This is a genomic window from Psychrobacter sp. YP14 (genome assembly GCF_003209315.1).
In the GTDB taxonomy this organism is placed as follows: Bacteria; Pseudomonadota; Gammaproteobacteria; order Pseudomonadales; family Moraxellaceae; genus Psychrobacter; species Psychrobacter raelei.
In genome coordinates, this window is the sequence record NZ_CP029789.1 from 807,401 (window position 1) to 865,071 (window position 57,671).

Here is a 57,671-nt window from a genome sequence, read left to right on the forward strand (position 1 = left end):
ACGCATGGATAGGAACGAGTTATGGCTCTGATTCAGTAGATATGTCTTCAATTGAAGCAATCAAAGCCAGCCTTGCAAGTAATTATAATCTAAGTGTTATTACTTTATTGCCTGCCGTGGTAGTAATTGGAGCGGCTATTATGAAAATGCCTGCTATTCCGACAGTGTTGGTAGGCGTAGTGGTAGCTTCAGTGATTGCAGTGTTTATGCAAGGTGTGGGCTTACACGATGTGTTTAATGTTCTACAAAATGGATTTAAGAGTGAAACAGGCTTAGAAATAGTTGATCAGTTGCTAAGTAAAGGCGGCGTAATGTCGATGACTTGGGTCGTCACCCTGACCATTTTTGCCTTGGCTTTTGTCGGCTCACTTGAGCATTACGGGACGCTTAAAGCAATCATGGCTAAGCTTGATAAAGTCATCAAAACTCGTTTTGGTCTGGTTATTTCAAGTTATGCTAGTGTGATTGGTGTGGGTACTATTATTGGTGATGTTTATACCACTTTAGTTTTACCAGGACGTCTATTAAAAGATAAATATCAAGAAATGGGCTATAAGCGCACCACGCTCACTCGCGCAGTAGAAGACTGCGGTACTTTACTATCTCCGTTAATCCCATGGAATATGGGAGGAAGCTTCGTAGCAGCGACATTAGGTATAGCCACTATAACTTATGCACCTTACGCATTCGCTTGTTGGTTGTCTCCATTATTTGGATTACTGTGGTTGGCATTGAATAAATTTATACCTCGTGAGACGCCTAGCGTGCCAGTATCTGAGCATGTAGTGATAACGAGTAATAATATTTAACTGGAAAAGGAGATTCCATAACATGTTGCAAGAAAAATGCTTATGGGGGCTTATTGCCCCTGAAGGGGAGCTCTTTACATCGCTGACACACGATGCGGATACTCAAGTCTGTATCATAGGTGCAGGCTACACTGGATTATCAGCTGCTATTCATCTAGCAGAAAAAGGTGTGGATGTTATTGTCTTGGAGTCCAAGCAAGTAGGTAATGGAGGTTCAGGACGTAGTGTGGGCTTTGTAAACGCAGGGACTTGGGCTCGCCCAGATGATCTAAATCAATATTTAGGTGAGGAGGTGGGTGTACATTTAACTCAAGAGCTTGGGTTGGCACCAAAATTGGTTTTTGATGTTATTGATAAGTATAAAATTGATGCTCAAGAGACCAGAACGGGCAATATCCATATGGCACATAATGCCACAGGCGAACAAGATGTTGAGATACGTTATGAGCAGTTGACGCGATTAGGTGCAGATGTAGAGCGTCTGACTGGAAGCAAGTGTCATGAGTACTGTGGCACCACACGAATTAATAAAGCCTTATTGGATAAACGTGCAGGTACTATTAATCCTCAAGCTTATGTCAATGGCTTAGCTCGAGCAGCTAAGTCTTTGGGTGTAAAAATATATACGGATTCTGCGGTAACCTCTATCGAAAAATCAGAAGGTAAGTGGTATGTCAGAACAGCGCAAGCAAGTGTTCAAGCAGATCGTACGATAGTGGCTACTAATGCTTATACAGAAGGTGAGTGGAGCCAATTATCGAAGACTTTCTACTTAGTGGAGTACTATCAAATAGCCTCTGAGCCTTTAAATAATATACAGGCTGATAAGATTTTACCTTATAAAACGGGAGCATGGGATACAAGAACAGCACTCTCTAGTATTCGACGTGATAAGGACAATAGATTGTTACTGGGTACTGTGGGAGGTAAGAAGATGAAACCTAAGTCTTTTTATCAAGCGTGGGCCAATACTGTACAAAAGCATTACTATCCTGACTTGCCTAAATTTGAATGGCAATATGAGTGGGTAGGTAAATTTGGCTTTACTCAAGATCACATATTTAGAGTATTTGAGGTTGATGATAGTTTGTTAGCTGCTACTGCATATAATGGTAGGGGAATCACCACAGGAACACTGTTAGGTAAATGTTTTGCTGACTATATTTTAACCGGTGATCGTAAAAAAATACCGCTTCCTTTTAAAAGTATAGAAGAGTCCAAGATATCTTGTAATGGTATGCGCTCTAGCGTTACCGAAATGGGCATCTCTTTATATCATTTTGGGCAATGTCTAAAAGTCATTAGATAAGTGAGTATATTCATAAAGTGCTATTAGTTGTATGGAGCTATATTAGTGACCAAGCTAACTTTAGATTTAGAAACAAAGATAGACTTATTTCAACCATCCAGTCTACAACTTATCCTAGAGACGCTAATTAACAATCACGGCTTTGAAACCAGTCAAATAAAAACCGATGCAGAAAGCTTAGCGCATTGGGGCAAAGACTGGACCAAGCACTTTGCGCCTGCACCCTCTGTGATTGTGTTTCCAAAATCGACCGAGCAAGTCCAAAGCGTGGTGAAGCTGGCCAATGAATATGGCATAGTCATCACCCCAAGTGGTGGCCGTACTGGATTATCTGCCGGTGCTGTGGCCAGTCATGGCGAGATTGTACTTAGCCTTGATAAAATGAATAAAATTGGTGAGTTTTTCCCCGCCGATAGAATGGTTGAGATTGAAGCGGGTGTCATCACCGAGCAGCTACAGCAGTTCGCTGAAGACAAAGGCCTATACTATCCTGTGGATTTTGCCTCAGCAGGCTCCAGTCAAATTGGGGGTAACATCGGCACCAACGCCGGCGGCATCAAAGTAATTCGCTATGGCATGACGCGTAACTGGGTGCTGGGTCTTACAGTCGTCACTGGTAAGGGTGATATCTTACAGCTCAACCGCGGTATGATAAAAAATGCCACCGGTTATGATTTGCGTCATTTGTTTATCGGTGCAGAAGGTACGTTAGGCATTGTCACCAAAGCACAAATCAAGCTTGAACGTGCCCCGCAGGACTTGACGGTGATGGTATTTGGCATGGATAAGTTTGAGCATGTGATGCATGTGCTGTCCGCTTTTCAGTCTCAAATTGACTTGACTGCCTTTGAGTTCTTCGATGATGTGGCTATTGAGAAGCTGATGGCCACAGGTCATGTACAAGAGCCTTTTGAAGCCCGCACCAAATATTATGCCCTACTTGAATTTGAGGCCCCCTATGAGCCTATTATGGATAAGGCGATGGCCATGTTTGAGCAGTGCATGGAGAATGGCTGGATTGTCGATGGTGTCATGAGTCAAAACCTATCTCAAGCCGCTGAGCTGTGGAAACTGCGCGAGTATATCTCAGAGACCATCTCAGTATTTACCCCATATAAAAACGATGTGTCAGTACTGATCAGCTATGTGCCTGAGTTTATCAGGGATATTGAGAGTGTGGTCAACAGCAACTACCCGGACTTTGAGATTTGCTGGTTTGGTCATATTGGTGATGGTAACTTGCATTTAAACATCTTAAAACCTGAGAATTTATCCAAAGATGAGTTCTTTGAAAAATGCCAAAGTGTTAATGATCTAGTGTTTGCCACAGTACAAAAATATGGCGGATCGGTGTCTGCCGAGCATGGTGTGGGCATGACCAAAAAGCCCTATTTGAACTACACCCGTAGCGAGAGCGAAATTGAGTACTTAAAAGCACTAAAACAAGTGTTTGATCCTAATGCGATTATGAACCGTGGTAAGATTTTTGATGTTTAGTCTTAGTTTTATACTTACTACCTGTACTAAGCTCGGCTATCAATAATAACCGGATAGCCTTTGTGCTCAATGACGGTAGCTTTCACCCCATATAAATCCTGTATGGTCTCTTGCGTCAGCACTTCAATAGGATGGCCGGTTTGAATAACTTGTCCGGTCTTCATCATGACTACGGTATCGGCGAACTGTGCGGCTTGGTTGATATCGTGTAGCACAATAACCACTGTCTTTTTTTGTTCATGAGCCAAACTGCGTAGGGCGCGCATCAGCTGGCCTGAGTGGTACATGTCTAAGTTGTTAAGCGGCTCATCAAGCAGTAAATAAGGGGTATCCTGGCAGACAATCATAGCAATCAATACCCGCTGCTGTTGCCCACCTGATAAGGTAGATAAGTAGCGGTGTGCCATATCTTGCAATTCAAACTTCTCAATAACCTCAGCCACCTTTTGATGATCGGCTGGGGTAGGCCGGCCTTGATGATACGGATAACGGCCGAACATCAATAGCTCTTCTACCCGCAAGCGGCCTTGTAGTTGATTGCTCTGTGCCAATATGGCCACTGTCTTAGCCATAACCTTACTGTCGGTATGTGCAATGTCGTACTCACCAAACTGAACCGACCCACTTTGTAGCGGTTGTAGGCGTGACATGACGCTAAACAAGGTGGACTTTCCGGCGCCATTTGGCCCAATTAACGCAATCACTTGCGCATCTTCTAAGCTTAAGCTGACATTATTTAAGATGGGGTGGTGATCGATGTGATGGCTTACATTATTAATGGTAATCATAAAGATATTCAGCTGTCAGGTATAAAAATAGGATGAAAATTAGGGGGATATAACAGTAAGTGTCAAAGAAGCAGCCAAGCGGGCTTATGGATCACTTAGGCCACCTGCTTGCGATACTGCTTTAAAATCAGGCCGATAAAGACCATGCCGCCGAGCAGTTCAATCACAACTGACAACACACCGGCCATGCCAAGCACCCGCTCAAACAAAGTCTGACCCAATACCAACGTAATCATGGACACCAAGCTGACCAAAACGATACGCTCGCTATGATACATGCTGTGGCTTATGCGGTTGGTCAAAGCGCACACCAATAACCCCAAAAATACGATAGGGCCGACAAAGGCAGTTGCGGTTGCGACCAACACTGAGATGACCACCAATAGACGCAGGGTTAAACCTTGATAATCAATGCCCAGACCAATTGCATCGGAGCGGCCAAGCATCAGTACATCGACCTGAAAGCGCCAGCGCCAAATAAGCCATGCACTGACAAGACAAATGGCCAGGCTCAGCCACATCATATGGACATTGGTGATATTAAATTGGGCAAAGCTGGCCGCTTGTATCACTACGAAGTCTTCGGGGTTAATGAGGCGTGCCACCAAATTTGATAAGCTTCTAAATAACACGCCAAAGATAATGCCGACTAAAATTAGCCGAGATAAAGAGTGCTCAGTGCGATTAAATAATAGCCGAAAAAGGAATAAGGAGGCGGCCACCATCAGTGCCACTTCAATGCCAAACTTTAGTAACGGCTGACTGGTAAACATATTCAACGCACCCAAGAAGAACACCAATAGGCTTTGGATAAGAATATATAACGAGTCAAAGCCCAATAGGGCAGGCGTTAAAATTGGGTTGTGGGTGAGGCTTTGAAACAGCAGTGTCGAGACTCCAATACAGTAGCCCACAATCATAAGTGCCGCCAACTTTTGCCCCCGGAACGGCAACACAAAGTCCCAGTTGCCATTGGCCTGTAAGGTCATAAACAGCACGCAGCTTACCAGTAAAGTCAGCAAAGCAAGCCACACCGGTTTGCTAAATACCAAGCCTGGATTAATACGCAGCTGTACAGGGTGAGCGGTAAGTGGATGTTTAGAAGTTTGGCTATTTGAGGACACAAACTGCGAGCCTGCACAATCTTTATTATTGCTAGAGGACTTAGGCATTGATGTGGTGGATGCTTGCTTGGATGAATTCATAATAAGCTTAGCTGGCAAAAAGGATAAATGAGAAGATACGACTTAAGAGCTGTGGGCTTAGGCTTGGGCCGATGGATTGGCTTCAAGCTTACGAGGTTTGGGTTTGCGAGGTTTACGGAGTAACATCCATAAAAATATCGCGGCGCCAATAACACCGAATACGGTCGCTACCGGTACTTCAAAGGGGTAGCGGATGCTGCGGCCAATCACATCGCATAGCAGCACTAGGCTTGAGCCGAATAATGCCACTGCCGGCAAGCATCGACGTAGACTGTCTCCCATTAAGCGGCTGATAATATTAGGTACGACCAGCCCGACAAAGGGAATGGCGCCTACCGTAACCACCACCACGGCACTAATCATGGCCACAGTCAAGATCACAAACCAGGTCATCAAGCGCTGGTTCACCCCTAAGTTAATAGCAATGGCTTCGCCTAATCCCACAATGGTTAGTTTGTCGGCCAAAAAGTATGCCACCAGTGCCAACGCACCAGTCACATACAGCAGCTCATAACGCCCCGCCAAAATAGTAGAAAAATCCCCAAAGCGCCACACTGACAGCATCTGCAAAGACTCCGTTTCATAGGCAATAAAGGTAGTGACCGCCTCAATAATACCGCCAAACACAATGCCTACCAAAGGGACCATTAAGATATCTGTGGCAGGCAAATGCTTAATCAAACGCATAAACAGCACCATACCGGCGATAGCGCACAAGGTCGCAATGAGCATCTTGCTAAATAGGCTACTTGTGGGCAAGTATAGGCTGACCAAAAGTAGGCCTAGGCCTGCGCTTTGGGTGGCGCCCACCATGGAGGGGTCAACGAAGCGGTTTTTTAACACAACTTGTAAAATCATCCCCGCCACAGCTAAAGAGGCACCGGTCAAAATAATGGCCAGCGTGCGCGGCAGTCGGCTTACCAGCAACAACTGTAAATCGTTACTGACCGACTGCTGAGTTAAGGCTTGCCACAGCCCTTGCCATGAAAAATCTGCCACACCCAGCGATAAGCTTAGCAAAATTAGAGCCACCAATAGCAGCACACTTAACGTGTTGAGCAGCATAGGCGATAGCAAAACATGTCGAGCTTTAGGTTTGGCAGAAGAATCAAACATAACGGTCTTTATTTTTACTGTAAAAATTGAGGGATAAGCGTGTGCTTATTGAGCGCTTTCAACTGTTTCGGCTTTACTCAAGGCATCAGTGACGATCTTGGTGTCTTTTAGCCACTGATAGTAACCCCCGAAAGCAAGGTATGAGTCTGGGCTTAGGTAGACAATATGTTTGTTTTTCCAAGCTTTGGTTTGATGCATTAATGGGTTGTCTAATACCGCATCTGCACCTACGCCTTCTTCACCAACGGCTGAGCTTCTATCTAGCACAAATAACCAGTCTGGATCGATTTTTTGTAAGTATTCAAAAGATACGGGTTGACCATGTCGGCCATCTTCAATCTGAGTATCAGCAGCAGGAATACCAAAGACGGTATGTAAGAACCCAAAGCGAGATTTTTCGCCATAGGCTGAGATTTTATTGCCGTTTACTAGGACAACCAAACCATTGCCTTTACCGGCACTGGCGGCTTTGGCTTGCTCGATGGCTTGATCAATGTCTTGTTGCAACTGAGCGGCTTTATCGGCTTTGTTAAATAGCTTACCTAAATCAGCTAAGCGCTGTTTGCTAGACTCATAAATATTTTCAGTATCTAAGGTCAGGTCTAAAGTTGGCGCCATTTTGCTAAGGGCATCATATTTTTCTGCCATACGTGAGCCAATTAAAATGGCTTTGGGCTGCATTTGGTTAAGTGCTTCCATATCAGGCTCGAATAAAGTACCGATATTCTGGCTCTCTGGGGCACCTGCCGCTTTTAGATTGTCTAAATGTAAGTTGTCAGGCAGACCAGCTACAGGTACTTCTAAGGCAGCTAAATCCTGCATTAAGGTCATGTCATATACAGCTAATGGCTCAGGATTGGTGGGTAAAGTTACTTCACCGCGAGTGGTATCAATGCTTACTTGTGCTTGGTTCGCACTTGACTCTGTGGTGGCCGCTTCAGAGCCAGTCTCACTTTGAGTTTCAGCGGCACTGTCAGTTTGAGTGTCTGTCTGTTTAGGAGAGCAACCAAAAAGCGCACCGCTCACCATTAAGGTGAGTAGAGCCAACTTGGCTTTGGGATACGCAGAAGAGGCGGCGGCAGAGGATAGACGTTTGGTAAACATAAAATCTCACTTAATCATTAAACTTAGTCGTTAAAAAAGCCATGACAAGACAATGGCTGTTAAATAAAAAGCTGTAAAACATGTCAAAAAACTAGACTATAAAAAAACAAAACCCTCTTATCTGATGGCATAGCGCACAGACCCTCTAAATTAACTGCGAGTGGTACATCAGATGTCTGCTAATTTTTTGAGAATGAGCCTATGATACGCTTTTTAAATGCAAAAATAAATGATAATAATTCGCATTAAATAAAACAAGGGTGTTTTGTTACTTTTAAGTGGGTCTGTTATCCCCCAAAAGGGGTAGGGAATTAGGCTTATGTACCGCTTTTGCTCAATAGGTATTGATTAAGATTGGCGCTATATTAAAAGCAATTACAGGGCAGTGACTTGCTAAGCTCACAGGGTCTTTAAAGACGGGAGCTTGCCAACATCACTGCTTTTTTTTATGTTTATTGCTCAGGAGACGCATCATGCATGCCAAGGAGCTGCTTGAGGTTGAGCGCCGTGATATTAGAGCGCTGCACTATACCTGGATTGCTTTTTTTCTAACCTTTTATGTTTGGTTTAACATGGCGCCGCTGGCAACTTCTATGCTGGCGGCTGAAAGTTATTTGACGCCTGAGCATATCAAGCTGTTTTTGATTGCTAACGTGGCGTTGACCATTCCTGGCCGCGTAGTGGTGGGCATGGCATTAGATAGATTCGGCCCGCGCCGGGTGTTTTCGGTATTAATGATAGTGATGGCGATACCCACGTGGTTCTTCGCCTTTGGCACATCGGCGATGCAGCTGTTTGTATCTCGGCTATTTATGTCTATTGTCGGGGCAGGCTTTGTGGTCGGTATTCATATGACCGCGCTTTGGTTTAAGCCCAAAGACATTGGTTTTGCAGAAGGCTTTTATGCTGGATGGGGAAACTTTGGCTCTGCGGCGGCTGCGATTACTATTCCCACTGTGGCTTTACAGTTCTTCGGTGGTCATGATGGGTGGCGCTGGGCCATAGCATTGTCTGGCTTGTTGATGGCGCTATATGGGGTAGCGTATTGGTTTTTGATTACTGATGGGCCAACAGCAGATACGCACCAAAGATCTAGAAAGGCGGGCGCCTTAGAGGTATCCAGCTGGCGAGATTTGTGGTTATACTGCTTGTTTACTATCCCATTGTATGGGGTGTTGGGGGTGCTGGTTTATCGCACTCAAGACATGGGGTTTTTGTCTGCGACAGGTGCTATCGTCTGTTATGTGATGATCGCGGTGGTGGTAATTTATCAGATTTACAAAGCCTTGAGTGTCAATATTCCTATGCTCAAAGCGGGCATTCCAGAAGATGACAAATACCCCTTTAAATCGGTGGCCGCTTTAAATGTGTCTTATTTTGCCAACTTTGGCGCGGAGCTGGCGGTCGTCTCTATGCTACCTATGTTCTTTGCCAGTACTTGGAAGCTAGATGCCACAGCGGCCGGTCTAATCGCTTCTACTTTTGCTTTTGTTAACCTTTGGGCCCGACCTTTAGGCGGTTATATTTCAGATAAAATTGGCAACCGCCGTCTGGTGATGCTGGTTTATATGTTTGGCATCGGTATTGGCTTTGCGCTTATGGGACTACTCAACGCTGATTGGCCATTATTTATTGCAGTCGTCTTTACCATTGGTTGTTCGGTGTTTGTGCAGGGTGCAGAAGGGGCAACCTTTGGCATTATTCCTTCTATCAAGCGCCGTTTGACCGGTCAAATCTCAGGTATGGCAGGCGCTTATGGTAACGTGGGTGCGGTATTTTACTTATTTATCTACACCTTTGTTGAGCCTAACCAGTTCTTTTATATCATCGCCGGTGGGGCCTTTGTGGCATGGCTGGTGTGCTTTTTTTGGCTCAAAGAGCCTGATGATGCCTTTGGCGATGAGTACAAGATGTCGTCGGTGGATATCGCTTTGGCAGAGCAAGATCGCTTGGCACAAAACAAGTTGTGAGCTATGACAAATGACTGAAACTCTGACAATGGCTTTAAAGCTATACGGATGCCCTTAGTCTCGTAGTGAATAAAAAAAGCCACCCAAGCGATTGTTTGGTTGGCTTTTTTTATGTATGGCTTAAAGACAGTCAAATAAAAGGTATTGCCTGTAATTCAAAGCTTAAGACAGCAAAGGGTTAAGCGGTCAAATTATTCACCGCCCACACTGCGACATCTACTCGAGTGCGCAAATTGGTTTTATTTAAAATATGTTTGACGTGAACTTTTACGGTCGACTCAGAAATGCCCAGCTCATTACCAATCATCTTATTACTGTGGCCTTTGGCAATCATTTTTACCACTTGCAGCTCACGGCTTGTTAAGTTGCTGACAATGTCATCTAAATTAGGCGTACGCAGTGCTTGGGCTAACACAGCAGCTAAGCGCGAGCTGACCACCAGCTCACCGCGTAAGGCTTTACGAATATCAAGTGCCACTTGCTCAGGCTGCATGTCTTTTAATAAGTAGCCATTTACCCCAAGCTTTAACGCATTATGGATATCATCGCCACTATCAGAGACTGTGAACATCAGTACTTTAGCCTGATGGCCTTGCTCACGAATTTGCTCAGCAGTATCTAAACCGCTAAGGCCTGGCATGTTTTGATCAAGAATCACTAAGTCCACTTGGTTTTGGGCAAGATAGCTCAATGCTTCTTCACCACTACTGACATCGGCGACTACTTGAAAGTCGGGCTCTAAGCTAAGTAGATCGGCCATACCACGTCGTAGCATGGGATGGTCATCGACCAGGAGGATTTTGGCAGGGGAGGTCGCGGTATAAACTTTCGTTGACATAGAGACTCACAAAGGTAAAAAATAAAAAGAATAATCAAATATAAACATTTAAATCGTATTACTAGAAAAAGGGTCTGTTAACACATAACTGATGAACAAAGAAGCTGTATACAACAAGGCGCCACAAGCTATCCATTAAAAAAATCTGGCGAAAAGCGTGCTTCTACCACAGTGCCTGTCGGCTCATTATTGCTGACAGTTAATTGGCCGCCCAAGCTTTTGGCGCGCTCTTGCATAATCATAAGCCCATGATGATGGGTCTGATCAAAACTACCTGATAGCCCTTTGCCATCATCGCTAATACTTAACAAGGTATCATTACTGTCTGCAATATAGCCAAAATTTACGGTCACGTTCTTCGCATTGGCATGGCGGCAGATATTAGATAAGGCCTCTCGAACAATCTGAATCACATTGACCTGCTCGCTTGCGCTTAGATTTAAGGAGATAACTTGATTGCTCACCTTGACATTAAAGCCGCCTTTTTTGGCAAATTCTTCTGCCGAATTGTGTAGTGCCTCATCGAAACTGTCATCATTAAGGCTTAGACGGAAGGTTACCAACAGGTCTCTTAGGTGCTGATAGGCAGAGGTTAATCCGTCTTTTAGCTTGCCAATAGAGTCACTTACTAACGCCAAATCTGGGCTATCACAGTGAGTGTGCTGCAGTCGCTTTTCCAAAATAGTGGTCTGTATCTTCAAGTAAGATAAAGACTGCGCTAATGAGTCATGCAACTCACGAGCGATGGTGGCGCGCTCCTCTAATAATATGATCTGATGCTCTTGTTGGCGCTGCTGTAACAAAAACATCGCCGTACTAATTAAGTTGGTTAAAGCGGTGATGGCCGGCTTGTTATTGGCAATTAATGCTTGTGTTTCTGTATCATCGATCATCGAATCAAGTTGAGCTATCTGTACCAAAGGAATGCGGTTCTCTGATGGGGTGGCCTGCTCAGTAGGGCGGCTTATGCCTAAAGATTTAGGGCGCACCCGTAAATCCCCAAACTGCGACTTTTGATGACGGATCAAAAAAGACTCCGTATAGAAGCTGGACTGAATCAAACAGCTATCACAGGTGGTGGTGGAGCACAAATCTCGCAGCTCACTACTGTGAATGGCAATGGCATCTTTATTGTCGATTAAATCGCCTTTGATACACAGTGTGAATTCAAGCTCTGGGATAATTTTACCAAAATCTGCAATCAGCCGGTTTAGTTCAGTAATACTCACCTGGCTGGTGGTTAAGTATTTGGCAAAGTCATACAGCAGAGACAATACTTGGTTGGCCTGCGTTAGGTGCGCGGTTTTTGATGTAATTTGTCTTTCCAAAAATTGTTTATTTTGCTCAATGGTGCTCACCATATCATTAAAAGAGCGGCCAAGCTCCTCAAACTCTTTATAACCGGTCAAGTGAACCCGAGTCTCTAGCTTACCTGAGGTAAAGGCAGCTTTGGCCTGCATCAATTTTTTGACCGGCAATAATACCTTTTTACGCAGCTCATAAATACCGCCAATCATGATAAGTATCATCAGACTCATTGAGATGAGCTGTAATAACTGCTGGCGGTTTTGCCGCTGCTCATTACGATACTGTAATTGAGACACCACCGCATCAACTTGCTGTATATATGGCAAGGACGCTTTATAAAACCCTACGCTGTCACGTGCCAATAGTAGAGGCATTAAGGTCTGTGTCCAGCCTTGATGAATGCGCTCAATTTGTCGATCGATGCGAGTGTCTTTATTGGTACGTTGGCTTTGATATTGTTGCAGTAAGCTTTGACGCCGATTCATATCGTCTATCAGCTGATTAATCTGCTGCACTGAGCTGATATCCGCAGCTCTTAGCTCAGCGCTACTTTGGTCGGCCACCAATAAAAAATTCATGCGGTAGGTGGCCATTCTAATGGAGCCAGCAGTATTAATGGCTTTGGCATCATTTTGCGCCGCCCATGCCAAAAACCCACTACTTAGGGCAGTGCCCAAAAAGAGCAAAATAATCAGTGTCGTGGCTATCCAAGAGCGAACTGCTAATGTATTAGGTATGGGCATCGTATATAACTACTTGATATATTTGAATTTAAAAAAGTTTCTGGAGCCGATCTTTTTAGATATTTTGAGTATTTCTTTGAGCCAAAAAAGATGAGAAAAAAAAGAGGTAGGCTAAATTAGCATTTACGCCCCAAGCTTTGACATACTCCTAAAGTAGTAGTTAATAAGCGCTAATGCAAGTTACCTACTTAAGTGGATACATTAAACCCTTATAACCATATTAAATTCATGATGGCTGAAGTACCTTAACTTATCGAACAACAAGCCGTGACTGTGAGTTATCAACAGTACTAAGTGAGGTAAGTATGGGTGTGAATAAAGAAGACTTAAAAGGGGGCAAGCTCATCACTGACTGGCGCCCAGAAATGGAGGATTTTTGGGAAAATGGCGGTAAACAGGTCGCCAGCCGAAACTTATGGGTGTCTATCCCAGCACTGCTATTGGCCTTTGCGGTATGGATGGTCTGGAGTGCGGTGATTGTTAACTTGCCTGAGATTGGCTTTGGCTTTGATGAGGGGCAGCTGTTTTGGCTGGCCGCTTTACCAGGATTGTCTGGGGCGACGCTGCGTATTTTTTATTCGTTTATGGTGCCTATCTTTGGTGGACGTCGCTGGACAGCCATCTCTACCGCGTCACTGCTTATTCCTGCAGTGTGGATGGGCTTCGCGGTTCAAAATCCTGATACGCCCTTTAGCGTGTTTGCCATGATTGCACTACTGTGCGGCTTTGGTGGCGCAAACTTTGCGTCCTCTATGTCAAACATCTCGTTTTTTTATCCTAAAGACAAGCAAGGCACAGCACTGGGTTTAAACGCAGGTCTGGGCAACCTAGGTGTGTCTGTGATGCAGTTTGTGGTGCCTTTGGTTATTGGGTTTGGTGTGTTTGGCGCACTTGGCGGTGCACCGCAAGTCACTGAAGCGGGCAAAACACTTTATCTGCAAAATGCAGGCTTTATCTGGGTGCCTTTTATTGCACTGGTCTCTATTGCTGCTTGGTTTTTGATGAATGATATCGCCTCGGCAAAGGCATCGTTTAAAGATCAAGCGGTTATCTTTAAGCGCAAGCACAACTGGATCATGTGTGTGCTATATATGGCCACCTTTGGCTCGTTTATTGGCTTTTCGGCCGCCTTTCCGATGCTGATTAAAAAAGGATTTCCGGATGTCAATGCGTTGCAATTTGCCTTTTTAGGCCCCTTAGTCGGTGCGTTATTCCGTCCTGTAGGTGGCTGGATTGCTGATAAATTGGGCGGCGCCCGAGTGACATTCTGGAACTACGTGGTGATGATATTAGCGGTATTTGCAGTGATGTACTTCTTACCAAGTGGCACCAGCGCCGGTAGCTTTACGGGGTATCTGATCTCATTTATGGTGCTGTTTATTACCACAGGGATTGGTAATGGCTCAACCTTCCGTATGATTCCAGTTATCTTTAGAACGGTATTAGAGCGTGAGCATCCTGATAAAGTAGGCACAGAGCCTTTGTTTGTTGAGATTCGCAAAGAGTCAGCAGCAGTGGTGGGCTTTACCTCAGCAGTAGCGGCTTATGGTGCTTTCTTTGTGCCTAAGATGTTTGGTTCAGGCTTAGGTGTCAATGGCACATTCATCGCTTTGATTGCCTATTATGTGGTTTGTATTGTCTTAACCTGGTGGTATTACAGCCGCAAAAATGCAGAGTATCCGTCATAGGGCTATATTGTAGGGCTATAATGGTAAGACACACAATGTAGTTATTTAGGACTTACGCAGGATTAGGGTTTTTAGCGATTGGGTATTATTTTCTCGCTTGCTGTACGGTAGTTCCAGAGGCTTCAAAAACAACCCCCAGTCGCTCTTTAAGGATTACATTCTGGGTTTTGCGTAAGTCCTATTATTAAAACTAAGCGGTGAAAGCGTCACTTATATAAGTGGCGCTTTTTTATTGCCCAAAGTAAAGCCGCTAACTGTCTTAAAAAAGGTTTGGTTACAAAAAAGTGGATAACTTAATCGTTACAACTTTGAGGTCATGAAAAAAATAGAGCTCAAAAAAAGAGCCATGAGCTAACCCTAAAGTGGTAGGCGATTGCCTATGTTAGATGATAGTAAGCCAGGTACGGGACAAATAGAATACAGCCTATCTAATGATATCTATTGCTCACGCACTGACAGCATTAAGGATACAGGCTGCTGCTCTGAGCTTTTTGTAATGAAGTCTTAACCTAGAGGATAGCAATATGAGCCATTTACTCGACCAGTTTCGTTTTTTTAAACGCAAAAAAGGGGAGTTCGCTGACGGTCATGGTGAAGTGCGCGATGAGTCGCGAGGATGGGAAGACGGTTACCGTAATCGCTGGCAATATGACAAAGTCGTCAGATCTACGCATGGCGTAAACTGTACTGGCTCTTGTTCTTGGAAAATCTTTGTTAAAAACGGTCTGGTGACTTGGGAGACGCAGCAAACGGATTATCCACGCACCCGTCCTGATCTGCCAAACCATGAGCCACGTGGCTGTCCTCGTGGGGCAAGCTATAGCTGGTATATGTATTCTGCTAACCGTGTTAAGTATCCAAAGGTGCGTAAGCCATTATTAAAGCTATGGCGTGCGGCCAAAGCACAGCACAAAGACCCGGTTGATGCGTGGGCGAGCATTGTTGAAGACCCAAGCAAAACGGTCGAATACAAATCAAAACGGGGTATGGGCGGTTTTATTCGCTCAAGCTGGGATGAGGTGAACGAAATCATCGCCGCCAGTAACGTCTATACCGCCAAAACCTATGGCCCTGACCGTATCATTGGTTTCTCACCGATTCCTGCGATGTCTATGGTCAGCTATGCCGCTGGTAGCCGTTATTTGTCCTTAATCGGCGGTGTGTGTCTGTCGTTTTATGATTGGTACTGCGACTTACCGCCAGCATCTCCGATGACATGGGGCGAGCAAACCGACGTACCTGAATCCGCGGACTGGTACAACTCAGATTACATTATTGCCTGGGGCTCTAACGTACCGCAGACCCGTACCCCTGACGCTCACTTCTTTACCGAAGTACGTTACAAAGGCACTAAGACGGTCTCTATCACTCCAGACTATGCTGAAATCTCAAAGCTAACTGACCTGTGGCTAAACCCAAAACAGGGTACCGATGCGGCGGTGGCTCAAGCGTTTTGTCACGTGATTATCAAAGAGTTTTATCTCAAGCAGCCAAGCGATTATTTCATTGATTACGCCAAGCGTTACACCGACATGCCAATTTTGGTCATGTTAGAAGAAGATGATAATGGTGGTCGTCGTCCGGGTCGTTACCTACGTGCCTCAGATTTGGTCGATGACTTAGGTGAGGAGAATAACCCTGAGTGGAAAACCATTGGTATTAATAATGATGGTGAATTGGTATCGCCGCTAGGCTCTATCGGCTACCGCTGGGGCGAAAAAGGCAAATGGAACCTTGAGCAAAAAAGCGGCTCAACTGGTAAAGACATCGACTTAACCTTAAGTCTGAAATCCGATGCTGGCGAGCAAGAGGTTTGTGACGTTGCTTTTGATTACTTTGGTCATACCGAGCATCCTTACTTTAATGCCGTGGCGGGTGATGCGCTGCAAGTCAAACGTGTGCCTTGCAAAACCGTCACTTTAGCGGATGGCAGCACTGTTAAAGTGACCACTGTATTTGACTTAACGGTTGCGAACCTAGGCGTTGATAACGGTCTGGGCGGCGAGCATGTGACTGATGATTATAACGACGCTACCGTACCTGGCACGCCAGCTTGGCAAGAGGTTATCACTGGTTTATCTCGTGAAAAAGTGATCCAAGTGGGCCGTGAGTTTGCCGAAAACGCACACAAAACTCATGGTAAATCGATGATTATCATCGGTGCTGGTATGAACCACTGGTATCACCTAGATATGAACTACCGCGGCGTGATTAACATGTTGATGCTGTGCGGCTGTATCGGTAAATCAGGCGGCGGCTGGGCACACTATGTGGGTCAAGAAAAACTACGCCCACAAACGGGCTGGTTGCCACTGGCGTTCGCCCTAGATTGGCACCGTCCGCCACGTCACATGAACGGCACAAGCTTTTTCTACAACCACAGCTCACAGTGGCGCCATGAGACCGTGTCGGCACACGAGATTTTATCGCCTAGAGTAAATAAGAAGTTCTTCCCAGAGCACATGCTCGATTACAACATTCAAGCCGAACGCGCCGGCTGGCTGCCATCGGCACCTCAGCTGAACCGCAACCCGTTATCTATTGCAGCTGCGGCCAAAGCACAAGGTAAAGATATCGAAGAGTATGTGGTGGATTCATTGCACGACAACAGCTTACGCTTTGCTTGTGAGTCACCTGATAACCCACAAAACTTCCCACGCAATATGTTTATCTGGCGCTCAAACCTTTTAGGCTCATCTGGTAAAGGCCATGAGTACATGCTGGAATACTTCTTAGGCACCAAAAACGGCCTAATGAGTGAAGAGAACTTGCCAGATGGCCTGCGTCCAAAAGAGGTGGATTATGTCGAAGAGGGCGCCAAAGGTAAGCTTGACTTGGTAGTGACGCTCGATTTCCGTATGTCATCAACTTGCCTGTATTCAGACATCGTACTGCCAACGGCAACTTGGTATGAAAAAGATGACATGAACACCTCAGACATGCATCCATTTATTCATCCATTAACCGCAGCCACTGACCCCGCTTGGGAATCAAAAACCGACTGGGAAATCTACAAAGGTATTGCCAAAGCCTTCTCAGCGGTATCCGTAGGTCACTTAGGGGTTGAGACGGATGTGGTGACCTTGCCCATGCAGCACGATAGCTCAGGTGAGTTGGCACAGCCCTTTGGTGGTACCGACTGGAAAACCGCTGGCGAGCGACCAGTACCGGGTAAAAACTGCCCCATGATTAAAGTGGTTGAGCGTGATTATCCCAATACTTATGCCAAATATACCTCATTGGGCCCTGCACTTGAGAAACTGGGTAACGGCTCAAAAGGCCTCAACTGGGATATGACCAAAGCAGTCAAAGACTTAGGCGATTTAAACCATCGTGTGACCACACCGGGTGTGTCAGAGGGTCGTCCACAAATCTTTACCGCTATTGATGCCTCAGAGACCATCTTGATGCTGGCACCTGAGACCAATGGTGAGGTCGCGGTGAAAGGCTGGAAGGCGCTAGAGGCATTTACTGGCCGTGAGCATGCCCACTTAGCAGCATCAAGTGAGCACGAGAAAATCCGCTTTAGAGACATTGTGGCCCAGCCACGTAAGATTATCTCAAGCCCAACCTGGTCAGGTCTTGAGTCTGAATCGGTCAGTTATAACGCTGGTTACACCAACGTTCATGAGCTGATTCCTTGGCGTACCATTACTGGCCGTCAGCAGTTTTATCAAGATCACCCTTGGATGCAGGCGTTCGGTGAGCAGATGCAGCAGTATCGTCCGCCGATTGATACCAAGACCACGGATATCATGAAAGACGCTAAGCCAAATGGTAACAAAGAGATTGTACTGAACTTCTTAACCCCGCACCAAAAATGGGGTATCCACAGTACGTACTCTGAAAACTTACTAATGCTCACGCTTAGCCGTGGTGGTCCGATTGTTTGGTTATCAGAAAATGATGCCAAGTCAGCCGGTATTGAAGATAACGACTGGATTGAAGTGTTTAACGTCAACGGTGCAATTACTGCCCGTGCCGTGGTCAGTCAACGTGTCAAAGACGGCATGACCATGATGTATCACGCGCAAGAAAAACTAGTCAATATCCCAGGCTCTGAGCAGACCGGTACCCGAGGCGGTATCCACAACTCAGTGACCCGTACCATCTTAAAGCCAACACACATGATTGGTAGCTACGCGCAGCAATCATACGGCTTTAACTACTACGGTACGGTCGGCTGTAACCGTGATGAATTTGTGGTGGTGCGTAAGATGTCGAAGATTGATTGGCTAGAAGACAAGCCAGATGACTCATTACCACAGCCATTACCAACCACTTTAGAAGGTTAAGACAACCTTAAACATGTTAATTTGGAGCACACACCCATGAAAATCAGATCACAAGTAGGCATGGTGCTTAACCTCGATAAATGTATCGGTTGTCACACCTGCTCAGTTACCTGTAAAAACGTTTGGACCAGCCGTGAAGGTATGGAATACGCTTGGTTTAACAACGTAGAGTCAAAGCCGGGTATCGGTTATCCCAAAGAGTGGGAAAATCAAAACAAATGGAATGGCGGCTGGATTCGTAATGCCAATGGCACAATTAATCCGCGTATCGGTGGTAAATTCAGAGTGTTAGCGAACATCTTCGCTAACCCTGATTTGCCAGAGATTGATGACTATTACGAGCCGTTTGATTTTGATTATCAGCACTTACAAACCGCACCGATTAGTAATCATCAGCCGATTGCGCGTCCTCGCTCTGCCATTACCGGTAAGCGGATGCAAAAAATCGAATGGGGTCCTAACTGGGAAGAAATTTTAGGCTCAGAGTTTGAAAAGCGTCGCCGTGATAAAAACTTCGATAACGTGCAAGCAGACATCTATGGCGAGTACGAAAACACCTTCATGATGTATTTGCCGCGTCTGTGTGAGCACTGCTTAAACCCAACTTGCGTGGCGTCATGCCCAAGTGGGGCGATTTATAAGCGTGAAGAAGACGGTATTGTACTCATTGACCAAGACAAATGCCGCGGCTGGCGTATGTGTATCTCAGGCTGCCCTTATAAAAAGATTTACTACAACTGGAAATCAGGTAAATCTGAAAAATGTATCTTCTGTTATCCACGTATCGAAGCGGGCATGCCAACCGTGTGTTCTGAAACCTGTGTGGGCCGTATTCGCTACCTTGGCGTGCTTTTATATGATGCTGATAAGATTGCAGAAGCTGCGAGTACCCCAAATGAGCAAGACTTATACCAAGCACAGCTGGATGTATTCTTAGATCCAAACGATCCAGAAGTCATCGCTCAAGCATTAAAAGATGGCGTACCTCAATCTGTGATTGATGCGGCTCAAAAATCACCGGTTTACAAACTGGCGATGGACTGGAAACTGGCACTGCCATTACACCCTGAGTACCGTACGCTACCTATGGTGTGGTATGTACCGCCTTTATCACCGATTCAAAATGCAGCAGAAGCGGGCAAAGTGGGCATGGACGGTCTGATTCCAGATGTGGACAGCTTACGTATTCCACTGCGTTATTTGGCCAACATGCTAACCGCTGGTGATGAAGAGCCTGTCCGCATGGCACTAAAACGCCTACTTGCAATGCGCAGCTACAAGCGTATGCAATTGGTAGAGAAGCAAGAAGTACAAAGCATCCTAGATGACGTGGGCTTAACCAAATTGCAGGTGGAAGAGATGTACCGCTATCTAGCGATTGCTAACTATGAGGACCGTTTTGTCATTCCAACGGCGCATAGAGAAGAGGCGATGAGTGATGCCTTCGCCGAGCGTAATGGTTGCGGCTTTACCTTTGGTGAAGGCTGCTCAGGCAGCAGCGACACCAGCATGTTCGGTCAGAAAAAGGCAACCCGCCGTGACTTTATTGACACCGTTCAAAAGTGGGAGGTGTAACATGGCAGACGTTATCCAAAATACAGCTTTTGAGACCGATGTTGCTCAAGATGCACAAGCGATGCCAACCATTGCAGACTCTGATATGAAGATTTTAAAAGTATTAAGCCTGCTGATTGATTATCCGGCCAATGAGCTGTTTGAAGGTGACACGCTGGCACTGTCAAAAGACATTGTTAGCACCTCGCCGCTTATTAGCCCAGAGGTGCGTGCTCAGATTGCAGCACTGATAGATGAGCTAATTGAGATGGGATCACTAGAAGCGCAAGCGCAATACGATGGTTTGTTTGAGCGTGGTCGTTCACTATCATTATGGCTGTTTGAGCATGTACATGGCGAATCACGTGACCGTGGGCAGGCTATGGTTGACTTGATGGGTCAATATGAAGACGCTGGCTTTGAGATTGATCAAAAAGAGCTGCCTGATTATCTGCCGATGTATTTAGAGTTTTTGGCGTATCAAGCAGCAGTGACCGGTGATGAAATCAAAATCCGTATGGATATTGCAGATGTCAGTCACATCATTGCGCTACTGGCCGCCAGACTCAAAGATAGAGACAGCTTGTACGAAGGCTGCTTTAATGCGCTGTTACAAATTGCTGGTAAGCCACTGGATGCGGTTGATGCATTAGGGGAGCAAGTGCAACAAGAGCAGCGTGACGATACTTTTGAAGCGCTGGATCAAGAGTGGGAAGAAGAAGTGGTTGATTTCTTAGGGGCGCAGCAAGAAGAGCGCTGCCCCTCAAGCTCACAAAACCTTGCCAAAGGTATTGCGATAGACCGAAGTGTCATGCCGCCAAAACAAGTCGATGCCCCTGTGCATTGGGTGGATTTCGATACGTCGAAACCTGTTAAACAGCCTTAAGGAGAGAGTCTCGTGAATATTGCAGATCCTGGTGTACAGTCTTTGGCCAACTTAAACTGGCTACAAATTTTCTTATTTGGTATCTACCCCTACATTGCATTAGTGGTTGCCATCCTTGGTACTTGGGCGCGTTTTGATTTGTCACAGTACTCATGGAAGACCGGCTCTTCACAAATGCTGCGCAAAAAGAACATGCGCCTTGCCAGCAATTTATTCCACGTGGGTATTATTGTTGTCCTGCTGGGTCACTTGGTTGGTATGTTAACGCCTCACTTTATTTATGAGCCATTTATCAGCGCTGCACACAAGCAAATCCTAGCGGTGGTGGTCGGTGGTATTGCAGGGGTAGTGTGCTGGATTGGTATGGTGATGTTGATGGTACGCCGCTTTACCGATGATCGTATCTCGCATACCTCATCTTTTAGCGACAAATTGGTATTGATATTGCTATTTATCCAGCTCAACTTAGGTCTGATATCTATCTTTACTTCCATGCATCATCTTGATGGGTTAACCATGATGAATCTTGCTGGCTGGGCACAAGATATTACGATCTTAAGACCTTGGCATGCGGCCGCTCGTATCGAACAAGCCGATCTGATTTATCAGCTGCATATGGCGCTAGGCATTACCCTGATTATGATTTTCCCATTCACACGTTTGATTCATATCATCAGTGCGCCAGTGTGGTATTTGGGTCGCCGCTATCAGATTGTGAGACAAAAAACCTCTCAGTAGGAATTTATCACAATTGCTATACAACAAAGGGTTGGTCCGGTAAAATCATAAGATTCATTTAAAATGAATCTTATGATAGAATAGCGCCCTGCAGTGATGAGCAAGGCTATTTTATTCGCTGCTTTATATTCTTTTACCCACCAACCCGTGCTCAATGCCGAGTTGCATACCCTACTGATTAAGGAAATCACAATGGCATCACCCAAAACATTACAAGTCGTAAAAGCAACCGTTCCTGTGCTTGAAACTCATGGCACCCAGATTACTACGGTCTTTTATCAAAATATGTTTGCTGAGCACCCTGAGCTTTTGGATATTTTTAATGAAACCAACCAAAAGCTAGGACGCCAGCAAAGCGCTCTTGCGACTACAGTTTTGGCCGCAGCCAAGCATTTAGAGCAGTTAGAAGTATTATTACCGCAAGTGATGCAAATTGGTCATAAGCACCGCGCGTTACAGATTAAGCCTGAACATTATCCTATCGTTGGTAAACATTTATTGGGCGCCATCAAGGAAGTACTGGGTGATGCCGCCACAGACGAGATTATCGAGGCTTGGGCAGAGGCGTATGCTGAGATTGCAGAGGTGTTTATCAAGGTAGAACAAAGCATGTACGAGCAGGCCATGTGGCCAGGCTTTGCGCCCTTTAAAGTGGTGGACAAACAAATCACCGGCACAGACATCGCCGCCTTCACGGTACAGCCTGAAGACAGCAGCCTAGATATCCGTGCATTGCCATTAACAGCAGGTCAGTACATTACTGTAAAAACCGACCCACAAGACAGTGACCATATTGCCTTAAGACATTATTCACTGTATTCAGTCGATAGCAGCGACGGTATTAAATTTGCGGTACGCCGTGACAACCGTAATGCTCATCGCGGCTTGGTGTCTAACTACTTGCATGATCATGTGGAAGTCGGCGATACCATCTTACTATCTGCACCGGCAGGGGATTTTGAATTAAATAAACCTCTTATTGAACAAAATGAGGTGCCCTTGGTATTAATCAGTGCGGGCGTGGGCATTACACCAGTACTGGCTATGCTTGAGGCGCAAGTAAAAGCCAATCCTAGTCGCCCTATCATCTGGGCTTATGCGTGCCAAAACCCAGAGTTTCAAGCCTTTGATACCCGCGTAGCGCAGCTACTAGGCCAAGCACAAAATGTACAACAGCACACCTTCTACTTTGAGCAAGGTCAACTATTAGATGAAAGCTGGCTAAAAACCCTACCTAATCCTGCCGATGTCTATGTGTGCGGCTCTATGGTCTTTATGGACAGCATGATTGAAGGGTTAATGGCATTGGAGCACAGCGGCGATAACATCCACTATGAGCCCTTTGGTCCAAAAATGAGCCTAAGCGTGGGCTAGACGCCTTCAATGAAATTAAATCACGCTGTTCATCTGTAGCAGCAGCTCTATAAAGCTTGCCGATATTAAGATTAAGGCAGCTTTATAGAGACATATGACTCAATGGAGTACACCATGACAGCAATGACTTACGACCCTAGACAAGCGGCTGATGACAATATTCGCATTATGCCCACCTTAGATGACTTAAAAAAGCCGCACTCTGACCAAGAGTTTATCCAAAAAGCACTGGCAGAGGAGCGTAGCAATCATCAAAATCTGATTGCCTCAAGTCGTGAAGAATTGCCAACAGTGCGTGTCAATGGTGTGGTAATTGACAAACAAGCCATCGCTCAAGAGCTACAGTATCATCCGGCACCCACCAAAGAGGATGCACTATTTTTGGCCACTCAAGCTTTGGTGGTGCGTGAGTTGTTAAAAAATGCCGTAATAGAGGATACTCAGCTGGGTCAAGCCGCTTGGGAGGCCAATGAAGAGCAGGCCATCTCAGATTTAATTGATAAAAACGTAACAGCCAGCACGCCTGATGGTGACACGTGCGAGCGCTATTACGAACAAAATAAAGCCGATTATAAAACCGCGCCCATTATGTCAGTACGTCATATCTTACTGGCGAGCTTACCTGAGGATGGGGAAGAGCGTTTGGCGCTTAAAAAACAAGCATATGAGCTTATTGAGCAGATTAGTAACAGTACCAATGCTGATGCAGAGTTTATTGAGCTGGCGCGTCAGTATTCAGCTTGCCCCTCAAAAGAGCAAGGCGGTGAGCTGGGCGTGTTAACCCAAGGTCAAACTGTACCTGAGTTTGAATCGGTCGTCTTCTCAATGGATGAGGGGTTAGCGCCCAGTCCGGTCGAGACCCGCTATGGATTTCATATCGTACAGGTGCTTGATAAACAGCCTAGTGTTCAGCTGGATTACTTGCAAGCCAAACCTGCTATCGCGAATAAGCTTGCACAGCAGGCTTTCCATCATGGGCTATGTGATTACTTATATACCTTGGCTGAGCAAGCAGAGATTGATGGTATTCAAATGGAGCTGGCTCAAGAGAATATTTTCCGCGGTTAGATAGGCTAGGCTGTAAGGTCAAAGTCAAAGTCAAAGTCAAAGTTACTAAGTGTATAAGGATGTATTATGAAACGTACGAATCAGCTTCAGCCTTTGTCACGAGAGCATCATTTAGGTCTGGTGCTCTCTCGCCGTGCTAAGGTATGTGCCAATGATGTTGAGGACATTGCCAAACACTGGACAGCTTTGACGGACTATATTAACCAAAATATGACCAATCACTTTAAGGTTGAAGATGATCTTATATTGACCAAGCTAGAGGGTTATAGAGCCAGCCATCCTCAAGTGGCACAGGTCATTGATAAAATAGCTGAGCAGCATCAAAAGCTGTATCAGCTTATTGGCTTGCCTAGCCTGAGTGCCGCTCAAGTTCAAGAGCTTGCCAACGCTTTGTATGACCATATTCGTTTTGAGGAGCGTGAGCTGTTTCCACTGGCTCAACACGTGTTGTCCGAGCAAGAGCTGGATGCTATTTATGATGCCAGCTCTAAAAATGTCAAACGTGAAAAAGAAAATCGATAAGCCATTACCTCGACAGGAAGTCATCACTTTTGTCTGTATGTACAATCGTAAGGAGATAACATGAGCCCTATAGTCATTCCCAGTCACTGGAGAGTCAAGCGCTCCACACCATTCTTCACCAAAGACAATATCCCTCCTGCATTACTGACCCACCACAATACAGCTGCAGGTATTTATGGTCAGATTTGCGTCATGCAAGGCACGGTTACCTTTTTTGGCTTTGCTGATGAAGCTGCCACTGAGCCTGAGAAAAAAATTGTGATTCAGGCCGGCCAGTTTGCAGTCAGTCCACCACAGTATTGGCACCGGGTTGAGCTAAGTGACGATGCTCAATTTAATATTAATTTTTGGTCCGAAAAAGAGCATGAAGGCAGCAAGCTTATGCAGCAGTCAAAAGTACACAATCAGCCCATCGCAGATTTATTCGATGAGGTTGTGAAGGATGCACCCAAAAAATAATACCAAATCTAAAAATTAACATAGCAAGGATGACGAGTGAAAAGATGACGAGTGAAAACTGTACACTTAGTACGGTAAACGAGTTTGACAACGCTAGGTTGTTTTTTAGAAAAGGTATCAGCCATAAGCCATAAGGTATAAGCCATAAACAAGGCGGTGACATGCTGATTGAAGAACGCACTAGGGGGTTAATATCAGCAGGCTTATTTAGTCGCGACATTGATTAAATGGGCATGATTTTATATGCTGAGCGAACCTTGTACTTTTGTTGATTTAATCCCTAAGGAGACCAAAATGACGGCGACTATATTTCATAACCCAAAGTGCAGCACTTCGCGCAATGCTTTGGCCATTATGCAAGCATCAGGTGAGACACCTGAGGTGATCGAGTATTTAAACACACCCCCAAGCCGTGAGTATTTGGTTAATTTGCTAAATCAGATGCACATGGCACCGCGTGAGCTGATGCGCAGCAAAGAAGCGGTGTTTACTGAATTGGACTTAGATAATCCTGAGGTGTCAGATGATCAACTCATCGATGCCATGATTAGCCACCCAATTTTAATCAATCGACCGATTGTGGTGACAGACAAGGGCGCTGTGTTATGCCGTCCCTTAGAGCGGGTATTTGAGGTTTTAGCCACTCCTGTAGAGACATTTACTAAAGAAAATGGCGAGATTATTACCTACCCCGCGCTGTAGCTGAAGCCAACTAAAAGCCAGCTCAATGGGTTGATTTTGGCCGCTGGAGCGCCTGATCTGTTTTGATTGTAGATACGCCCTGAGCCTTACGGTTCAGGGCTTTTTTTTAAGGAGTATGCCGGTATATTACGCTTTTAGGAAAAAATGTAACGGCCATTAAAATATATTGTTGAGTAAAAAAACTAGGCATATAATAATTGCAAATCGTAAGTATTAATATTTACAATATCTTAACTTGTTTGGATATAGCCCATGGATAAAGCCATGCTCGCCACCGATGCAGATGCCTCTGAGTCTGCTAACAGCTATCCTACCTCATCTTACTCACTTATCGATCTTGCAAAAAATCAAATCGCTTTGATAGAAGCCATTGTCGAAAATCCTCGCTTTGGAGGGTTAGATGCTGTGGTCAGTCAGCGCCTAAAAGACTTAGGGTTTTTGCCCAATACGCCGATACGTATTGTCGCTAAAGGTTTATTTGGTAAGCCGCCTTATGCAGTGCAATTAGGCTCAGGCGTGCAATTTAGCTTGCGTCTTGATGAGTTACAAAAAATTCGCTGCAAGGCGTTATAGCCCCAGATACCTGTCCCCATTTTTGTAGGCTTTTTTTACCGATAAGTGACTCCCCGTATGTCAACATCCTCTTTAGCCAGTGCCGCCACTGAGGGCAGCATAGCCCCCATTACTATCGCGCTGGTCGGCGCCCCAAATTGTGGCAAAACCGCTTTGTTCAATGTTTTGACCGGCTCAAAAGCCAAAGTGGCTAACTATTCAGGTGTTACGGTCGATAAGCGCTCAGCGCCTTTTATTAATCAAAGCCAGGTCAGGATTTTGGATTTGCCAGGCACTTATAGCCTAGCAACCACAAGTCCCGATGAAGAGGTCACTCGAAAGGTCTTGATGGGTGAGATGCCCAGTGAGTCTATCCCCGATGCCATCTTGGTGGTTGCTGATGCCACCAACTTACGGATGTCGTTAAGGATGATTCTTGAGCTAAAAAGCTTGGGTCTACCGATGATGGTGGCATTAAACCTAAATGATGTGGCAGTCAGCCGCGGTATGGTTGTCAATGAAGACAAACTCTCTGAGCAGCTTGGGGTACCTGTGGTAAAAACGGTGGCTATCAAGCGCCGCGCTAATGATGCTTTATTGTCATTAATTAAAGAGTTCTCGCAGCGCCAACACCGCCACATAAGGCCAGTACGCTTCGCCCAAGATGTACCCGATCCACAGCAGCTGTATCAACGCGCTGATGAGATAATCAGCCAAACCGTTTCTACACCGCACAGATTGCCTAAGTGGCATGAGCGTTTAGATTATTGGGTGCTGCATCCTGTGGCGGGGGTGGTTATATTGCTAAGTATATTGTTTGTGATTTTCCAAGCCATCTATGCTTGGGCCGCCCCTATGATGGATGGGCTAGAGCTGTTGGTAAATGGCTTTGGGACGATGATAGCCAGTTACTTACCTGAGGGTATCTTAAAAAGTCTACTGGTAGACGGTATTATTGCTGGGGTTGGCAGTGTGGTGGTGTTTGTGCCTCAGATTGCCTTACTGTTTTTATTCTTGTTAATTTTGGAAGATTCGGGCTATCTGCCGCGCGCCGCCTTTTTATTAGATACGTTATTGTCCAAAGTAGGGCTGTCAGGCCGCTCTTTTATCCCGCTATTATCTGGGTTTGCTTGTGCTGTACCGGCTGTTATGTCGACCCGTACCATTCCAAACCCTAAAGAGCGCTTTGTGTCCATAGCGGTATTGCCTATGCTCACTTGCTCGGCGAGGTTACCTATTTACGCATTGATCATAGCTGCGGTGATACCCAATAAGAGCGTGTTTGGGCTTTTTAATTTGCAAGGGATGACCTTATTTGTGTTATATACCGCAGGTATTGTGTCCGCCTTATTCATCTCTTGGCTAATGACCCGAGTGGGACGCAGTAAAAGCGATGCAGCCAGCTTTCCGTTATTGATGGAGCTGCCCACTTATCGTATGCCCAATGTCAAGCATATTGCCACTGAGCTGTGGAGCAAGGTTAAGGCCTTTTTGGTACGGGCAGGGACCGTGATCTTTGCATTAAGCGTGCTGCTATGGGCCTTGGTGAGCTTTCCCTCAGCACCAATAGGCAGTACAGATCCAGCCATTAACCACAGTTTTGCCGGCATGCTTGGCCATGTTATTGAGCCAGTTTTTAGCTCCATCGGCTTTACTTGGCAGATGTGCATTGCCATGATTCCGGGTCTGGCCGCCCGCGAGGTGGTGGTGGCGGCGCTAGGTACTGTATATGCTGTGGGCAATGTCGGTGAAGAAGCGGTGAGCCATACTCTAATGCCGATTATCCATAATCAGTGGGGATTGGCCACAGCGTTCTCCTTTTTGGCCTTTTATATTTATGCCCCCATGTGTCTGGCAACGTTGACCGTGATTCGCAGAGAAACCAAATCTTTGCCGCAGACCTTAGCCATTACTGGCTATTTGTTTGCCTTAGCCTATGTGATGGCGTGGATAACGTACCAAGTTGCAGGTTTTATTTTTGGTCTATAAATTATTGGAGTAATAAGCGATGTCTCATGTTATCGAATATGGTCTGGTGTTTATTATTATCGCCTTGGCTTTATATTATGTGTGGACTAGAGTATTGTTCAAAAAATCAAGCAGCTGTGCCTCTGGCTGCGGAAAGTGTGGCTCATAGCACGCCAAGCTTTCGCCTTATTTTTGATAAGGTTATAATCCATCCGTGATTCGTATTCGCTTGGGGTCACTTGAGCCTTGCTGCTTGATGGCGATATGCTTGATTTATTTAATATTTACCCTGATGCTGCTTAAGCCTTCTATACTGGCCACCAACGTATCCCCTGTTACCACGGGCCCAACACCAGCTGGCGTACCGGTCATGATTAAGTCGCCTGGTTTTAACTCAAACAGCTGTGATAAACGAGAAATCACCTCAGAGACACTCCAGATTAAGTGAGTCAAGTCGCTATCTTGTCGCGTCTCGCCATTGACGGTCAGCTTAATATTACCGGCATTTATTTCACCCAAATCAGCGATAGGGGTCAGCTCACCAATGGGGGCTGAATAATCAAAAGCCTTGCCAATCTCCCAAGGGCGGCCTTGCTCACGCATGGTGGCTTGCAAGTCACGGCGGGTCATATCTAGTCCTACGCCATAGCCAAAAATACTAGAGGCAGCTTGTGCCACTGAGATGTCCTTTACAGGCTTGCCTATTGCTACCACAAGCTCAGTTTCGTAATGATAGTTTTCGGTCAATGGCGGATAAGGGATATCCACGCTACCATTGGCAGGCACTGCCACCACCGCATCAACATCGCCCGGCTTACAGAAAAAAAATGGTGGCTCACGATCAGGGTCTGAACCCATCTCTATCGCGTGAGCGGCGTAGTTGCGGCCGACACAATATACCCGGCGTACTGGGAATTTATCTTGAACGCCCTTGACATCTAATGCTGCAGGCAAGCTGGGGTTAAAAACATAGGTCATAGCACAGTCCTTTTATAAGTGGGCCAAATGACCTATATTAAGGCACATTTAAACCAATTTATACCGCATATTATAGTAAAAATAAGGACATGCTATGCTAACGCACACCACCAGTCAATTAAAACCACAAGCGCTCATCTTGCTGGCGCGCCTTACTCAATGAGTTTTTAGCGCAGTAATAAACAAGGTATTCTTTGGTCTTAAGGTAGAGGTTTTATGAACAATAAGCTTGGCGTTTTGTACTCTTTTCGCCGCTGTCCTTATGCAATGCGGGCGCGGCTTGGGCTGTTATTTGCCGGTGTGTCAGTTGATTTGCGTGAGGTGGTGTTAAAAAATAAGCCACCGCAAATGCTTGCCATCAGCCCCAAAGGCACGGTGCCTGTTTTGCAGTTAGCAGATGGGACAGTGATTGAAGAGAGCCGTGATATTATGCTGTGGGCACTTAACCAAAATGACCCTCAATGTTTACTGGATAACACAGTAGGCGCTCAAGCTAAGGCTTTAATTGATCGAAATGATACTGAGTTTAAATATTGGCTTGATCGCTATAAATACGCCGATCGTTATCCTGACATGAGCCAAGAGGCTTATAGGCAAAAGGGCGAGCAGTTTTTGCGCACCCTAGAAGCCTTGTTAACTCAGCACCCTTATCTTTTTGGCGAGCGCATCGGTGTGGCGGATATTGCCATTATGCCGTTCGTGCGTCAGTTCGCTCATGTTGATCGTGCACTGTTTTATCGCCTGCCTTATGTACATGTGCAGCGCTGGCTTCGGCATTGGCTTGAGCATCCACTATTTTTGCAGGCCATGACGAAATATACACCTTGGTCTGAGGGAGATGACGTGGTGGTATTTGGCAGCTAAACCCAGCAGAGCTCATTAAAGCGCATTACTTTGCTTGGCAAGATCCGCTTTAAGCGATTAATGCCCCAAGATTTTAGATAAAAATAACTGGGCGCGATCGCTACGTGCCCCTTCAAAAAACTCATCTTTACTGCAGTTCTCCACGATGTGTCCCTCATCCATAAAGATGATACGGTTGGCAACTTGGCTGGCAAACCCCATTTCATGAGTCACACACATCATGGTCATGCCCTCTTTTGCAAGCTCTACCATAACATCTAACACTTCTTGAATCATTTCAGGATCCAGTGCTGAGGTAGGCTCGTCGAATAACATACATACCGGGTCCATTGCCAAAGCGCGGGCAATGGCAACACGTTGCTGCTGCCCGCCTGACAGTTCGGCGGGGTATTTTTTGGCTTGAGCCGATAGCCCCACACGGTCAAGATAAGCCATGGCTTTTTGCTGGGCCACACTGTCACTGCGCCCCAAGACTTTGATTTGTGCCACAGTCAAATTATCAATGATTGAAAGATGCGGAAATAGCTCAAAATGCTGAAACACCATGCCCACTCGGCTACGTAGCTTTGGCAAATCAGTTTTTGAATCACCCACGGCTATGCCATTGACGAAAATCTTACCCTTTTGAAACGGCTCTAGCGCATTTACCGTTTTGATCAAAGTGGACTTACCACTGCCAGAGGGCCCACAGACCACCACCACATCGCCACGATGCACGTGTGCGGTACAGTCAGTTAGTACCTGAAAGTCACCATACCATTTACTGACATTAGACATTTCAATTACCATCTCATCGCTGGCATGTCCTGTATCGGTGACCAATCCGCCAAAATCATTGATATAGGAATTGGGGCGGTCAGTAGGCATAGAGTCGGAGGTTAAAGGTGGGGTAGGGCTGTCAGGTTTTGTCTCAAATTTATTCATAATGGTATCCGTTATTATAGCTCTTAATATGAAGCAAACGCGCATGAAGCTTAAAATCGCATGGATTTTTGCAGGCGCTGAACCCCAATAGAGGCAATCAAACTAATGATGAAATACACAGTGCCGGCGCCTAAGATGTAAGGGGTTAAATATCCCATTAGCTCACCGCGTACGTAAGCTGATCGGAAAAAGTCACTCAATCCAATTGCAAATACTAAAGTGGTATCTTGGAATAAAATAATACACTGCTGCAAAATAAGCGGGGTCATTTTGCGAAAGGCTTGTGGCAAGATAATCAATCGCATGGTCTGAGCATACGTCATCCCTAAAGCTTTGGCTGCATTGACCTGTGCGCTACCAATGGATTGGATGCCCGCCCTGACTACTTCTGAGAAATAAGCGGCTTCAAACACCATAAAGGCCACCACACAGGAGGTGAAGGCAGTATCAAAAGTAATATAGCTACCGGTTAAGCCGTTATAAATCATCGGTACAGCAAAATAGAACCACAGTAGGATTAGCAGCAGCGGCACTGATCGAAAGAAGTTCACATATAGCTTGGCGGGTAGCTCAAGGGCTTTAATGCCTGATAAGCGCATCATGGCTAATACGGTACCCAGTGCCATACCGCCTACTATCGCTAGTAGTAGTACTTTGAGGGTGACAATCATGCCACTGATTAGGCTTGGATATGCGGTGGTTAACTCGGTGACAAATGCACTCATTTTTTACCTCCTGCAATTAGCCCTGGGACACGAAGTTTTTGTTCAATAAGACCCATGATACCTATGAGCGATAGGTTAAATAGTAGATAGATAATGGTGGCGTAGGTATAGATTTCGATGTTGTTTTGGGTGTACTCACTGATGGTTTTGGTTTGACTAATAAGCTCCATCACCCCGACCAAAGAAGCAATAGAGGCATTTTTATAACAGTTGGTCAGCTCTGAGCTTAGTGGGGGTAGGATGACTCTAAATGCTTGTGGCAACAACACTTGTCGATAAGCCTGAGCGGTGCTAAAGCCCAAAGCATAGGCGGCATTGTGTTGGCCCTCAGGTAAGGATTGAATACCGGTTCGAACCTGCTCGGTAATACGCGCGGCAGTAAATAGGCCAAGCCCAATACTGGCAGAAATCATGGCTGACATATTAGGAGACAGGCCTTTATACCACCACTCTTGCAGGACAGGCGTTAGCCAGCCTGGGGCAACATAGAACCAAAAGAACAGTTGTACCAATAAAGGGATATTACGAAAAAAGGTCACATACATGGTGCCAATCGTACGCGCTGTTTTGCTGGGTAGCGTGCGCATAATCCCCAAGACTGTACCAATAGCCAATGCCAGTATCCAAGCAATGGTACCAATAAGCAGTAGCCAGCCGAGCCCTGATAATATCCAATACAAATAGATACCATCACCAATGCCGGTTGACTCAAAAAGCACCCCCCAATTCCAACTGTAATTCATCTGTATTCCCTTATTCTTAGCACCACTTATATCCCTAAATGGCCTATTAAAAAAGCAACATGCCCATACCTTGCCAAAGAATGAAAAGTATGGGCACAGTTTAGCTAATATTCAAAGCGACAATATGAGTTGTGGCTTATTGGGCAGGAGCCGCCATAGGCTGTGCACCATCATGTGGATTGGCAATAAGTGCTTTAAGATTGTCTGACATCTCAAAGTTCATATTTACGTTCTTAGGTGGAATAGGATTCATGAACCATTTGTTATAAATATCATTAATCTCACCTGACGCATAAACATTTTTTAATGCCTCATCCACAATCGCTTTGAACTGTGGGTCATCTTTGCGCATCATACAGCCATAGATTTCAAATGACTGCGGGGTACCAACGATTTGCCACTCTTCTGGATGAGCAGACTTGGCTTTTTCACCTGCTAGAAGCACATCATCCATCATAAAGGCATCTGCACGGCCTTTTTCTAACATTAAGAAAGCTTCGCCATGGTCTTTCGCTGAGATGATCTTAGCGCCGAGTTTTTTCTCATCATTATATTGACGAATATAGCGCTCAGAGGTTGTCCCTGCCGTAGTCACCAAAGTACGACCCTTTAAATCCTCAAAATCATTGATACCTGAGTCTTTTTTGGTCAATAAACGTGTGCCAATTTCAAAAAAGCCATTTGAGAAGGCAACTTGCTTTTGGCGCTCTTCATTATTGGTGGTTGAGCCACATTCAAAATCGATGGTGCCGTTTTGGACCAAAGGAATACGAGTTTGAGAGGTGATGAGGTTGTAGCGAATTTTAAGATCTGGCATGTTGAGTTTGTCTTTGACTGCATCCACAACCTTCATTTCTAAATCATGGGCATAGCCTAATGGCTGATTGGGATCATCGGCGATGTAAGAAAAAGGAATAGAGGAGTCACGAAAACCCACTACGATGGTCCCTGAGTCTTTAATTTTATTTAAAGTGGCTGAAGCATCTGCATTAGCACCATCTGTTGAGGGGGTAGCTTCAGTGGTGCTGGTGCCTTCTGCTGTGGCTGGAGCATCGGTATTGGCGGACTGATTATTATTGCACCCTGTAAGACCAAAGGCCAAAAGAGTAGCAAGTGTCAGCGTTTTGACTTTGTAATGCATAATATGTTCCTTTATTTAATGTGAATGAGAGCAACTATTGACATAACCAACGTATTTTTTGAAGTACATTCAAATGGTTAGTGCCCAGCTCTTGTATCCCTACTTATATTGCAGCCTTAAAACATCAATGCGTTGGTAAATAGGCTGGCCAAAATTACCAATAGTTTGTTGAAACACCTTTAATACTTAATTAACATAGTAATATAAAAGTATCACGGTTGGGAAAGTATTTTTAGAAAAATAATTTTATCTATATTAAACAATTGCTAATGCTCTACAATTCAAAAAATATAACGAACAAGCCGTTTGAGATAACGCATAATAAAAAACGCACCAAGCTATCAAGGCTCAGTGCGTTTTTTTGTTTGGGGATTTATCGGTTTAAGCGTACTTAAAGCAGCTCTTTACGCAGTTGAGCTGGTGTCTTGGGTGATAGCAAACCTGGTGCCACATCAAAGACGGTCTTGGCACCTGTTTCACCTGCTTTGTTCATTTTATAAGCAGCACGTGCATAGGCCACAAGGACGCTGGCGGTGAATTGCGGGTTGCTCTCAAGCTTTAACGAGAACTCTAGGGCCTGGTGATTGGTATCAGTTTGGGTGCCGCTAGAGCCACTGCGCATGACAAAACCACCATGGGGCATCTTGCCGTGGTCACGCTCAAAAGTTTGTTGGTCAATAAAATGCACTGTGGTGTCATAGTCCGCAAAGTAATCAGGCATGTTCACAATGGCAGTGCGGACCGTATCTTCATCAGCGCCTGCTTCTAACACCACATAGCATTCTCGGGTGTGCTTCTCCCGAGTACTGAGGATCGGCTGCTCACCACTGCGTACTTTGGCCATAGCAGACTCTGAGGGCAGGGTATATTGTACACCTGACTTAACACCTACCACACGGCGTACGGCATCTGAATGTCCTTGGCTTAGCCCTTTGCCCCAGAAGGTATAAGTTTCTCCAACTGGTAAAATGGCTTCACCGTATAAGCGGTTGATAGAAAACAATCCAGGATCCCAGCCCACAGAAAGTAGGGCTATCTTGCCAGCTTGCTTAGCAGGGGTATCTAACGATTCAAAATACTCAGGAATTTTAGCATGCGTATCAAAGCTATCTACTATGTTAAATAAAGCGGCCAGCTTTGGCCCTTGCTCAGGTAAATCTGACTTAGAACCGCCACATAAAATGAGCACGTCTATTTCATCTTTATATTGTGCAATATCATCCATAGCATATACAGGGACACTATTATCAATTAGGGTGACCGAAGCGGGATCACGACGACTAAAGATACCCACCAACGTCATATCGGGGTTTTGATTAATCGCGGCTTGGGCACCGCTGCCAAGGTTACCATAACCGGCGATGGCAACTCTGATTATTGGTTGAGTCATTATAATGAGCCTTACAATATCTTTTGGATTTAAACCAATTTGATTATAGCAGAGGCGGGAGTTGATTGGGTCAATCAGAGAGGCAGCTTTAATTTTGATATTTTTAATCAATATAGCCTAAGTTATAAGTAATAACGGGTGTCGAAGAAATAATATCTAGTATATATCGCTATAAAATAAGGGGTGATTTTAATATAGCTATAAAAAAATTGAGCGGCGCAAACGATAAGCTAAAAGTATAATAGGTGAGTTATGTCATCAATTTAATTATTGTAGAAATAAAGGCTTGCAAAAGCTAGAAAACTTGCTAAAATACACCACCTAAATAGGCGTATAGCTCAGTTGGTTAGAGCGCTACCTTGACATGGTAGAGGTCGCTAGTTCGAATCTAGTTACGCCTACCAGATTCGAAAGCCCCAATCTTTAAGATTGGGGCTTTTTTTATGCCCGTTTTATAAGGGCTGTAGCACAAAATTCCTATTTATAATGCTGATATTGCTTATATGCGCTCTAAAGAGAGCTGGTGCTGTGAGGTGTGTGAGCATGCTACCTGGCAGGAATACAATGTTAGGTAGGTATTTCTGTTGAGAGTTAAAAGCCAGACAGCGTCGGTTGTCTGGCTTTTTTTGGGAGTATAATGAAGTGTTTACTATGGAGTATTTTATTATACATAAAATACAAAAAATATTATCAATATATTTATTAGTTTAAATTTTATATGGAGCATAGGTAAATCAGGTAAAATCACAACCGATTGATTATTAACCAATAGTATAGTCTTAATTGAATGGAGAGTAAGTAGATGGAGTGGGAAAACTGGATAGCAGCGAATAAGAAACAACTAGAACATATAGCGGGCTATGAAGAGCAGTTTGTCAGAACCATCTTAGCAAAGATGCCTGAAATTGAGCCACAAGATGTTAAAGCACAGTTTCATTTTACCGACTCTAATGGTAAGAATAGATATATTGACTTTATGATTGCCAATAAAACCAAAGGTTATATGCTACCTATTGAACTAGATGGGTATTGGAAAGTTCAAAGATATTCTGAATTTGATGACATGTTAAAGCGACAGAATGATTTAGTTAAAATTTATGGTGTGTTGCTTCGATATACCAATAAGCAAATGCTTAGTCAGCCTCAGGTAATCATTGATGAGATTAGACAGACACTACATTTACAGAGTACAAATCAATTAAGTGCCAAGATAGTAGAGGAGCAAAATGCAAAGCGCTTTGAAGAGTATCAAAGTCAGCTAGCATGGTATAAAGAGCAATTGGCTGATCAAAAAACTAATGGGCAGCAGGCCGAAAACATTAAAGGGCAAAGTAGCAGTACAGAAGATACTATCACCAAAGATGATATTGTTCGACTTAAGCAAACTATAGATGCCTTACAGGCTAAGATAGAGCAGCCTGAAATTATAAAAACACCACAAGTTTCTAAGACTAAGATTACGCTTAGTAACATGATAGGGATAGGAGCTGCCTCTTTAATAGTGGTTGCATTGGGCGCGAATGCTTTTTTTAATAAGTCAGATGATACAAAAAATATAGTGACTGAGCCAATGGCATTAACAATTACCTATGACAGTAGTAATACCGATTACCCTGAAGATATGACCATTATTGATAATAATAGTGTAGATACATCAGAGTCTTTAGATGAGTCTTCTGATCAAATTGAAACACTCACAACTGCTAGTGCTGAAAATAATACTGCAACAGTCACAGGGCCTGAGGAGCATGCTGTCATAGATGCTGAAGAAACGAGTTATCAAGAGATTGAGTCTGAACCGAGCTATGAGCCCTCACCCACTACTATTCCATCTTCAAAAGCAAACCAGTATGTCGGTTCTTATGGTGTTGTATGTGGTGATGTTGTACAAGTTAAAGGCTTTAACAAAGGAACGTACTTAAATCTAGGGGATACTTATCCTAACCAAGATGCCACGATTGTTGTTTGGGATTCAGATGCCAGTAATTTTGATAATCTTGATCAATATGAGGGCCGAAGTCTTTGCGTCAAAGGTACTATAGATTCATATAAAGGTAGTCCTCAAATCAAGTTAACTTCTGTTAGTCAGTTACAGTAAGAAGGTCTGAGTAATGGGAACTGGAGTAATAGTTGTTCTTACTATCTTACTACTGGGTGTAATTTGTGAAATGGCTGAGAAGGGTGAAAAGATAATAGAGAAAGAAAAAAAAGAGGAAAGACAGCAAATACTAGAGGAAATTGAGCTTAAAAAGTTAGAAATTGAGCTTAGCTCGCTTCAGAAAGTGAATAAATTGCCTGATAGTCAATTATCAGTTTCACAGGTTATAGCGGGATGCTTAATAATATTGGTTTTAATGATTGTCATCATACTTTACTTCAAAACAGTGTATTCAATTTAGATTATAAGGATAAATTATGTATAAAAAATTAGCTGTAATATTAGCAGTGGCGATGAGTAGTACAGTAGCACAAGCTGAAGAACCTAAGATTGAAGCCTATAAAGCACCATTTCATGTTGGAAAGTCAGTGATGGCCTGTGGAAACTTAGCAGAAATTAAACATCTTTCAAATAGGCACTATCTTAATTTAGATAAGCGATACCCTAATCAAACCTTAACCGTTTTAGTTTGGGATAATGATTATCGATGGTTTGAGGAGAGATTTGGCAAAATTGACAGTCATATAGGCAGACGCTTTTGTGCTCGTGGTAAAATAGAAGAGTACAAAAATAATATCCAGATGCAGATTAAAAACCCGCAGTTTTTAAGATTAATGAGTAACTAGTGTAGCCTTATCTAAACAGCCCATCCCGAAGAGGGCGTTCAAAACTCTGTGTAACTGCCATTTAGATTAAATGCTTTTTGATGACTAAAAATATTTAGTCATCATCACATTAAGCCACTCATCATCTCGATCCTCTCTTAGGTCAGAGGTAACCCAGCAATCATACTCAAGCGTACAATCAACACGAATTTGATGCAACACCTCTAACAACCGTTCTTCATTCATATCACAGAAAAAGCGCTCCCCATCGTATCTTTCAGCGTCGCCATGCTTAAAAGATGCGTACATAATGCCCTCAAACTTTAAGGTTTTGATTAAATCCGCCATCAGGTAAGGCAGTGCATTAAAAGGAACATGCAATAAAGAAGCGCATGCCCAAATGCCAGTGAACTTATCCTCCCAACCTTGGATTTTAATCTCATCAAACAGGACGTTTAGCCACTTAACCTCACTGAGCTCATAGTTTTTCTTATTAATCTTAATCATCTCTGAGCTACCATCGATAGCAGTGACATTGATTGCGTATCTATTAGAGATCCAAAAGGCATCTCGACCAGAGCCACAGCCAACATCTAAGACATGATGGGCAATACCAAGATGAAACGGCAATTCATAAACAAACCTATCACATAAATCATTGGTTCGAAGATTTCTCGTTTGCTTTATATAAGTTTCAGCGTTTTGGTTATAGTAGTTTAAAGTTTCTTTGGCTTTCATAAATACTAACACTTCATAATCAATGTTTATCTTTTAAAGTAAGTGCTTGTAGCTATCAACCTCTCAGATGTCGTAAAAGTCTCGGGTCAATAGTTCGTAAACGGCTTCCTGTACCGGGCGACCATACCAAATCACTGTGCTCTATAGCGACCTGATAAGCCCACTGACTGATGGTTTCAGAGCGTTGGATGTTACTTATAAAACCTAAAGATTTTCCTTCACTACCTATTAACTTGCCATAGTCGTCATTTCTAATTAACCAAGAGTCATAAAAGCGCTCTTCAGCGAGAAAGTCACGTTTGCTGTTATTACATTTATGATCGGCTAATACGAAATTATGTAAGGTATCAATGGGGTATTTAGACCAAGGAATGAAGTGATCAACCTCTGGCGTGCCCTTGATGGAATTATGACAATAAAAACACTGTCCTTTTTGGATGTCAGTAAGTAATGGAACCAGTGCATTTAGACTTTGTCTGGACTGGTTAAATAGGAAGTAGTACAGGTCCAAATCTTCGTTAAAGTACTCTTGATTATGTCGATTTTTGCGGACAAATTCTGACCAATACTGTTGGCAAAGCTTGTGAATTATTTTGCTAAATTTAGCCAGGCAATAGGCAATACCAGCATTTAATACAATTTCTTTTGATTTCGCATTGTAATGATATAAAAATTCTCTTTGAGTATTGTTCTTAGCACTTTGTAAGTGTTTGGCAGGATATGTTTTTATTGTCCGAGCAATATCTTTTAGCGTTGAATCCCATTTTTGCTTGTTAAATGCGCGCGCAGTATTTAGGTTGATCGTTTTAGCTTCTGCTTGTAAATCTAAGATACAGTTAATAACTTTAATCTGACCGGTAGTATGGCTTTGTCTTAAAACAGAATTCGGTTTTTGCTTAGAAAAGGGAAGGGCATGTGTCCAGTATAAGTGTATAAATTGTTCTGCAAGATGAAGGTAGGATATAGAGCAGATTCTATTATCATCAATACCTGATTCAATCGAGAGATTTGATAATGACATCAGCAAGGCAAACTTATAAGTAGAGGTGTAGGAACTCGACTCTAAAAGCCATTGAATGTTATTTAAGAAGTTTATCTGAAAGTCTGCTGAGGGTTTATACATATTATTAGAGTTATATCTCATATCATTGACATGCACCATGGTGAGGGTCAGATTTTATAGATGTGTTCGATAAATAGGTTGCCATGAATATTAACAAATAAAGCTGCTGACGATAAGGTATGCTTTTCATTAAAAAACTATTAAGCAAATGAAAGCAATTATAAAAACTTAGAAAAAAATATTCTAGGCTGCAGTCTATACTAAAGATATAGACATTAAAAAGATGCCTTTTATGAATACGTTTTTAGATTGCACAAAGATAGTCGGTCAAGCCTGTGCCATAACCTTTCAAGGGAATGCCAGTAACAACCGTCAGCAAGATGCTTTCTTTTTTATAGATGACTATTACCAAGAAAAACTGGGTGTGACAGCAGTTAAGTCTATCAGCCCGCCTTTTTTCTTGGCTGTCTCTGATGGTGTTGCCAGCTCTAACTACTCTCAGCATTGCTCAAAAGCTGTGGTGAAATCTATCAAATCTTTAATAGATAGGCAGCAGCCATTGAATGCTATTAATATTCATAATGTTATTAGCGAAACCAAACACAGTGCTAAACGTTATGGCGCAGCTGCTACGTTGGCGATGCTTGAGGTAAAAAGTGAGCAAGGAGGTATTCAAGGCAAGATAACCCATGTTGGCGATAGCCGTGTTTATCGACTTACAAGCGGATCTTCGCAGTGGGAGTGTTTAACCCGAGATCAAAATCTGCTTAATGACTTGATTGATGAGCAAATACAAGCGGAAGGCAGGCAAGCACAGATGTCAGATTATAACCAAGCAGGTATGGCTGGCATGCTATATGGCATTACCGAGTGTTTTAGTTTGTCTACTAAGGATGGGCTTAATGCTGAAGCGCCGCAAAGCGAGGTGACTACGATAGAGATTGATACTGGCGACAGCTTGGTTGTTTGCACTGATGGTATACACGATTTGGTGCCTAGTGATGAGTGGAAATTAATAGACAAGCATACGGATTTGCAGAAATGGCTACTGGCATTAAAGACACAAGTTTATCAATCAGAGGGCAAAGCTTATGACAATGGCACAGCAATTGTGGTGAGTTTTGATTAAATTAAGCAAATTTTAAAGCACAGTTATCTTATCTATTTAGTGGCAAAAGAAGTCAGTATTAATAACGATATAACCGCCTAATAAAGTGAGTAAAAATGCCAACTCATCCTATTTCAAACTACAAAAAATCTGAACGTCTATTTGCGTTATATCAATGTTTGCCGCGTAGTAAAGCGCAGGCGCTATCACTGACAGAGCTGATGGATAAATATGCCGGCGACACTGATAACATTTCTAATCAACGTAAAAATCTTGAAAACGATTTATTTAGCTTAAACCAAATATTTACAGATATCTTTTATAGCCAAGCTTTGGTTCGGATACCGGCTTGGGGTCAAAACATTAGCGGACAAACGGCACGGTTTTATATCGAACCTGATTTTAGTATCGATGCTATTAATGAGCAGACCGTATTTTTTTGGGAGATGCTTAGTAATTATACAGCCAACTATTTACCTGTCTCCTTTCAGCAAACCCTTCATCATAAATTAGCGCATATTCGTAAACGTGAAAAAGTACGATTCCATCAAAGTGCATTGGGGCAGTGGCAAGATTATCTCATCAATTTACCAAGCGTGGTACAAGCACCGGCTATCGATGACCAAGTATTAGCAGGCATACATCAGGCGCTGCTGAACAAAAGCCAGCTATGTATTGTTTATCAAAATAAATGGCAGCAACAACCAAAACAAAGAGTGGTTTATCCCAAAGGGCTGGTTTTTATTGACAATATGATGTATCTCACAGGGTTTAATCCTGTTGATGAGCATATTGATGATAAGGTTTTATTAAAAGCACATCGAAACTTCGCGGTTAATCGAATTAAAGAAGCGGTTGTGATTGATAAGCCCATGCCAGACTGGGTTGATAGAGATGCCTTTACGCTTAATCATTTGCATAAGTTAGGTAAGCTTGAGCCCACCAATAGCCATGAGATTAAACTGGTCCTTAAGGTTCAAAAATATGCTTGTCAGCATTTATTTGAGCGTCCCTTAGCAGATAGTCAGCAAATTGAGAGGATTGATGATAACTGGAATAGAGTGACGGCAACGGTTGCTAATACTCAGCGTTTAGAGGACTGGCTGGTGAGTATGTCGCAATTGGCTGTGGTGGAAGCGCCAAATGAGCTGAGGGCGGCAGTTAGAGATAGGTTGTTGAGTGCTATAGAGCTTTATAAAGATTAAGCGCTTTGGCCGTATTAGATAAATGTTAAAAAAGATATTGAATATAAGGACTAAGCAATGATTAGCGATCAAATTTATGTGAGCAATAGCCAAGAACAAGGCTATGTCAGAGCTAAGCTATATAAACCAGACATCATCGATGATACGCCATGCGCTTTTGCTTGCGTGATCATTGATGAACAATGGAGTGAAATTTCTCTTTTAGATCTTAAGGATAAAACAGGGTGTGTGAGCCTGATAGGTATATGGACTGATAGCGATAAGGACGACACAAGTAATAAACGTTTGGAAGTCTTAAATACCGTTGATGGGGTAGTGAAGTGCCAACCAGATGAGGTACAAGCGGTTGTTGAGTTGGTGCAATCTAAACCGTCAAACGGATTATTGGTTCTGGATGCATTTGATATAAAGTTGCTGTTTGAAAAAGAAGGCATTGTTAAGTTTACTCAGGTTCATCCTATAAAAATTGAATCAACTCGAGAAGAGACACTTAAAATAGTTGTAGAGAAGATAATAGAGAAGCTACCTCAGCCCGCATATTTCAGTAGTGTATTATTGGATTTTAATGCCCAAGATGTTCTCATAGAAGAGCTTGGCTATATCTGCGAGACGATTGAATCGACCTTGTCTGTTGATGACCCTAACCTGTTTTATCAAGCGACACATGCTAACAAGCCTGACTGTATGGGGGTTAGAGTGATTTATGCTTAATTATATGGATAATTTTGATCAATTAAATTATGCTTAACTAGCAGTTAAATTTAAAAAAAGGAGCTAAACAGGCTATTAACGACATATGAATCAAAATCATACGATTGAAATTGGCTTGATTGTCTATGAGAAAGCGCAAATGGCTGCCATCCTTGGACTGACGGATTTACTGATGGTGGCCAGTAAACTCGCCGCTAAATCTCAAGATACAACCGATCTGCCCTTACAAGTCAGTCACTGGGAGATTAGTGGTGCTGAGCAGCGGCCTAAGCGCACTTTTTCGAGCAAGCCTGATAGCGTAGGAAAATTAGCAGCCATCATCATTCCACCCACGTTAGAGGCACCTATTGCAAAGCAAGCCGCCGCTCCTTGGCTTCAATGGTTAAAAGAGCAGCATTCGACAGGGACGATACTGTCATCTGTGTGCGCCGGTGCTTTTTTGTTGGGCGAAACAGGACTACTATCTAAACGTCAGGCAACCACACATTGGGGTTATGTAGAGGATTTTAAGCAGCGTTTCCCCGATGTGTATCTTGACGTGGATCGCATTATTATCGAAGACGGTGATATTGTGACCGCTGGTGGGGCAATGGCTTGGACAGATTTAGGTTTAAGAATGATTGATCGCTTTCTTGGCTCTAAAGTGATGAATGAAACCGCTCGTATGTTATTAATTGATCCCTCAAGGCGTGAGCAATGCTATTACAGCGCGTTCTCTCCAATACTCACTCATGGGGACGCGGCCATACTAAAAGTTCAGCATTGGCTGCAAAAGACTAATGCACAAGATATTGATTTGTCCACATTAGCAGGCTGTGCTGGATTAGAGGAGCGTACTTTTTTGCGTCGTTTTAATAAGGCGACGGGCATGACATCCACAGAATACTGTCAGCGATTACGCATCGGAGCAGCCAAAGACTTTCTACAATTCTCATCGTCTCCTGTTGAGCACATTGCATGGAAGGTGGGTTATGGTGATGTCAGTGCATTTCGTAAGATATTTAAGCGCCTTGTTGGGTTGACACCAAGTGAGTATCGGCGCAGATTTAATGCCAATAAGGCGTGACCTCTACGATCCATCTTATAGCCATTAAATTTATCTAACTCTCAAGGTATCAATGACGGCTCGTAGCGCAGGCGATACATTGTGATGTGGATAATATAAATGAAAGCCGCTAAAGGTATGACTGAACTCTCGCAATACATGAATGAGCTGGCCACTTTTTAATTCCTCTTTAACCATATCGATGGGCACATAACCAATACCCAATCCTCGTTTTGCGGCGTCAATTACAGAATAGTCAGTCGAAAATACCCATTGCCCTTGCGTCTTTAACTTATAGGGCTGACCATCAATCACAAAATCCCAATGATACATGCCACCGTTCATAAATCGATAGCCCAAACAGTTGTGATTATTCAAATCTATTGGGGTCTTAGGAAAGCCAAATTCATGGAAATAGTCCGGTGAACCTACTACAGCAATCTCCTCATCATAGTCGATACGTACCGATATCATGCCATCAGTAACCAAGCTGCCAAAGCGTACACCTGCATCAAATTGTGTGCTGATAATATCAGACAGCGCGGTATCGCTTATCAATTCCAGCTCAATATCAGGATAAAGCTGCTTAAACATAGCTAATTTAGGCAAAAGAACTTTATCAATAGCGTATTGACTAGCACTGATCCGTACCAATCCCGCAGGCGTTTCTCGCAAATGCTTGAGTTCATCTAATTTTTTATCTAATGCGCCAAAGCTTTGCTCGGCGGTCACAAATAATGCTTCACCTGCGTGTGTCAAAGACAAGCTGCGTGTGGTTCTCGTAAATAACTGTAGCCCTAAGCGCTGCTCTAATAATTTGATGGAGCGGCTCAATGCCGATTGTGATATCCCAAGTTTGATAGCAGCTTTGGTAAAACTGCTTTCTTGAGCAACCAATAAGAAAGCATGCAGCTCATTATAATTTTCTTGTTGTCGCATATTTAGAACCTGAGTGAATAAATAAAAGCTAAAAAATAGGTATTATCACGGCAATGGTAGCAGGATAAGATAATCTCATAACCACAAAGAATAGATTATAAAAAGCTTTGCTTGGTTTATAACACTACTATTTTTGCACACAATATAAGTAATCATCAGTGACGTTATTGTCTGACATTACAAAGGGTGACCAATGACTGCCTCATCAATGATAAAAAAGCTTAGCTTAGGATTACTTGTCAGTGCAACTCTCTTTGGAGCGAATCATATGGCACAGGCAACCACATCCATCCTACCACTTACACAAAAATGGGATAAAACCTTTGCTAAAAGTGACAGCGTCACACATCAAAAAGTAACCTTCAACAATCGTTATGGGCTCACTCTCGCAGCAGATCTTTATATCCCAAAAACATATAAGGGTAAAAAGCTGGCAGCATTGGCTATTAGTGGGCCTTTTGGGGCTGTGAAAGAACAAGCCTCAGGACTATATGCCCAAAAAATGGCAGAGCAGGGCTTTGTCACTATCGCCTTTGACCCTTCATATACAGGTGAAAGCAGCGGTACGCCTAGAAATGTCGCCTCACCAGATATTAATACTGAAGATTTTAGTGCAGCGATAGATTATTTGGGGTTACGTCCTGAGGTCGATAGAAATCGGATAGGCATTATTGGTATTTGCGGCTGGGGCGGCATGGGGCTCAATACGGCTGCGATGGATACCCGTATTAAAGCGGTCGCCACGACCAGCATGTACGATATGAGCCGTGCGATGGGATATGGTGTTGGTAATGGCGCTGATCGCTATGACGCGGGCGATCGTCAAGCCATGCTAAAACACCTTAATCAACAGCGCTGGGTAGACGCAAAGAATGCGCAACCTGCGACGGCCAGTCATGACCTCAATGTAGACGATAATGGTAAAGTGACCACGGCAGATAGAGTTTTGCCCGAAACCTTGGACAGTAACCCGAACCCGGTACAAAAAGAGTTCTTCGATTACTACCGCACGGATCGAGGTTTTCATAAAAATTCGGTGAACTCAAACGGCGCATGGACGGCTACGATGCCCTGGTCATTTATGAATATGCCACTGCTGAGCCATATTGATGAGATATCTCCGCGTCCCATTTTAATGATTGTTGGTGAAAACGCACACTCTCGATATTTTAGCGAAACTGCTTATCAAAAAGCCAAAGAGCCCAAAGAGCTACTTATCCTGCCCAATACTAAGTATGTCGATTTGTACGATCGCATGGATAAAATCCCTTTTGATAAATTAACAGAATTTTTTCGCACAAATCTAAAATAAAAACAGAGCAGCTAATGAAGCATAACAACAACCGGCTACGTGATAGCCGGTTGTTCATTTATGTTGAGGGAGACTTCTTTAGCCCGTCATGTCTCTTTAAACACCGACGTTTTAAAGATATTAATATCGAGAATAGATATGTTAAACACCAAAAAAAGTGAACTAATTGAAGAGCAGCCTGCTTACTGGAGTGGGGTTTTCGCCATGACACTGTGCGTTTTACCTTAATTGCTTCAGAGTTTATGCCAGTGCTGTTATTTTAGTGATTTCTGCGCTCTTAACATCACGCTTGGCGACCAATGCCGGTCATCTGGTAGAGAGGAGTTAACTTGGAGAGTGTTAACTCCATGTAAATACTTCACGCTTAACACAACATCATAGAACATTAAGCCACCTGTCTGCATTCAGGCATACGAAGTTTGGGCGATTAGGCCATCTGTTTTAAGAGGCTGTTTATTTCTAGTGCGGTGCATCCGGTTGATTCATAGGCTCAGCATCAATAAATGCTTTGATCGTACGACAGCGTTCATCAATGCGCATAATGTTGGGGAAAGGGGTTAAATCAACTTTGAAGCGACGCGCCGAATAGATTTGTGGAATCAAATAGCAATCGGCAAAAGTTGGGCGGTTGCCATAACAAAAATCTTCTCGAGCACTGTCTTTGGCCAATAACGTCTCAAGTGCAGTAAAACCATCAGAAATCCAGCGTTGACACCACAATAGAACCTGTTCTTCATCGACCGATAACTCGTTGCGTAAATACTGCAAGATGCGGCGGTTATTAATAGGGTGAATATCGCAGCCAACCATGGCGCTTAGTGCGCGCACTTTTATGCGGCCAGCGGCATCTTTAGGCAATAAAGGTGTTTCTGGATAGGTCTCCTCTAACCACTCTAAAATAGCCGGGCTTTGAAACAGCATTAGATCATCTGTTTGTAGCGCAGGTACCAAACCTTGCGGATTAATCGCTTTGAAGGCCGATTCTAGCTGCTCATCTTTGGCTAAGTTAACAGAGATGTTGTCATAATCTAGGCCTTTAAGGTTCATGGCAATACGCGTACGATGTGACGTACCGCTACGAAAGTAACCATATAAAGTCATCATAATTGTTCTCCTAAGTTTCTTTCTTTCAAGTGTTTAAGGTAAATGACGGTTAATAATTAACAGTGACTGTTTAATCTCTTTAACCGTGTTAATAATTAATCATTGTGTATATAATTACATAATAAGTAATATGACCATGTTTTAATGAATAATTACCGTTATTAAGGTATTTACTGCACTTGACCAAGCACTATTTAACTGAGGGTATAATGTCAGCAAAAGAATCAACACCTAAAAATCAAAATGGCGTACAGTCGCTTGAGATCGGACTCTCAATCTTAGATATACTCATTGATCATCACGAACCTATGATGCTCAAAGACATTGCTCAATCAATGGGAATGCATCCTGCAAAAATGCATCGCTACTTGGTCAGTCTCATTCGTAAAGACTATGCACGAAAACTAAGTGATGGACGCTACGGACTTGGCAATCGAGGTAACACGCTAGGCCCCATCAGTCTGGATCAAGGCAGCCTTTTGCAGCGTATCATGGATGCCGCAACCGAAATCAAAGACACGGTTCATTGCGGTGTACAAATTGCCAAATGGTTTAACGAGGGGCCAATTGTTATTCACTCATTTGAACCTGACAGACCCATCAGTATCATTACTCGCATAGGGTCGCGTATGCCATTGACGTCTTCTGCCACAGGTAGGCTATTTGCCAGCTATCAGCCTGATACCCTCATTAAGCCATTGGTGCGCTCAGAGTGGCAAGATGATGGGCATAATCCTCTCTTTAATAAGCCTACTGATTTGAATGCTAAATGGCAAGATTTTACTCAGCTACAAACCGATATTCGTTCGCAAGGTTATGCAACGGTGACAGGTGATATGCTCATGGGTATTAACGCAATCAGCATTCCGGTTATCCCTTCAGCGCCTAAAGCCGATGAAACTGAGCGCTCACTTATTGAACAGACACCGCTGGAATATGCAATCACCATTATTGGTACGCCTGAGCAATTGCCGCTAGGTAACGGTGACATCATAGATGCCGTACGTTCAATCGCTAAGCGTTATCAGATTAGCCAGTTTTAATTTAATCTAAGCTTTTGTTTGATGAGTGGCAAGTCCGAGCTCACCTGTGCGTAGTACATTTTTAGTCCTGCGCAAAGGTAGCTTAAGCCCAGCTCTCCATCAGGCGTCTTTATAAAACGGTGCTTGGGACAATCTCCCCAGCACAGTGATAAAAAATCACATGTCTTGCAAAGTGTTGGCAATGGAGAATCGTGAGGGTATCGTTACTGCAGGTCAAGTCGTCGGCTTAATGGATGATATTTCAACCTGTGCTGCGCTATTAGATTGCATTGTCGCTGATTGTAAGCAGCGATTGTTTATTGCCTCAAGCTAGATGGCATAGGCCATCCTAAGGGCTGCGTTGTGTATGTTACGGGGCTTAGTGTTTTTGGCTGAAGATAAATGGTATTTAGCTGTCATTATCTTGGTGAAACAAGGCATAACACACCTGTCTTAGCCACTGATTATCAGGATTTGCATGCATCCGTTCGTGCCAGTGCTGCTTTACCTGATATTTGGGAATGTCTAAGGGGAGGGGCAAAGTGTGGAGACGGTTTTCTTGTAACAGTAATTTGGCCAATTTATCAGGCAACGTGGCGACCAAATCAGTCTGTTGAATAATTAACCCCACGCCTAGATACGTGGGTAAGGTGATGGCGATATGACGTTTTATATGTCGCCGTCGTAAATGATCTTCAAGAAGATAGTGACCTGTACCACTGGATATCACATCCGCATGCTGCTCTTGTTGATAGGCTTCAAGTGTTAACGTATTTTGTGTGAGTCGTGGATGGTCTTGACGGACCACTACCGAATAATGCTGCTCAAAAAAGGTTTGTTGAAAAAAGCCTGCTTCAAGATGTGGAATATAACCAATTGCCAAATCAATTTCACCACTACTCATCCGTGAGGGGGTGTCGCTATTAATGGCAGAGATATCAAGCTTGGTATGAGGCGCATGCTGTTTTAGATATTTTATCAATTTAGGCACAATAATCATGTGACTGATATCAGTCATACTGATATGAAATCTTCGTGATGAATTTTTTGGTTCAAAGTGATGTGTATAGTCATTAACTGCGCGAATATGCTGCAGCGCATTATTAACTAAAGGAAATAAATTTTGTGCCGTTTGGGTAGGCTGCATTTGATTGCCCACTCTCACAAATAATGGATCATCAAAATGCTGGCGTAATTTATTTAAGCCTAGACTTGCAGCGGGCTGCCCTATATCCAGCTTTTGTGCAGCTTTGGAGATGGTGTTCTGCTGATAGATGGCTTGGAACAGTAATAACAGCCTGACATCAATATCAAACATATGGTCTTTCCTAGTGGTCTATTTCACTTTAAATAAGCTTGTTTTAAAAGTGGCGTGTTTTAGAAGTGCCGTGGCTGTTTTAACCGCCAAGCGGATGCTTGATAAGATGTATTGTAGCAAGGTTATTAATATTTTTAATAGAGTGAATTATTTTGATTGCATAGATGAAACAGATAGTGGGTGATACAGTATAAAAATAGTCAATCACTATTTTTATGGAGTCTCCCTCATGGAAGAGTTAGCCACCTTGGCAGATTTGCCAGCCGATTATGTCACAGACATTAACAGTAAAAATTTGGTTCCACTTTGGCCAAGCCTACGTGATGTTCTTCCTCCTCTGAGTCCTAAACCTCGTACCAAGCCCACGCTTTGGGCGTATAAAGATATTCGTGGACCACTTTTAAAGTCTGGTGAGTTAACACCGGTTGAAAAAGCGGAGCGTCGAGTATTGGTACTGGCTAACCCTGGGCTTGGACTTGACAATATGTCAGCAAGTCCGGTGATTTATCTGGGCATGCAGTTACTACTGCCAGGTGAATGGGCGCCTTCTCATCGTCACACCCCCAATGCCGTACGCTTAATTGTTGAAGGGGATGGGGCGTACACCACCATTGATGGGATAAAATGCCCCATGGAACATGGTGACTTGATTTTAACCCCCTCTGGTACTTGGCATGAACATGGTCACGATGGCGATGAGCCTGTCATTTGGTTAGATATTTTAGATTTGCCGCTGGTTTATTATAGCGAAGCTACCTATGTAGAGCCTATCGGTCGCCAACAAGTCGAGTCCACCTCCATCAACTCTCCCTATGTCAATGGGATCGTACCTGTCAAAAACTTTGTCCGTAATGATGCGGCATATCCCATCTTACGTTATCGCTGGCGTGATGTTAAACATGCGCTGCACACGATAGCTGACAATGAGCCAGACGCTGAAATCGTACAAGTAGCGTATACCAACCCTGAAAATGGTCAACCTGCTGAGCAGATTATCGGCTTTAGCTGTATCATGCTACGCCCCAATGAAACGGTTAAGCTTGTCAAGCGCTCGTGTGCCATGGCGTTTCATGTCATCGATGGTGATATGAAAATGACCATCAATAATGCAAATGACGTACAAGACTTTACCATGACACGCTCTGACACCAGTGTAGCCCCTTGTTTTGCCGAGGTCGACTTAACGAACTTAAGCGACAAGCCTTGCTACGTCTTTGTGGCAGATGAAGCCCCATTCCAGCAAAAAATTGGGGTGTATTCGGAGCGTGAACGGGGTTAGTCGTCGTTTGACCAACACATTAAAAATAAAACGCTGATATCAAAAGCTCACGTTTGTTAACTAGGGGGCTATTTTACGCCCTATTATAAAAGGTGAATAGATGAATGTCGTTTTATTGAATTTTTTCAAATCAATGAAGGTCGTACCAGTAAATTAAGGAATAGCCATGAAGCTCTACAATTTTTTTAGAAGTGGTACATCGCACCGTACTCGTATTGTATTGAACCTAAAAGGGCTGGATTATGATTATGTGGCGGTAAGTCTTGCTAAAGAGGAGCACTTACAACCTGCATTTAAAGCATTAAATCCTCAAGGACTTGTACCAGTTCTCCAAACAGACGATACGTTATTATTTCAAAGCCCTGCCATCATTGAATGGCTTGAAGAGCAATATCCTGATCCTGCATTACTACCTAAAGATCCTTTTGAGCGTGCTCACGTACGTGCGTTAGCAGCAATGGTAGGCTGCGATATCCATCCCATCAACAACCGTCGTATTTTGCAATACCTTCGCAATGAATTGCACCAAGATGAAGAAGCGGTATTAACGTGGTGTAAGCAGTGGATTAACGATGGTTTTACTGCTCTAGAGCAAATCCTTAGCGAAGATAAGAGCCGTCAAGGTTTTTGTTTTGGTGACACACCGACCATCGCTGATGCCTATTTAATTCCACAAATTGAATCTGCAAAACGCTTTGAGGTGGATTTGACCCCGTACCCCTTAATTCGTGAAGTAGAAGCCAATTGTATGCAGTTACCAGCGTTTATTGATGCTGCCCCGTTTAAGCAACCTGATGCTCCTGCTAAGGTATAAAGCATCACTAATTAAATGATTAAAAATAAGGAGTTACCATGAGCCAAGTTGTCGCCCCTATGAATGCCGTTGAGTTACCCATTCATGGCAGTCAAGATACCTTTCCTGTTCGCCGTATTTATTGTGTAGGACGCAATTATGCCGCCCACGCCAAAGAGATGGGCTTTGACCCTAACCGCGAACCACCATTTTTCTTTTGTAAGCCTAATGATGCTGAATCAATTCTGCCAATAAAAGCAGGTGAAAATTATCAGCTACCTTATCCGGATCAGACCCAAAACTACCATTATGAAGTTGAACTGGTAGTGGCTATTGGAAAACAAGGTAAAAATATTAGTGTTGAGAGTGCTAAAGACCATATCTATGGCTACGCAGTTGGCCTTGACATGACACGTCGTGATTTACAGATGAAAATGCGTGAAATGGGCCGTCCTTGGGAAATTGGTAAGGCATTTGATTACTCTGCGCCAATTGGTGAGATTTATCCGCTAAGTGATGTTGGTGAAATCAACCAAGCTGATATTAAATTGACCGTTAATGGTGAGACTAAACAGCACAGCGATGTCAACCACTTGATCTGGGATGTGTCTGAGACTATTGCTGAGCTGTCTAAACTTTTTGAGTTACGAGCTGGCGATTTAATTTTCACTGGTACACCTGAAGGGGTGGGGGCAGTGGTCAAAGGCGATACCATGGTTGCTGAGGTTGAAGGACTGGGCAAAATTGAAGTCACTGTGGTATAGACGAACCATTTTTTTATTCCATAAGCCATTCCCTTGTTCAACGATGATCATGTGATTCATTTAAATCACTGTGAGAAAAGTGATGGATAAACATAGATAGTGAGGTTTGATTTTTAAACATTTAAAAAGGTGATTAAGACTTCTAACTCACTATCTATAGGTTTATTGATGTTGCTCGTTGATAGTAGATGAGTGCTTTGAAAAGTATTTTAAAGTAAATGTTAAACAAGGATGTTACATGAAATCAATCGTATTAAAGGATTTTATTGATAGTCGAGCGCTTGGCAATCGTCAAAAGTCTATTATAGCCCTATGTATGGCTCTAATGATTTTGGACGGTTATGATATACAAGCGATGGCTTATGCCGCCCCTCTAATTATTAGTGATTGGCAAATTGACAAAACCATGTTGGGTGTGGTGTTCAGCTCAAGCTTGGTTGGTTTGTTTTTTGGTTCATTATTGATTAGTAATTTGTCAGATCGCTTTGGGCGTCGTATCATTTTGCTAATCTCAACCTTACTGTTTTCGATATTTATGTTAGTCACGCCAATGGCTCATAACCTAGAGCAATTGGCGATTTTGCGTTTTGTGACGGGTATTTTTTTGGGCGGTATTATGCCCAATGCTATGGCATATTGTGCTGAGATTGTGCCAAGCAAATACCGTGTGTTTACAATGATTATGATCTCATCAGGCTTTACCATTGGCGCAATGCTAGGTGGTTTTGTGGCAACGTGGTTAAAGGCTTATGGGTGGCAAGCAATCTTTTATTTTGGTGGTATCGTCCCCTTAATTTTGTTTGTGATCATGTTTATGGCCTTGCCCGAGTCGTTACAATTCTTGGCCTCAAAGCCCAATAATGAGAGCAAGATAAAGTCAATATTACAGCGCTTTTATCCCAGTGCTACTATATCTAATGACACCACTATCATATTACCTAAAAATGAAACGGTTAAAGCCTCACCAATAGAATTATTTAAAGAAAATCGCAGCTTTTTTACCATCACTATCTGGATTGCCAGTATGATGAACTTGATGAGCTTGTACTTTTTATCAAGTTGGCTACCGACACTGGGTATGGAGGCAGGACTTACCACCACTCAAGCGTTAATGATAGGCTCAACGTTACAATTTGGCGGTACAGTGGGTAGTTTATTGATGGGGACACGCATCAATAAGCTGGGCTTTTATAAAGTATTAATTCCCATCTTTATAGTGGCTGCTCTTAGTGTTGCAATGATTGGCTTTAGTGCAGGCAGTATTGTAGTGCTATTTATTGTGGTGTTTATTGCAGGGTTCACGGTTGTCGGTGGACAACCTACACTTAATGCGTTGTCTGCTGAACGCTATCCTACCTTGCTACGTACAACAGGTGTTGGCTGGAGCTTGGGAATTGGTAGAATTGGATCGATGATAGGCCCGGTTATTGGCGGCTTGCTCTCAAAATCTTTAACATTAAGTACACTGTTTTTATTTGCAGCAGTGCCTTCAATTGTGGTAGTTATAATGATGATAATGCAAGCAAGACACCCTGGTAGTAAGTCTGAGCTTTAGTAACTTAATCTCAGATACGATCTCAGATACGATCTCAGTTACGTTTAAATAAAAAGCTAAGACCATAGGGTATTAACGAACAATAATCTAACAAGGAATTGCCAACATGACATCAACTAATAAAACAATACAACATGCGCGTCACTGGATAAATGGCGAATGGGTAGATAGCGGTATTAAGAAAGAAAGCATCAACCCAAGTACCGGGGAGGTGATTGGCAGCTATGTTGAAGGTGGCGAAACTGAAGCAGAGATGGCAATTAAAGCTGCTCATGACACATTTACTAACACTGATTGGCGCACCAATCGTGAATTAAGATTTAACGTACTACAAGAAATGGTACAAGCATTTGATGCCCGTCAAGATGAGCTTGCCACAATCCTTGCCACTGAAAATGGTAAGATTTTGGGCGAGGCCAATTTTGAGATCAGTCTGGTTAAACCCAACCTAAACTTTGCTGCATCAACTATTTATACTACTTATGGCCGCGCCGCCGAATGGTCAGCAGGCAAGTTCTCAGTCGTTTTAAAAGAGCCTGTGGGCGTAGCTGGCATTAGCGTACCTTGGAACTCTCCAGTAGCCCTGTTGATTCGCTCATTGGCACCTGCATTAGCAGCAGGCTGTACCACCGTGCTTAAAATGCCGGGTCAAACAGCGTTAACCAATGCCACAATAGCTGACATCTTAGCAAGCATTAAGTCCTTGCCAAAAGGTGTGATTAATATGGTCACTGGCGAGCGAGAACTGCTAGAAACCATCGTTACTCACCCTCATGTGCCAACCATTAGCTTTACTGGCAGTACCGGTACGGGTCGTGCATTACAAGAAGAGGGCGCGAAGCAATTAAAACGCTTTGGTCTAGAGTTAGGGGGCAAAACACCACTGATTGTTTTCAACGATGCTGACATTGATGCGTTGATTCCCAAGGCCGAAAAAGCCCTGACCGTATTTGCAGGACAGTTTTGTATGACAGGCAGCCGTATCTTGGTGCAAAGCGATGTCGCTGAGCAAGTACGTCAAAAGCTTGTCGAGCGCTTAGCCAACGTCAAAGTCGGTAATGCCCTTGACCCTGAAAGCGATATGGGCGCACTGATAGACATGAACAGTGTCAATCGGGTTGATGGTATGGTTGAAGATGCCATCGCTAAAGGTGCTAAAGTCTTATTACGAGGCGGGAAATTTACCGACGGTGAGCTTGCCAAGGGGGCGTTTTATCAACCTTGCTTATTAGAAGTTGATGATAATCAAGCAGATATTGTGCAATCAGAGGTATTTGGTCCGGTCTTGACGCTACAGGTATTTGACACTGAGGCCGAAGCGATTGAGCTGGCGAATGGCACACAATATGGACTGGCAGCGAGCATCTGGACAAGAGATGTGGACAGACCGTTACGCATTGCCCGTGCTATTGAAGCTGGCACTATCTGGATTAATGATTGGGTAGTGATGCGAGATGAGTTTGAGGAGGGTGGCTACAAACAAAGTGGCAGTGGTCGTTTGCGTGGTATGGCAAGTATTGAAGACTTTATCGAATACAAGCACATCGTCATGCAGCCTGGTGTCGCAGGTACGTCAGCCGATTAGTATTTAGCTACTTCTTCGCGTTGTTACATAAGGAAATGATAATGCAACACGATTCAATAACCCCCTTATCAAAAAAGACGTCTATGTTAGATACCACAGCGGAGTCTGTGGTATCGCAGACCGTGCAGCAGGTGGTGTTTGAGTTAATGCGCACGCTTAACATGACCACCGTTTTTGGTAATCCTGGGTCGACTGAACTGAATTTTCTGACCAACTTTCCTGAAGACTTCTCTTATGTATTAGGCTTGCATGAAGCTTCAGTGGTCGGTATGGCAGATGGTTATGCTCAGGCTACAGGTAATGCCGCTTTTGTTAATCTACATTCGGCTGCAGGTGTGGGCAATGCGTTAGGCAATATTTTTACCGCCTACCGCAACCACACCCCGTTAGTCATTACAGCAGGGCAGCAAGCCCGTAGTTTATTACCCTTTGCTCCGTATTTGGGCGCTGAGCAAGCTGCACAGTTTCCACAGCCTTATATTAAATGGAGTATTGAGCCTGCCCGCGCGGAAGATGTGCCGCTAGCTATTGCTCAGGCATATTTAATCGCCATGCAGCACCCACAGGGCCCGACATTTGTGTCGATTCCGTCCGATGATTGGGACAAGCCTGCGGTATTGCCACTGCTATCACAGTCTTGTGGCCATAGTATTCCAAGCCCAGATGCGTTGGCTGAGCTGGTAGAGGTTATGTCAACCAGTCAGAATATGGCACTGGTTGTTGGCTCAGATGTTGATCGCCAAGGGGGTTTTGAGTTGGCGGTTGCTGTCGCAGAAGCGTGTCAAGCTCCTGTATGGGAAGCGCCAAACTCCAGTCGAGCAAGTTTTCCTGAAAACCATCCTTTATTTGCCGGATTCTTACCTGCAATTCCTGAGAAGCTGAGCGAAAAGCTACTTGGCTATGATACGATTGTGGTGATAGGGGCACCTGCTTTTACTTTACATGTTGCAGGGACACTCTCGCTCAAAAAGAGCAAGATTTATCAGCTTACCGATGATCCACAGTATGCGGCTCAATCAGTGGCAACAAAAACCTTATCAGGCAATATACGCGATAGCCTACAAGCGCTATTAGACAAATTGCCCACGAGTATGACACCTCGCTCAGGGCTTGATTTGCCGGTTCGTAAGCCTGCCGCTGAGGTTCAGGGCAGCAATCCAATTAGCATTGAGTACGTGATGGCGACATTGGCGAAATATTGCCCAGAAGATGTCGTTATCGTTGAAGAGGCTCCCTCACACCGTCCTGCGATTCAGCGTTATTTGCCCATTACTCAGCCTAAGAGTTTTTATACGATGGCAAGCGGGGGACTGGGTTATGGGTTACCGGCTGCCGTTGGGGTTGCTTTGGGCACCCAGCGTCGCACCCTATGTCTCATTGGTGATGGATCCTCCATGTATTCTATCCAAGCCATCTGGACCGCCGTACAGCATAACTTACCGGTTACGGTCATTGTGTTGAATAATACAGGCTATGGGGCGATGCGCTCGTTTAGTAAGATTATGGGCAGCACGCAAGTACCAGGGTTAGACCTACCTAATATTAATTTTGTTCAGCTGGCACAAAGTATGGGATGCCAAGCGCAAAAAGTAACAGACTATTCTGTGCTTGATAAAGTGTTCGCTGATACCATGCAAGCAGCGGGTAGTTATTTGCTAGAGATTATGGTCGATGCCAATACAGGCGCCGTCTATTAGAGTTGGCAAGACTTGTCACCCTAGGGCGGCAGTTTGCAATACCAGTGCTAACAATACTAACACTCTCGTCAATACTGACATCCTGATGAGGCTTACGACAGCTCATCGCTAAATAACATCATAAAGGGTTGTTTCATACTGCTCTAACCCTGTGGATTATTAAATGACCCAAATAATGAGCAAACACATCATTCGTGAGCAACGACGAATAGAGAGCAAGCGCCGTATGGTATTGTTGGTGTTTGCGATAGCGTGTCTTGTGGGACTGGTTTTGGATGTGATGACTGGTCCTTCGATGCTGCCTGTAAGGGATGTGATTGAGGCTTTATTACGCTTAAGCGCACGCATACCATTATCTATGATTTGCGTCTGCCTATTGCTTTGATGGCATTATTGATTGGTGCCTCACTTG

General features: G+C 43.9%; 52 protein-coding genes, 1 tRNA gene and 1 pseudogene (2 of these 54 running past the window's edge). 37 read left to right on the forward strand and 17 right to left on the reverse strand.

The window, feature by feature from the left end:
- The 3 genes from nhaC to DLE54_RS03465 form a co-directional block, all read left to right on the forward strand.
- Positions 1 to 809 carry the 3' portion of a Na+/H+ antiporter NhaC gene (gene nhaC, locus DLE54_RS03455; protein WP_110816262.1) on the forward strand. 652 nt of this gene lie to the left of the window's left edge, so the window shows 809 of its 1,461 coding nt (coding positions 653-1,461); the start codon falls outside the window, past its left edge; it ends in the stop codon at positions 807 to 809.
- Positions 810 to 831: 22 nt separating this feature from the next.
- The gene (locus DLE54_RS03460) at positions 832 to 2,118 is read left to right on the forward strand and encodes an NAD(P)/FAD-dependent oxidoreductase (RefSeq protein ID WP_110816263.1); all 1,287 of its coding nucleotides are present in this window, start codon (positions 832 to 834) and stop codon (positions 2,116 to 2,118) included.
- A gap of 111 nt (positions 2,119 to 2,229) precedes the next feature.
- A complete protein-coding gene (locus tag DLE54_RS03465) occupies positions 2,230 to 3,615 on the forward strand; it encodes an FAD-binding oxidoreductase (RefSeq protein WP_264755972.1) in 1,386 nt (461 codons plus the stop codon).
- Between the two features lie 26 nt (positions 3,616 to 3,641).
- Here DLE54_RS03465 and DLE54_RS03470 read toward each other — a convergent pair whose 3' ends face one another.
- The 4 genes from DLE54_RS03470 to DLE54_RS03485 all read right to left on the reverse strand — a co-directional run bounded on the left by DLE54_RS03470 (position 3,642) and on the right by DLE54_RS03485 (position 7,828).
- On the reverse strand, positions 3,642 to 4,403 hold the full coding sequence (locus tag DLE54_RS03470; protein ID WP_110816264.1) for an ABC transporter ATP-binding protein: 762 nt from the start codon (positions 4,401 to 4,403) through the stop codon (positions 3,642 to 3,644).
- Positions 4,404 to 4,498: 95 nt separating this feature from the next.
- Positions 4,499 to 5,608 carry an iron chelate uptake ABC transporter family permease subunit gene (locus DLE54_RS03475; protein ID WP_110816265.1) on the reverse strand — a complete coding sequence of 370 codons (1,110 nt, stop codon included), beginning with the start codon at positions 5,606 to 5,608 and terminating at the stop codon, positions 4,499 to 4,501.
- Between the two features lie 57 nt (positions 5,609 to 5,665).
- A complete protein-coding gene (locus DLE54_RS03480; RefSeq protein ID WP_110816266.1) occupies positions 5,666 to 6,724 on the reverse strand; it encodes an ABC transporter permease in 1,059 nt (352 codons plus the stop codon).
- A 45-nt stretch (positions 6,725 to 6,769) separates the two neighbouring features.
- Positions 6,770 to 7,828 carry a siderophore ABC transporter substrate-binding protein gene (locus DLE54_RS03485; RefSeq protein WP_110816267.1) on the reverse strand — a complete coding sequence of 353 codons (1,059 nt, stop codon included), beginning with the start codon at positions 7,826 to 7,828 and terminating at the stop codon, positions 6,770 to 6,772.
- Positions 7,829 to 8,301: 473 nt separating this feature from the next.
- Here DLE54_RS03485 and DLE54_RS03490 point away from each other — a divergent pair, with 473 nt between their 5' ends.
- Positions 8,302 to 9,798 (forward strand): MFS transporter, encoded by a 1,497-nt coding sequence (locus DLE54_RS03490; RefSeq protein ID WP_110816268.1) that lies wholly within the window; start codon positions 8,302 to 8,304, stop codon positions 9,796 to 9,798.
- Between the two features lie 178 nt (positions 9,799 to 9,976).
- Here DLE54_RS03490 and narL read toward each other — a convergent pair whose 3' ends face one another.
- The gene (gene narL / locus DLE54_RS03495) at positions 9,977 to 10,636 is read right to left on the reverse strand and encodes a two-component system response regulator NarL (protein WP_011959943.1); all 660 of its coding nucleotides are present in this window, start codon (positions 10,634 to 10,636) and stop codon (positions 9,977 to 9,979) included.
- A 128-nt stretch (positions 10,637 to 10,764) separates the two neighbouring features.
- Entirely contained in the window at positions 10,765 to 12,687 is a 1,923-nt protein-coding gene (locus DLE54_RS03500; RefSeq protein ID WP_110816269.1) for a histidine kinase, read from the reverse strand.
- Positions 12,688 to 12,992: 305 nt separating this feature from the next.
- On the opposite strand from DLE54_RS03500, the gene DLE54_RS03505 reads away from it, so the two are divergent.
- The 13 genes from DLE54_RS03505 (at position 12,993) to DLE54_RS12235 (ending at position 28,662) form a co-directional block, all read left to right on the forward strand.
- On the forward strand, positions 12,993 to 14,375 hold the full coding sequence (locus DLE54_RS03505; protein ID WP_110816270.1) for a NarK family nitrate/nitrite MFS transporter: 1,383 nt from the start codon (positions 12,993 to 12,995) through the stop codon (positions 14,373 to 14,375).
- A 524-nt stretch (positions 14,376 to 14,899) separates the two neighbouring features.
- Positions 14,900 to 18,670, forward strand: a complete 3,771-nt coding sequence (locus DLE54_RS03510; protein WP_110816271.1) for a nitrate reductase subunit alpha — start codon at positions 14,900 to 14,902, stop codon at positions 18,668 to 18,670.
- A 36-nt stretch (positions 18,671 to 18,706) separates the two neighbouring features.
- Positions 18,707 to 20,245 carry a nitrate reductase subunit beta gene (gene narH, locus DLE54_RS03515; RefSeq protein ID WP_110816272.1) on the forward strand — a complete coding sequence of 513 codons (1,539 nt, stop codon included), beginning with the start codon at positions 18,707 to 18,709 and terminating at the stop codon, positions 20,243 to 20,245.
- A 1-nt stretch (position 20,246) separates the two neighbouring features.
- Complete coding sequence (narJ, locus tag DLE54_RS03520; RefSeq protein ID WP_413775366.1) at positions 20,247 to 21,110, forward strand: nitrate reductase molybdenum cofactor assembly chaperone; 864 nt, start codon at positions 20,247 to 20,249, stop codon at positions 21,108 to 21,110.
- Positions 21,111 to 21,122: 12 nt separating this feature from the next.
- Positions 21,123 to 21,848, forward strand: a complete 726-nt coding sequence (narI, locus tag DLE54_RS03525) for a respiratory nitrate reductase subunit gamma (protein WP_110816273.1) — start codon at positions 21,123 to 21,125, stop codon at positions 21,846 to 21,848.
- A gap of 192 nt (positions 21,849 to 22,040) precedes the next feature.
- Positions 22,041 to 23,222, forward strand: a complete 1,182-nt coding sequence (locus DLE54_RS03530; RefSeq protein ID WP_110816274.1) for a globin domain-containing protein — start codon at positions 22,041 to 22,043, stop codon at positions 23,220 to 23,222.
- A gap of 114 nt (positions 23,223 to 23,336) precedes the next feature.
- On the forward strand, positions 23,337 to 24,290 hold the full coding sequence (locus tag DLE54_RS03535) for a peptidylprolyl isomerase (protein ID WP_110816275.1): 954 nt from the start codon (positions 23,337 to 23,339) through the stop codon (positions 24,288 to 24,290).
- Positions 24,291 to 24,356: 66 nt separating this feature from the next.
- A complete protein-coding gene (locus tag DLE54_RS03540; RefSeq protein WP_110816276.1) occupies positions 24,357 to 24,812 on the forward strand; it encodes a hemerythrin domain-containing protein in 456 nt (151 codons plus the stop codon).
- Between the two features lie 60 nt (positions 24,813 to 24,872).
- Positions 24,873 to 25,271, forward strand: coding sequence for a DUF1971 domain-containing protein (locus tag DLE54_RS03545; RefSeq protein ID WP_011959952.1), 399 nt, complete (start codon positions 24,873 to 24,875; stop codon positions 25,269 to 25,271).
- A gap of 294 nt (positions 25,272 to 25,565) precedes the next feature.
- Positions 25,566 to 25,973 (forward strand): arsenate reductase (glutaredoxin), encoded by a 408-nt coding sequence (gene arsC / locus DLE54_RS03550; protein ID WP_110816277.1) that lies wholly within the window; start codon positions 25,566 to 25,568, stop codon positions 25,971 to 25,973.
- Between the two features lie 252 nt (positions 25,974 to 26,225).
- A complete protein-coding gene (locus DLE54_RS03555) occupies positions 26,226 to 26,546 on the forward strand; it encodes a FeoA family protein (protein WP_011959954.1) in 321 nt (106 codons plus the stop codon).
- A 57-nt stretch (positions 26,547 to 26,603) separates the two neighbouring features.
- Positions 26,604 to 28,514 (forward strand): ferrous iron transporter B, encoded by a 1,911-nt coding sequence (gene feoB / locus DLE54_RS03560; RefSeq protein ID WP_110816278.1) that lies wholly within the window; start codon positions 26,604 to 26,606, stop codon positions 28,512 to 28,514.
- Positions 28,515 to 28,533: 19 nt separating this feature from the next.
- The gene (locus DLE54_RS12235) at positions 28,534 to 28,662 is read left to right on the forward strand and encodes a FeoB-associated Cys-rich membrane protein (protein ID WP_110816279.1); all 129 of its coding nucleotides are present in this window, start codon (positions 28,534 to 28,536) and stop codon (positions 28,660 to 28,662) included.
- A 104-nt stretch (positions 28,663 to 28,766) separates the two neighbouring features.
- On the opposite strand, the gene DLE54_RS03570 is transcribed toward DLE54_RS12235, so the two are convergent.
- Positions 28,767 to 29,471, reverse strand: coding sequence for a fumarylacetoacetate hydrolase family protein (locus DLE54_RS03570; protein ID WP_110816280.1), 705 nt, complete (start codon positions 29,469 to 29,471; stop codon positions 28,767 to 28,769).
- A gap of 216 nt (positions 29,472 to 29,687) precedes the next feature.
- On the opposite strand from DLE54_RS03570, the gene DLE54_RS03575 reads away from it, so the two are divergent.
- Entirely contained in the window at positions 29,688 to 30,335 is a 648-nt protein-coding gene (locus tag DLE54_RS03575) for a glutathione S-transferase (protein ID WP_110816281.1), read from the forward strand.
- Between the two features lie 57 nt (positions 30,336 to 30,392).
- Here the strand turns inward: DLE54_RS03575 and DLE54_RS03580 are convergent, their stop codons facing one another.
- The 5 genes from DLE54_RS03580 to DLE54_RS03600 form a co-directional block, all read right to left on the reverse strand.
- Entirely contained in the window at positions 30,393 to 31,124 is a 732-nt protein-coding gene (locus DLE54_RS03580) for an amino acid ABC transporter ATP-binding protein (RefSeq protein ID WP_041773523.1), read from the reverse strand.
- A 185-nt stretch (positions 31,125 to 31,309) separates the two neighbouring features.
- Positions 31,310 to 31,984, reverse strand: a complete 675-nt coding sequence (locus DLE54_RS03585; protein ID WP_110816282.1) for an ABC transporter permease subunit — start codon at positions 31,982 to 31,984, stop codon at positions 31,310 to 31,312.
- Positions 31,981 to 32,727 carry an amino acid ABC transporter permease gene (locus tag DLE54_RS03590; RefSeq protein ID WP_110816283.1) on the reverse strand — a complete coding sequence of 249 codons (747 nt, stop codon included), beginning with the start codon at positions 32,725 to 32,727 and terminating at the stop codon, positions 31,981 to 31,983. The genes DLE54_RS03585 and DLE54_RS03590 overlap by 4 nt, the downstream gene beginning before the upstream one ends.
- A gap of 136 nt (positions 32,728 to 32,863) precedes the next feature.
- Positions 32,864 to 33,868, reverse strand: coding sequence for a glutamate/aspartate ABC transporter substrate-binding protein (locus DLE54_RS03595; protein ID WP_110816284.1), 1,005 nt, complete (start codon positions 33,866 to 33,868; stop codon positions 32,864 to 32,866).
- Positions 33,869 to 34,259: 391 nt separating this feature from the next.
- Positions 34,260 to 35,258, reverse strand: a complete 999-nt coding sequence (locus tag DLE54_RS03600) for a diaminopimelate dehydrogenase (protein ID WP_110816285.1) — start codon at positions 35,256 to 35,258, stop codon at positions 34,260 to 34,262.
- Positions 35,259 to 35,585: 327 nt separating this feature from the next.
- On the opposite strand from DLE54_RS03600, the gene DLE54_RS03605 reads away from it, so the two are divergent.
- From DLE54_RS03605 to DLE54_RS03620, 4 genes are all read left to right on the forward strand, one after another.
- Positions 35,586 to 35,662 (forward strand) — tRNA-Val (locus DLE54_RS03605).
- Between the two features lie 398 nt (positions 35,663 to 36,060).
- Entirely contained in the window at positions 36,061 to 37,356 is a 1,296-nt protein-coding gene (locus DLE54_RS03610; protein WP_110816286.1) for a hypothetical protein, read from the forward strand.
- A gap of 13 nt (positions 37,357 to 37,369) precedes the next feature.
- Positions 37,370 to 37,657 (forward strand): hypothetical protein, encoded by a 288-nt coding sequence (locus tag DLE54_RS03615; RefSeq protein ID WP_110816287.1) that lies wholly within the window; start codon positions 37,370 to 37,372, stop codon positions 37,655 to 37,657.
- Between the two features lie 16 nt (positions 37,658 to 37,673).
- Positions 37,674 to 38,042 (forward strand): hypothetical protein, encoded by a 369-nt coding sequence (locus DLE54_RS03620; RefSeq protein WP_227535480.1) that lies wholly within the window; start codon positions 37,674 to 37,676, stop codon positions 38,040 to 38,042.
- A gap of 84 nt (positions 38,043 to 38,126) precedes the next feature.
- Here the strand turns inward: DLE54_RS03620 and DLE54_RS03625 are convergent, their stop codons facing one another.
- Positions 38,127 to 38,759 (reverse strand): class I SAM-dependent methyltransferase, encoded by a 633-nt coding sequence (locus DLE54_RS03625; protein ID WP_110816288.1) that lies wholly within the window; start codon positions 38,757 to 38,759, stop codon positions 38,127 to 38,129.
- Positions 38,760 to 38,814: 55 nt separating this feature from the next.
- On the reverse strand, positions 38,815 to 39,903 hold the full coding sequence (locus tag DLE54_RS03630) for an HNH endonuclease (protein WP_227535497.1): 1,089 nt from the start codon (positions 39,901 to 39,903) through the stop codon (positions 38,815 to 38,817).
- Between the two features lie 211 nt (positions 39,904 to 40,114).
- Between DLE54_RS03630 and DLE54_RS03635 the strand changes: the two genes are divergently transcribed.
- The 4 genes from DLE54_RS03635 to DLE54_RS03650 all read left to right on the forward strand — a co-directional run bounded on the left by DLE54_RS03635 (position 40,115) and on the right by DLE54_RS03650 (position 43,912).
- Complete coding sequence (locus tag DLE54_RS03635; protein ID WP_227535513.1) at positions 40,115 to 40,951, forward strand: PP2C family protein-serine/threonine phosphatase; 837 nt, start codon at positions 40,115 to 40,117, stop codon at positions 40,949 to 40,951.
- A 95-nt stretch (positions 40,952 to 41,046) separates the two neighbouring features.
- Complete coding sequence (locus tag DLE54_RS03640; RefSeq protein WP_110816291.1) at positions 41,047 to 42,135, forward strand: helix-turn-helix transcriptional regulator; 1,089 nt, start codon at positions 41,047 to 41,049, stop codon at positions 42,133 to 42,135.
- 57 nt (positions 42,136 to 42,192) lie between these two features.
- Positions 42,193 to 42,846 (forward strand): hypothetical protein, encoded by a 654-nt coding sequence (locus DLE54_RS03645; protein ID WP_110816292.1) that lies wholly within the window; start codon positions 42,193 to 42,195, stop codon positions 42,844 to 42,846.
- Between the two features lie 85 nt (positions 42,847 to 42,931).
- Positions 42,932 to 43,912: a GlxA family transcriptional regulator gene (locus DLE54_RS03650; protein WP_110816293.1), complete on the forward strand. Its 981-nt coding sequence runs from the start codon at positions 42,932 to 42,934 to the stop codon at positions 43,910 to 43,912.
- Positions 43,913 to 43,942: 30 nt separating this feature from the next.
- Here DLE54_RS03650 and DLE54_RS03655 read toward each other — a convergent pair whose 3' ends face one another.
- Positions 43,943 to 44,830, reverse strand: a complete 888-nt coding sequence (locus DLE54_RS03655; RefSeq protein ID WP_110816294.1) for a LysR family transcriptional regulator — start codon at positions 44,828 to 44,830, stop codon at positions 43,943 to 43,945.
- A 268-nt stretch (positions 44,831 to 45,098) separates the two neighbouring features.
- Here DLE54_RS03655 and DLE54_RS03660 point away from each other — a divergent pair, with 268 nt between their 5' ends.
- Positions 45,099 to 46,142 (forward strand): alpha/beta hydrolase, encoded by a 1,044-nt coding sequence (locus tag DLE54_RS03660; RefSeq protein WP_264755961.1) that lies wholly within the window; start codon positions 45,099 to 45,101, stop codon positions 46,140 to 46,142.
- Between the two features lie 459 nt (positions 46,143 to 46,601).
- Here the strand turns inward: DLE54_RS03660 and maiA (DLE54_RS03670) are convergent, their stop codons facing one another.
- Entirely contained in the window at positions 46,602 to 47,243 is a 642-nt protein-coding gene (gene maiA / locus DLE54_RS03670; protein ID WP_197708927.1) for a maleylacetoacetate isomerase, read from the reverse strand.
- Positions 47,244 to 47,455: 212 nt separating this feature from the next.
- Here maiA (DLE54_RS03670) and DLE54_RS03675 point away from each other — a divergent pair, with 212 nt between their 5' ends.
- The gene (locus tag DLE54_RS03675) at positions 47,456 to 48,289 is read left to right on the forward strand and encodes an IclR family transcriptional regulator (protein WP_011960011.1); all 834 of its coding nucleotides are present in this window, start codon (positions 47,456 to 47,458) and stop codon (positions 48,287 to 48,289) included.
- 160 nt (positions 48,290 to 48,449) lie between these two features.
- A complete protein-coding gene (locus DLE54_RS12010; RefSeq protein WP_162617729.1) occupies positions 48,450 to 48,602 on the forward strand; it encodes a hypothetical protein in 153 nt (50 codons plus the stop codon).
- Between the two features lie 75 nt (positions 48,603 to 48,677).
- On the opposite strand, the gene DLE54_RS03680 is transcribed toward DLE54_RS12010, so the two are convergent.
- Positions 48,678 to 49,586 (reverse strand): LysR family transcriptional regulator, encoded by a 909-nt coding sequence (locus DLE54_RS03680; RefSeq protein WP_011960012.1) that lies wholly within the window; start codon positions 49,584 to 49,586, stop codon positions 48,678 to 48,680.
- Positions 49,587 to 49,815: 229 nt separating this feature from the next.
- Here DLE54_RS03680 and DLE54_RS03685 point away from each other — a divergent pair, with 229 nt between their 5' ends.
- The 8 genes and pseudogenes from DLE54_RS03685 to DLE54_RS12150 all read left to right on the forward strand — a co-directional run.
- Positions 49,816 to 50,865 carry a cupin domain-containing protein gene (locus DLE54_RS03685; protein ID WP_110816297.1) on the forward strand — a complete coding sequence of 350 codons (1,050 nt, stop codon included), beginning with the start codon at positions 49,816 to 49,818 and terminating at the stop codon, positions 50,863 to 50,865.
- A gap of 166 nt (positions 50,866 to 51,031) precedes the next feature.
- A complete protein-coding gene (gene maiA, locus DLE54_RS03690; RefSeq protein WP_011960014.1) occupies positions 51,032 to 51,679 on the forward strand; it encodes a maleylacetoacetate isomerase in 648 nt (215 codons plus the stop codon).
- A 38-nt stretch (positions 51,680 to 51,717) separates the two neighbouring features.
- The gene (locus DLE54_RS03695) at positions 51,718 to 52,422 is read left to right on the forward strand and encodes a fumarylacetoacetate hydrolase family protein (protein ID WP_011960015.1); all 705 of its coding nucleotides are present in this window, start codon (positions 51,718 to 51,720) and stop codon (positions 52,420 to 52,422) included.
- A gap of 238 nt (positions 52,423 to 52,660) precedes the next feature.
- Positions 52,661 to 53,977, forward strand: coding sequence for an MFS transporter (locus tag DLE54_RS03700; RefSeq protein ID WP_110816298.1), 1,317 nt, complete (start codon positions 52,661 to 52,663; stop codon positions 53,975 to 53,977).
- A gap of 106 nt (positions 53,978 to 54,083) precedes the next feature.
- Positions 54,084 to 55,562, forward strand: coding sequence for an aldehyde dehydrogenase family protein (locus DLE54_RS03705; protein WP_110816299.1), 1,479 nt, complete (start codon positions 54,084 to 54,086; stop codon positions 55,560 to 55,562).
- Between the two features lie 41 nt (positions 55,563 to 55,603).
- Entirely contained in the window at positions 55,604 to 57,259 is a 1,656-nt protein-coding gene (gene mdlC / locus DLE54_RS03710) for a benzoylformate decarboxylase (RefSeq protein WP_197708906.1), read from the forward strand.
- A gap of 163 nt (positions 57,260 to 57,422) precedes the next feature.
- Positions 57,423 to 57,644 carry a hypothetical protein gene (locus tag DLE54_RS12145; protein ID WP_264755963.1) on the forward strand — a complete coding sequence of 74 codons (222 nt, stop codon included), beginning with the start codon at positions 57,423 to 57,425 and terminating at the stop codon, positions 57,642 to 57,644.
- Positions 57,644 to 57,671, forward strand: a pseudogene (locus tag DLE54_RS12150) (FecCD family ABC transporter permease) (its annotated part continues 466 nt past the right edge of the window); the annotation flags it as partial. The gene DLE54_RS12145 and the pseudogene DLE54_RS12150, both read left to right, overlap by 1 nt.

What these genes read in the sequence shown, in the direction of transcription:
- DLE54_RS03460 (WP_110816263.1), top strand. Translation starts at nt 832, where the DNA reads ATGTTGCAAGAAAAATGCTTATGGGGGCTTATTGCCCCTGAAGGGGAG.
- DLE54_RS03470 (WP_110816264.1), bottom strand. Translation starts at nt 4,403, where the DNA reads ATGATTACCATTAATAATGTAAGCCATCACATCGATCACCACCCCATC.
- DLE54_RS03475 (WP_110816265.1), bottom strand. Translation starts at nt 5,608, where the DNA reads ATGAATTCATCCAAGCAAGCATCCACCACATCAATGCCTAAGTCCTCT.
- DLE54_RS03480 (WP_110816266.1), bottom strand. Translation starts at nt 6,724, where the DNA reads ATGTTTGATTCTTCTGCCAAACCTAAAGCTCGACATGTTTTGCTATCG.
- DLE54_RS03485 (WP_110816267.1), bottom strand. Translation starts at nt 7,828, where the DNA reads ATGTTTACCAAACGTCTATCCTCTGCCGCCGCCTCTTCTGCGTATCCC.
- DLE54_RS03490 (WP_110816268.1), top strand. Translation starts at nt 8,302, where the DNA reads ATGCATGCCAAGGAGCTGCTTGAGGTTGAGCGCCGTGATATTAGAGCG.
- narL (WP_011959943.1), bottom strand. Translation starts at nt 10,636, where the DNA reads ATGTCAACGAAAGTTTATACCGCGACCTCCCCTGCCAAAATCCTCCTG.
- DLE54_RS03500 (WP_110816269.1), bottom strand. Translation starts at nt 12,687, where the DNA reads ATGCCCATACCTAATACATTAGCAGTTCGCTCTTGGATAGCCACGACA.
- DLE54_RS03505 (WP_110816270.1), top strand. Translation starts at nt 12,993, where the DNA reads ATGGGTGTGAATAAAGAAGACTTAAAAGGGGGCAAGCTCATCACTGAC.
- DLE54_RS03510 (WP_110816271.1), top strand. Translation starts at nt 14,900, where the DNA reads ATGAGCCATTTACTCGACCAGTTTCGTTTTTTTAAACGCAAAAAAGGG.
- narH (WP_110816272.1), top strand. Translation starts at nt 18,707, where the DNA reads ATGAAAATCAGATCACAAGTAGGCATGGTGCTTAACCTCGATAAATGT.
- narJ (WP_413775366.1), top strand. Translation starts at nt 20,247, where the DNA reads ATGGCAGACGTTATCCAAAATACAGCTTTTGAGACCGATGTTGCTCAA.
- DLE54_RS03530 (WP_110816274.1), top strand. Translation starts at nt 22,041, where the DNA reads ATGGCATCACCCAAAACATTACAAGTCGTAAAAGCAACCGTTCCTGTG.
- DLE54_RS03535 (WP_110816275.1), top strand. Translation starts at nt 23,337, where the DNA reads ATGACAGCAATGACTTACGACCCTAGACAAGCGGCTGATGACAATATT.
- DLE54_RS03540 (WP_110816276.1), top strand. Translation starts at nt 24,357, where the DNA reads ATGAAACGTACGAATCAGCTTCAGCCTTTGTCACGAGAGCATCATTTA.
- DLE54_RS03545 (WP_011959952.1), top strand. Translation starts at nt 24,873, where the DNA reads ATGAGCCCTATAGTCATTCCCAGTCACTGGAGAGTCAAGCGCTCCACA.
- arsC (WP_110816277.1), top strand. Translation starts at nt 25,566, where the DNA reads ATGACGGCGACTATATTTCATAACCCAAAGTGCAGCACTTCGCGCAAT.
- DLE54_RS03555 (WP_011959954.1), top strand. Translation starts at nt 26,226, where the DNA reads ATGGATAAAGCCATGCTCGCCACCGATGCAGATGCCTCTGAGTCTGCT.
- feoB (WP_110816278.1), top strand. Translation starts at nt 26,604, where the DNA reads ATGTCAACATCCTCTTTAGCCAGTGCCGCCACTGAGGGCAGCATAGCC.
- DLE54_RS12235 (WP_110816279.1), top strand. Translation starts at nt 28,534, where the DNA reads ATGTCTCATGTTATCGAATATGGTCTGGTGTTTATTATTATCGCCTTG.
- DLE54_RS03570 (WP_110816280.1), bottom strand. Translation starts at nt 29,471, where the DNA reads ATGACCTATGTTTTTAACCCCAGCTTGCCTGCAGCATTAGATGTCAAG.
- DLE54_RS03575 (WP_110816281.1), top strand. Translation starts at nt 29,688, where the DNA reads ATGAACAATAAGCTTGGCGTTTTGTACTCTTTTCGCCGCTGTCCTTAT.
- DLE54_RS03580 (WP_041773523.1), bottom strand. Translation starts at nt 31,124, where the DNA reads ATGGTAATTGAAATGTCTAATGTCAGTAAATGGTATGGTGACTTTCAG.
- DLE54_RS03585 (WP_110816282.1), bottom strand. Translation starts at nt 31,984, where the DNA reads ATGAGTGCATTTGTCACCGAGTTAACCACCGCATATCCAAGCCTAATC.
- DLE54_RS03590 (WP_110816283.1), bottom strand. Translation starts at nt 32,727, where the DNA reads ATGAATTACAGTTGGAATTGGGGGGTGCTTTTTGAGTCAACCGGCATT.
- DLE54_RS03595 (WP_110816284.1), bottom strand. Translation starts at nt 33,868, where the DNA reads ATGCATTACAAAGTCAAAACGCTGACACTTGCTACTCTTTTGGCCTTT.
- DLE54_RS03600 (WP_110816285.1), bottom strand. Translation starts at nt 35,258, where the DNA reads ATGACTCAACCAATAATCAGAGTTGCCATCGCCGGTTATGGTAACCTT.
- DLE54_RS03610 (WP_110816286.1), top strand. Translation starts at nt 36,061, where the DNA reads ATGGAGTGGGAAAACTGGATAGCAGCGAATAAGAAACAACTAGAACAT.
- DLE54_RS03615 (WP_110816287.1), top strand. Translation starts at nt 37,370, where the DNA reads ATGGGAACTGGAGTAATAGTTGTTCTTACTATCTTACTACTGGGTGTA.
- DLE54_RS03620 (WP_227535480.1), top strand. Translation starts at nt 37,674, where the DNA reads ATGTATAAAAAATTAGCTGTAATATTAGCAGTGGCGATGAGTAGTACA.
- DLE54_RS03625 (WP_110816288.1), bottom strand. Translation starts at nt 38,759, where the DNA reads ATGAAAGCCAAAGAAACTTTAAACTACTATAACCAAAACGCTGAAACT.
- DLE54_RS03630 (WP_227535497.1), bottom strand. Translation starts at nt 39,903, where the DNA reads ATGAGATATAACTCTAATAATATGTATAAACCCTCAGCAGACTTTCAG.
- DLE54_RS03635 (WP_227535513.1), top strand. Translation starts at nt 40,115, where the DNA reads ATGAATACGTTTTTAGATTGCACAAAGATAGTCGGTCAAGCCTGTGCC.
- DLE54_RS03640 (WP_110816291.1), top strand. Translation starts at nt 41,047, where the DNA reads ATGCCAACTCATCCTATTTCAAACTACAAAAAATCTGAACGTCTATTT.
- DLE54_RS03645 (WP_110816292.1), top strand. Translation starts at nt 42,193, where the DNA reads ATGATTAGCGATCAAATTTATGTGAGCAATAGCCAAGAACAAGGCTAT.
- DLE54_RS03650 (WP_110816293.1), top strand. Translation starts at nt 42,932, where the DNA reads ATGAATCAAAATCATACGATTGAAATTGGCTTGATTGTCTATGAGAAA.
- DLE54_RS03655 (WP_110816294.1), bottom strand. Translation starts at nt 44,830, where the DNA reads ATGCGACAACAAGAAAATTATAATGAGCTGCATGCTTTCTTATTGGTT.
- DLE54_RS03660 (WP_264755961.1), top strand. Translation starts at nt 45,099, where the DNA reads ATGGCACAGGCAACCACATCCATCCTACCACTTACACAAAAATGGGAT.
- maiA (WP_197708927.1), bottom strand. Translation starts at nt 47,243, where the DNA reads ATGACTTTATATGGTTACTTTCGTAGCGGTACGTCACATCGTACGCGT.
- DLE54_RS03675 (WP_011960011.1), top strand. Translation starts at nt 47,456, where the DNA reads ATGTCAGCAAAAGAATCAACACCTAAAAATCAAAATGGCGTACAGTCG.
- DLE54_RS12010 (WP_162617729.1), top strand. Translation starts at nt 48,450, where the DNA reads ATGTCTTGCAAAGTGTTGGCAATGGAGAATCGTGAGGGTATCGTTACT.
- DLE54_RS03680 (WP_011960012.1), bottom strand. Translation starts at nt 49,586, where the DNA reads ATGTTTGATATTGATGTCAGGCTGTTATTACTGTTCCAAGCCATCTAT.
- DLE54_RS03685 (WP_110816297.1), top strand. Translation starts at nt 49,816, where the DNA reads ATGGAAGAGTTAGCCACCTTGGCAGATTTGCCAGCCGATTATGTCACA.
- maiA (WP_011960014.1), top strand. Translation starts at nt 51,032, where the DNA reads ATGAAGCTCTACAATTTTTTTAGAAGTGGTACATCGCACCGTACTCGT.
- DLE54_RS03695 (WP_011960015.1), top strand. Translation starts at nt 51,718, where the DNA reads ATGAGCCAAGTTGTCGCCCCTATGAATGCCGTTGAGTTACCCATTCAT.
- DLE54_RS03700 (WP_110816298.1), top strand. Translation starts at nt 52,661, where the DNA reads ATGAAATCAATCGTATTAAAGGATTTTATTGATAGTCGAGCGCTTGGC.
- DLE54_RS03705 (WP_110816299.1), top strand. Translation starts at nt 54,084, where the DNA reads ATGACATCAACTAATAAAACAATACAACATGCGCGTCACTGGATAAAT.
- mdlC (WP_197708906.1), top strand. Translation starts at nt 55,604, where the DNA reads ATGCAACACGATTCAATAACCCCCTTATCAAAAAAGACGTCTATGTTA.
- DLE54_RS12145 (WP_264755963.1), top strand. Translation starts at nt 57,423, where the DNA reads ATGACCCAAATAATGAGCAAACACATCATTCGTGAGCAACGACGAATA.